This is a genomic window from Psychrobacter faecalis (genome assembly GCF_016107575.1).
Lineage (GTDB): Bacteria > Pseudomonadota > Gammaproteobacteria > Pseudomonadales > Moraxellaceae > Psychrobacter > Psychrobacter faecalis.
The window spans coordinates 1-57,671 of record NZ_JABAST010000003.1 but is presented as its reverse complement, the minus strand read 5'-3'; the positions used below and the strand labels follow the sequence as shown (position 1 = coordinate 57,671).

At 44.2% G+C, this 57,671-nt stretch carries 47 protein-coding genes (1 of these 47 running past the window's edge); 12 read left to right on the top strand and 35 right to left on the bottom strand.

All coding sequences use genetic code 11. From position 1 onward, the window contains the following. On the top strand, positions 1–1,811 hold the 3' portion of the coding sequence (gene plsB / locus JFC07_RS01825; RefSeq protein ID WP_198327960.1) for a glycerol-3-phosphate 1-O-acyltransferase PlsB. The gene continues 976 nt to the left of window position 1, outside the view; 1,811 of the gene's 2,787 nt are visible here — the last part of the coding sequence; its start codon lies beyond the left edge, outside the window; the stop codon is at positions 1,809–1,811. 113 nt (positions 1,812–1,924) lie between these two features. Here plsB and ettA read toward each other — a convergent pair whose 3' ends face one another. After that, positions 1,925–3,586: an energy-dependent translational throttle protein EttA gene (ettA, locus tag JFC07_RS01820; protein ID WP_198327959.1), complete on the bottom strand. Its 1,662-nt coding sequence runs from the start codon at positions 3,584–3,586 to the stop codon at positions 1,925–1,927. Positions 3,587–4,080: 494 nt separating this feature from the next. Here ettA and JFC07_RS01815 point away from each other — a divergent pair, with 494 nt between their 5' ends. After that, positions 4,081–4,371, top strand: a complete 291-nt coding sequence (locus JFC07_RS01815; protein ID WP_198327958.1) for a GNAT family N-acetyltransferase — start codon at positions 4,081–4,083, stop codon at positions 4,369–4,371. A gap of 281 nt (positions 4,372–4,652) precedes the next feature. Beyond that, on the top strand, positions 4,653–4,946 hold the full coding sequence (locus JFC07_RS01810; RefSeq protein WP_068407727.1) for a 4a-hydroxytetrahydrobiopterin dehydratase: 294 nt from the start codon (positions 4,653–4,655) through the stop codon (positions 4,944–4,946). Positions 4,947–5,077: 131 nt separating this feature from the next. Here JFC07_RS01810 and JFC07_RS01805 read toward each other — a convergent pair whose 3' ends face one another. Then, entirely contained in the window at positions 5,078–5,233 is a 156-nt protein-coding gene (locus JFC07_RS01805; protein WP_068407724.1) for a DUF1328 domain-containing protein, read from the bottom strand. Between the two features lie 437 nt (positions 5,234–5,670). Here JFC07_RS01805 and JFC07_RS01800 point away from each other — a divergent pair, with 437 nt between their 5' ends. From JFC07_RS01800 to JFC07_RS01790, 3 genes are all read left to right on the top strand, one after another. Continuing rightward, entirely contained in the window at positions 5,671–6,984 is a 1,314-nt protein-coding gene (locus JFC07_RS01800; RefSeq protein ID WP_198327957.1) for a saccharopine dehydrogenase family protein, read from the top strand. Positions 6,985–7,358: 374 nt separating this feature from the next. Then, entirely contained in the window at positions 7,359–8,204 is an 846-nt protein-coding gene (locus JFC07_RS01795; protein ID WP_198327956.1) for a hypothetical protein, read from the top strand. Positions 8,205–8,648: 444 nt separating this feature from the next. After that, positions 8,649–9,131, top strand: coding sequence for a hypothetical protein (locus tag JFC07_RS01790; RefSeq protein WP_198327955.1), 483 nt, complete (start codon positions 8,649–8,651; stop codon positions 9,129–9,131). A 103-nt stretch (positions 9,132–9,234) separates the two neighbouring features. On the opposite strand, the gene JFC07_RS01785 is transcribed toward JFC07_RS01790, so the two are convergent. After that, the gene (locus tag JFC07_RS01785) at positions 9,235–11,784 is read right to left on the bottom strand and encodes a Tex family protein (protein ID WP_198327954.1); all 2,550 of its coding nucleotides are present in this window, start codon (positions 11,782–11,784) and stop codon (positions 9,235–9,237) included. A 425-nt stretch (positions 11,785–12,209) separates the two neighbouring features. On the opposite strand from JFC07_RS01785, the gene ompR reads away from it, so the two are divergent. Beyond that, on the top strand, positions 12,210–12,968 hold the full coding sequence (gene ompR, locus JFC07_RS01780; protein WP_068407795.1) for an osmolarity response regulator transcription factor OmpR: 759 nt from the start codon (positions 12,210–12,212) through the stop codon (positions 12,966–12,968). Between the two features lie 130 nt (positions 12,969–13,098). On the opposite strand, the gene JFC07_RS01775 is transcribed toward ompR, so the two are convergent. From JFC07_RS01775 to ubiG, 4 genes are all read right to left on the bottom strand, one after another. Further along, positions 13,099–13,365, bottom strand: a complete 267-nt coding sequence (locus JFC07_RS01775) for a DksA/TraR family C4-type zinc finger protein (protein WP_198327953.1) — start codon at positions 13,363–13,365, stop codon at positions 13,099–13,101. A 162-nt stretch (positions 13,366–13,527) separates the two neighbouring features. Beyond that, on the bottom strand, positions 13,528–14,364 hold the full coding sequence (locus JFC07_RS01770) for a YciK family oxidoreductase (RefSeq protein WP_227678260.1): 837 nt from the start codon (positions 14,362–14,364) through the stop codon (positions 13,528–13,530). A gap of 94 nt (positions 14,365–14,458) precedes the next feature. After that, positions 14,459–15,169 carry an HAD family hydrolase gene (locus JFC07_RS01765; RefSeq protein WP_198327952.1) on the bottom strand — a complete coding sequence of 237 codons (711 nt, stop codon included), beginning with the start codon at positions 15,167–15,169 and terminating at the stop codon, positions 14,459–14,461. 73 nt (positions 15,170–15,242) lie between these two features. After that, the gene (gene ubiG / locus JFC07_RS01760; protein WP_198327951.1) at positions 15,243–16,103 is read right to left on the bottom strand and encodes a bifunctional 2-polyprenyl-6-hydroxyphenol methylase/3-demethylubiquinol 3-O-methyltransferase UbiG; all 861 of its coding nucleotides are present in this window, start codon (positions 16,101–16,103) and stop codon (positions 15,243–15,245) included. 454 nt (positions 16,104–16,557) lie between these two features. Here ubiG and JFC07_RS01755 point away from each other — a divergent pair, with 454 nt between their 5' ends. Then, positions 16,558–17,178: a thiol:disulfide interchange protein DsbA/DsbL gene (locus JFC07_RS01755; protein WP_068407799.1), complete on the top strand. Its 621-nt coding sequence runs from the start codon at positions 16,558–16,560 to the stop codon at positions 17,176–17,178. 118 nt (positions 17,179–17,296) lie between these two features. Here the strand turns inward: JFC07_RS01755 and yjgA are convergent, their stop codons facing one another. The 8 genes from yjgA to mazG form a co-directional block, all read right to left on the bottom strand. Next, entirely contained in the window at positions 17,297–17,809 is a 513-nt protein-coding gene (yjgA, locus tag JFC07_RS01750; RefSeq protein ID WP_198327950.1) for a ribosome biogenesis factor YjgA, read from the bottom strand. Positions 17,810–17,927: 118 nt separating this feature from the next. Continuing rightward, positions 17,928–18,887 carry an RNase adapter RapZ gene (gene rapZ, locus JFC07_RS01745; protein WP_198327949.1) on the bottom strand — a complete coding sequence of 320 codons (960 nt, stop codon included), beginning with the start codon at positions 18,885–18,887 and terminating at the stop codon, positions 17,928–17,930. 41 nt (positions 18,888–18,928) lie between these two features. Then, positions 18,929–19,831 carry a pantoate--beta-alanine ligase gene (panC, locus tag JFC07_RS01740; RefSeq protein WP_198327948.1) on the bottom strand — a complete coding sequence of 301 codons (903 nt, stop codon included), beginning with the start codon at positions 19,829–19,831 and terminating at the stop codon, positions 18,929–18,931. A gap of 96 nt (positions 19,832–19,927) precedes the next feature. Continuing rightward, positions 19,928–20,728, bottom strand: a complete 801-nt coding sequence (gene panB, locus JFC07_RS01735) for a 3-methyl-2-oxobutanoate hydroxymethyltransferase (RefSeq protein WP_198327947.1) — start codon at positions 20,726–20,728, stop codon at positions 19,928–19,930. Positions 20,729–20,839: 111 nt separating this feature from the next. Beyond that, the gene (gene folK / locus JFC07_RS01730; RefSeq protein ID WP_198327946.1) at positions 20,840–21,388 is read right to left on the bottom strand and encodes a 2-amino-4-hydroxy-6-hydroxymethyldihydropteridine diphosphokinase; all 549 of its coding nucleotides are present in this window, start codon (positions 21,386–21,388) and stop codon (positions 20,840–20,842) included. Between the two features lie 42 nt (positions 21,389–21,430). Next, on the bottom strand, positions 21,431–23,743 hold the full coding sequence (gene pcnB, locus JFC07_RS01725; protein WP_198327945.1) for a polynucleotide adenylyltransferase PcnB: 2,313 nt from the start codon (positions 23,741–23,743) through the stop codon (positions 21,431–21,433). 164 nt (positions 23,744–23,907) lie between these two features. Next, complete coding sequence (locus JFC07_RS01720; protein WP_198327944.1) at positions 23,908–24,309, bottom strand: ComEA family DNA-binding protein; 402 nt, start codon at positions 24,307–24,309, stop codon at positions 23,908–23,910. Continuing rightward, positions 24,296–25,171 (bottom strand): nucleoside triphosphate pyrophosphohydrolase, encoded by an 876-nt coding sequence (gene mazG / locus JFC07_RS01715; protein ID WP_198327943.1) that lies wholly within the window; start codon positions 25,169–25,171, stop codon positions 24,296–24,298. The genes JFC07_RS01720 and mazG overlap by 14 nt, the downstream gene beginning before the upstream one ends. Before the next feature lie 177 nt (positions 25,172–25,348). On the opposite strand from mazG, the gene JFC07_RS01710 reads away from it, so the two are divergent. Beyond that, positions 25,349–26,836 (top strand): phosphohexomutase domain-containing protein, encoded by a 1,488-nt coding sequence (locus tag JFC07_RS01710; RefSeq protein ID WP_227678261.1) that lies wholly within the window; start codon positions 25,349–25,351, stop codon positions 26,834–26,836. Between the two features lie 149 nt (positions 26,837–26,985). On the opposite strand, the gene JFC07_RS01705 is transcribed toward JFC07_RS01710, so the two are convergent. The 13 genes from JFC07_RS01705 to sdhC form a co-directional block, all read right to left on the bottom strand. Continuing rightward, the gene (locus JFC07_RS01705; protein WP_193029924.1) at positions 26,986–28,374 is read right to left on the bottom strand and encodes a UDP-glucose/GDP-mannose dehydrogenase family protein; all 1,389 of its coding nucleotides are present in this window, start codon (positions 28,372–28,374) and stop codon (positions 26,986–26,988) included. An 87-nt stretch (positions 28,375–28,461) separates the two neighbouring features. After that, the gene (gene pgi, locus JFC07_RS01700) at positions 28,462–30,126 is read right to left on the bottom strand and encodes a glucose-6-phosphate isomerase (protein WP_068407819.1); all 1,665 of its coding nucleotides are present in this window, start codon (positions 30,124–30,126) and stop codon (positions 28,462–28,464) included. A gap of 3 nt (positions 30,127–30,129) precedes the next feature. Continuing rightward, entirely contained in the window at positions 30,130–31,011 is an 882-nt protein-coding gene (locus JFC07_RS01695) for a UTP--glucose-1-phosphate uridylyltransferase (RefSeq protein WP_068407821.1), read from the bottom strand. A 52-nt stretch (positions 31,012–31,063) separates the two neighbouring features. Further along, positions 31,064–32,110: a UDP-glucose 4-epimerase GalE gene (gene galE / locus JFC07_RS01690; RefSeq protein WP_198327942.1), complete on the bottom strand. Its 1,047-nt coding sequence runs from the start codon at positions 32,108–32,110 to the stop codon at positions 31,064–31,066. Between the two features lie 121 nt (positions 32,111–32,231). Continuing rightward, the gene (gene sucD / locus JFC07_RS01685) at positions 32,232–33,107 is read right to left on the bottom strand and encodes a succinate--CoA ligase subunit alpha (RefSeq protein WP_068407825.1); all 876 of its coding nucleotides are present in this window, start codon (positions 33,105–33,107) and stop codon (positions 32,232–32,234) included. Between the two features lie 178 nt (positions 33,108–33,285). Then, a complete protein-coding gene (gene sucC, locus JFC07_RS01680) occupies positions 33,286–34,452 on the bottom strand; it encodes an ADP-forming succinate--CoA ligase subunit beta (RefSeq protein ID WP_068407827.1) in 1,167 nt (388 codons plus the stop codon). A 193-nt stretch (positions 34,453–34,645) separates the two neighbouring features. Continuing rightward, the gene (lpdA, locus tag JFC07_RS01675) at positions 34,646–36,097 is read right to left on the bottom strand and encodes a dihydrolipoyl dehydrogenase (RefSeq protein WP_068407828.1); all 1,452 of its coding nucleotides are present in this window, start codon (positions 36,095–36,097) and stop codon (positions 34,646–34,648) included. A gap of 219 nt (positions 36,098–36,316) precedes the next feature. Next, positions 36,317–37,579 carry a 2-oxoglutarate dehydrogenase complex dihydrolipoyllysine-residue succinyltransferase gene (odhB, locus tag JFC07_RS01670; protein WP_068407829.1) on the bottom strand — a complete coding sequence of 421 codons (1,263 nt, stop codon included), beginning with the start codon at positions 37,577–37,579 and terminating at the stop codon, positions 36,317–36,319. Positions 37,580–37,734: 155 nt separating this feature from the next. Then, entirely contained in the window at positions 37,735–40,617 is a 2,883-nt protein-coding gene (locus JFC07_RS01665; protein ID WP_068407832.1) for a 2-oxoglutarate dehydrogenase E1 component, read from the bottom strand. 928 nt (positions 40,618–41,545) lie between these two features. Beyond that, positions 41,546–42,256, bottom strand: a complete 711-nt coding sequence (locus tag JFC07_RS01660) for a succinate dehydrogenase iron-sulfur subunit (protein WP_068407835.1) — start codon at positions 42,254–42,256, stop codon at positions 41,546–41,548. A gap of 193 nt (positions 42,257–42,449) precedes the next feature. Then, a complete protein-coding gene (sdhA, locus tag JFC07_RS01655) occupies positions 42,450–44,300 on the bottom strand; it encodes a succinate dehydrogenase flavoprotein subunit (protein WP_198327941.1) in 1,851 nt (616 codons plus the stop codon). 458 nt (positions 44,301–44,758) lie between these two features. Next, positions 44,759–45,163, bottom strand: a complete 405-nt coding sequence (gene sdhD, locus JFC07_RS01650; protein ID WP_102077800.1) for a succinate dehydrogenase, hydrophobic membrane anchor protein — start codon at positions 45,161–45,163, stop codon at positions 44,759–44,761. A gap of 2 nt (positions 45,164–45,165) precedes the next feature. Continuing rightward, positions 45,166–45,552, bottom strand: coding sequence for a succinate dehydrogenase, cytochrome b556 subunit (sdhC, locus tag JFC07_RS01645; RefSeq protein ID WP_082894375.1), 387 nt, complete (start codon positions 45,550–45,552; stop codon positions 45,166–45,168). A gap of 1,165 nt (positions 45,553–46,717) precedes the next feature. Here sdhC and gltA point away from each other — a divergent pair. After that, positions 46,718–47,998: a citrate synthase gene (gene gltA, locus JFC07_RS01640; protein ID WP_102077758.1), complete on the top strand. Its 1,281-nt coding sequence runs from the start codon at positions 46,718–46,720 to the stop codon at positions 47,996–47,998. A gap of 91 nt (positions 47,999–48,089) precedes the next feature. On the opposite strand, the gene JFC07_RS01635 is transcribed toward gltA, so the two are convergent. Both JFC07_RS01635 and JFC07_RS01630 read right to left on the bottom strand, forming a co-directional pair. Beyond that, the gene (locus tag JFC07_RS01635) at positions 48,090–49,103 is read right to left on the bottom strand and encodes a hypothetical protein (protein ID WP_102077757.1); all 1,014 of its coding nucleotides are present in this window, start codon (positions 49,101–49,103) and stop codon (positions 48,090–48,092) included. A gap of 139 nt (positions 49,104–49,242) precedes the next feature. Then, positions 49,243–49,818, bottom strand: coding sequence for a type IV secretion protein Rhs (locus JFC07_RS01630; protein ID WP_369811315.1), 576 nt, complete (start codon positions 49,816–49,818; stop codon positions 49,243–49,245). Between the two features lie 227 nt (positions 49,819–50,045). Between JFC07_RS01630 and JFC07_RS01625 the strand changes: the two genes are divergently transcribed. Both JFC07_RS01625 and ribBA read left to right on the top strand, forming a co-directional pair. Continuing rightward, entirely contained in the window at positions 50,046–51,335 is a 1,290-nt protein-coding gene (locus tag JFC07_RS01625) for a replication-associated recombination protein A (RefSeq protein ID WP_198327940.1), read from the top strand. A 298-nt stretch (positions 51,336–51,633) separates the two neighbouring features. Beyond that, positions 51,634–52,746: a bifunctional 3,4-dihydroxy-2-butanone-4-phosphate synthase/GTP cyclohydrolase II gene (gene ribBA / locus JFC07_RS01620; protein ID WP_068407844.1), complete on the top strand. Its 1,113-nt coding sequence runs from the start codon at positions 51,634–51,636 to the stop codon at positions 52,744–52,746. Positions 52,747–52,884: 138 nt separating this feature from the next. On the opposite strand, the gene JFC07_RS01615 is transcribed toward ribBA, so the two are convergent. From JFC07_RS01615 to JFC07_RS01595, 5 genes are all read right to left on the bottom strand, one after another. Further along, positions 52,885–53,376 (bottom strand): acyl-CoA thioesterase, encoded by a 492-nt coding sequence (locus JFC07_RS01615; RefSeq protein ID WP_102077754.1) that lies wholly within the window; start codon positions 53,374–53,376, stop codon positions 52,885–52,887. A 44-nt stretch (positions 53,377–53,420) separates the two neighbouring features. Next, positions 53,421–54,362, bottom strand: coding sequence for a hypothetical protein (locus tag JFC07_RS01610; protein ID WP_193029920.1), 942 nt, complete (start codon positions 54,360–54,362; stop codon positions 53,421–53,423). Between the two features lie 71 nt (positions 54,363–54,433). After that, complete coding sequence (locus JFC07_RS01605) at positions 54,434–55,402, bottom strand: uroporphyrinogen-III synthase (RefSeq protein ID WP_193029919.1); 969 nt, start codon at positions 55,400–55,402, stop codon at positions 54,434–54,436. 121 nt (positions 55,403–55,523) lie between these two features. Further along, entirely contained in the window at positions 55,524–56,555 is a 1,032-nt protein-coding gene (gene hemC / locus JFC07_RS01600) for a hydroxymethylbilane synthase (protein WP_193029918.1), read from the bottom strand. Between the two features lie 285 nt (positions 56,556–56,840). After that, positions 56,841–57,557 (bottom strand): LytR/AlgR family response regulator transcription factor, encoded by a 717-nt coding sequence (locus JFC07_RS01595; RefSeq protein WP_198327939.1) that lies wholly within the window; start codon positions 57,555–57,557, stop codon positions 56,841–56,843. Positions 57,558–57,671 lie beyond the last annotated feature (114 nt).

The following is a 57,671-nucleotide window of genomic DNA, read 5'->3' as shown; positions in this document are numbered from 1 at the left end:
CCAGTGTGCGGGAAGCGCGTATGTTAGCCAAGGGCTACGCCAATGAAATGGTTAATGATTACTCACACTCTATCGTGCGCGGTTTTTATAAGTTCCTGACGTGGTTGTGGACGCAGCTTTATGATGGCGTAGAAGTGCATCACTTTGAGCGGGTACGTGAGCTGGCCGCTGATTATGAGCTTATTTATGTGCCTTGTCACCGCAGCCATGTCGACTACTTGCTACTGTCCTACGTCATTTATATGCGCGGCTTAAGCATTCCTTATGTCGCAGCGGGTGATAACTTAGATGTACCAGTATTGGGGCCATTATTGCGCGGCGCGGTTGCCTTTTACATTCGTCGTAGCTTCCGTGGCAACGCGCTATATACTGCGGTACTGCGTGAATATATGCACACGCTGATTACCCGTAATACCCCGATTGAGTACTTTATCGAAGGCGGACGCTCGCGTTCAGGGCGACTGCTGCCACCAAAGATGGGTATGCTAGCGATGACGGTACATAGCCAATTACGCCGGACCAATAAACCTGTGGTATTTATACCGACCTATATCGGTTACGAGCGCATCATGGAAGGCGGCACTTATGTGGGCGAGCTAAAAGGTAAGCCAAAAGAGTCAGAATCACTAATCGGTCTCCTAAAAGTTGGGCGCAAGATTGAACGCATCTTTGGTAATGTGCATTTAAGCTTTGGTACGCCGCTGCATCTTAGCGACTTCATGCAAAAATTCGATGTGCCGGCCAACAGCTTACCTGCTGATCGCACCGACACGCCACTCGATGATAAAACCAGCGCCATGGTGGATAATATCGGCGTCAAAGTCATGCAGCATATCAATAAGGCAGCGGTCATCACTCCAGTGTCGTTATTGTCATTGGTATTATTATCGGCACCAAAGGCGGCGCTTGATGAAGATATTTGCCGTGAGCAAATCGCCCTTTATCAAGGTCTGGCTCAGCACTTGCCCTACTCTGATGATACGATTATCACCGATATGACGCCGCAGCAAATCATCGATTATGGTATTAAGCTAAAACTTATCGAACGCATACCGCATATCTTGGGTGATATTATCCAGGTTGCTGGCAAACAGGCGGCGCTACTAAGCTATTTCCGTAATAATATCCTGCATGTCTTTATTTTATTGTCTTTCTTATCCGCTCTGGTCGCGCGTAACGGTCGCATTGAGCGCAGCCGTCTCAATAGTATCGCCGAGCAGTTATATCCCTTTTTACAAAGTGAGCTGTTCCTCTATTATTCCGCCCATGGTTTGACAGAAACGCTGAATAAAAAAGTCGATAGCCTGCTTGCAAGTGGCCTGATTGTAGAATTGAGTGATGGTATGCTAAGCGTCCCTGAGACCAATAGCAAATGCTATCAGCAGCTACAAGTGCTTGCGACCCCAGTCGAACAAAGCCTTGAGCGTTACTTTATGACCCTTGCCCTACTTGCGCAGCAAGGCTCAGGCAATCTGACCGAAAACGAAGTTGTTGACCTCTGTCATTTGCTTGGACAGCGTTTGTCAGTCCTCTATGCTGACGACATTCCAGATTTCTTTGACCGTGCGCTATTTACCAGCTTTATCGGTGCTTTGATTCGTCTTGATTATCTGCAAAAAGACGAAGAAACTGGCATCTTAATTTTTGATCAGCGCATCGACGATATCGCCCATCATGCTAAATATGTCCTTAGTCCTGATATGATGCAAATCTTGCAGCAAGTGGCGAGCCTCAACGAAGAAGAGATTGCCCACGCCATTACTGAGATTAGCAATAAAAAGCAGCGTAAATTTGGCCGTAAGCGCTCATAAAGCAACGTAAAAGCTGAACATAAAAAAGACCTCTAATAGATTAGAGGTCTTTTTTTATATCTAAAATTATTGTCCAAAAATACTTATGACAAACAAAGTTTTTAGCAAAGATTCTAGGTAGAAATCTTTTTATACTTCATACGTTTAGGACTGGCGTCATCACCCATGGTCTTTTTGCGATAGGTTTCAAACTCAGAATAGTTGCCATCGAACCAAATAGGGCCTTCTTCTTCGAATGCCAAAATATGGGTCGCGATACGGTCAAGGAACCAGCGATCATGCGACACCACCATTACCGTACCGGGGAATACTTGAATGGCATCCTCTAGCGCACGTAAGGTTTCGATATCCAAATCGTTTGATGGCTCATCAAGGAGCAAGACGTTAGCGCCCTGTTTTAGTGTCTTAGCAAGTTGTAAACGGTTACGCTCACCACCTGATAATTGACCGACGTGCTTTTGTTGGTCTGAACCTTTAAAGTTAAAACGGCCAATATAAGCGCGGCTTGGGGTTTCATAGTCGCCTACTTTGATGATATCTAGGCCGTCAGAGACTTCTTCCCAAACGGTCTTTTTGTCATCTAAGTTATCACGTACCTGTCCGACATAAGCGACTTTGACACTTTCACCCAAATCGACTGAGCCGGTATCTGGCGTATCACGTTCGGTAATCATGTTAAATAGCGTGGTTTTACCCGCACCGTTTGGACCGATAATGCCAACGATAGCGCCCGCTGGGACATTAAAGCTGAGGTTTTCATACAGCAGACGATCGCCAAACGATTTAGAGATATCGTTGACTTCGATGACTTTATTACCCAAGCGAGGGCCTGGTGGAATATAAATCTCAGAGGTCTCATTACGCTGCTGGAACTCTTTTGAGTTCAATTCCTCAAAACGCTGCACGCGTGATTTTGACTTGGCTTGCTGACCTTTTTGGTTTTTACGAATCCACTCAAGCTCTTTTTTCAGCGCTTTAGCAAACGATTCTTCTTGTTTATTTTGCTGCTCTAGACGGACGTTCTTTTGCTCGAGCCACTCAGTATAGTTGCCTTCGTACGGATAGCCATGGCCACGGTCAAGCTCCAAAATCCACTGAGCGACATTATCCAAGAAATAACGGTCATGGGTAATGGCGACGATGGTACCGCTGTAGTTCTGGAGGAACTGCTCAAGCCAAGCAACCGATTCAGCGTCCAAATGGTTGGTCGGTTCGTCAAGTAACAGCATATCAGGGCGTGATAACAGCAGACGGCAAAGTGCCACACGGCGTTTTTCACCACCTGATAGTTTGCTAACGTCCGCATCCCATGGTGGTAGACGCAAAGCATCAGCGGCTTTTTCTAGTTGAGTATTTAAATTATGCGCATCCCATGCTTGAATGATATCTTCCATCTTGCCTTGTTCTTCGGCAAGCTTATCAAAGTCGGCATCAGGTTCAGCATATTCGGCATAAATGGCGTCAAGACGTGACAGCGCATCTAAAGCTTCACGCATACCATCTTCGACGTTGCCACGGACGTCTTTGCTATCATCAAGCTGTGGTTCTTGCGGTAGGTAGCCAATTTTGGTACCCGTTTGCGCGCGCGCTTCACCGCTAAAATCTTTATCCACGCCCGCCATAATGCGTAGCAAAGTTGATTTACCCGCACCGTTGATACCTAGCACACCAATCTTGGCGCCAGGGAAAAATGACAGGTTGATATTCTTTAAAATTTCACGCTTAGGCGGAACAAGTTTTGACACGTTGTTCATCGTGTAGATATATTGAGCCATTAACACTCCAATAGACTGCATAGACGAGACGTGCAAACCAGACTTAGCAATCATGCCAAATGGACTGCGCCTCAAAAATCAGGGTTATAAATTGTTTACCATTATCGCATTGTGGCGCAACCCCTGCAAGCTAACGGACTGTTTTACCTGTCTTTATATGCCTTTTAACTTTTTTTGCAGGCTTTTTACGCTTAGCTGTCTGTTTTAGTAGCTTTCTCTGCCAATACCTTTATGCGAAATCACGCCTTACAAAGTCATGTCGTGACGTTTGAATTAAAGTAAGGCTATTAACATTCGCCCTATCTAGCCTTACGGTAAATGACTAGAAAATCCATTTAAAAAAGCTCACAATAAGTGCAATAAAAGGTTAAAACTGTGCAGATTATGCATATGACAGCTATTTAATAACTAATGCTTAAATAATCAATATTCAAGAATAGCCAGTTTATCAACCGCTAGGAATAATTATAAATATCAATAATTGGAGAATTTTTATGAGTAATAACGACAAACAGAATCTAGATATCGTTCACAATGAGCAAGCCAAACGTTTTGAAACGTCAATCGACGGTCATACTGGCTATATCAGCTATCAAGAGCGCGGCGATCAACTGGTATACGACCATACCATCGTGCCACAAGAATTGGGTGGTCGCGGTGTTGGGTCTGCACTGGTTAAGCATGCTTTAAACTACGCGCAGGATAATAATAAAAAAGTGGTGCCACAGTGCTCGTTTGTCGCCTCATATATTGATAAAAACCCTGAATATAAAGGGTTGCTTTAAGCTTAACAAAACAAGCCAATGATAGATAAAGCTTTATAGTAGTAACTATGCTATAAAAGCCTTATCTTGGTTTAAGCGCTAAAACGTACGACTACCCTCCTATTTATCTGACGATAATTATTATATTTTTGCTTGCAATGATGTAATAAAGACAATCAGAATTAGGTGGGTTTTTTGTCCTATGTGCTTTTTGTCATGACATTGGGCAAGAGAAGATATGTAAAGTGAAATAAAAACCCGCAAACCGCTAACCCTCCCTAATAATAATAAAGGATATCACCATGAGTAGTTTATCTAACCAACAAATCGACTTACAATTGGAAGACTTGGCTGGCTGGCGGCGCGACGGCAATAGTATCGTCAAAAGCTATCATTTCAGCGATTTTATTGAAGCGATGAGCTTTATGAATCAAGCCGCTTTTTATGCCGAAGCGCTCGAACATCACCCTGAATGGAGTAATACTTATAACGTTGTTGATGTCCGCCTGACCACGCACGATACGGGTGGTATCACAAGCCTAGATATTCGCCTTGCAAAACGTATGGAACATATTATCCAGCCTAAAACTTTCTAGAACCGTATAAGACGTTTGGTACTAAAAGTAATCAAAATAGTCAAATTTTAGCCATAAAAAAAGTCCTCAATCGAGGACTTTTTCTTATTACCAATATGGAAAATTACGACCTAAGCAGTCACTGTTCTCTATTACATACGGCGACTAACAAATGCGACAATGAATAGAATCACAGCAATGGCTAGTAGGATATAAGCAAAGTTTGCCGATAGACCAGCGACACCGCCAAAGCCTAAGAAACTTGCAATCAATGCGATTACCGCAAAAATAATGGCCCAACGAAACATAATATTCTCCTCAAATTATGGTTAGAAACTAGATATACAGCTAGCAATTTTGGTTATTAATAAACTATTTATCAATCAACCGTTTTACCACTGCACTCTTTTCTTCCTGAAAGTCTTCTTTTTGTTTTGATACAACTTATTACTGCGTACGAATATAGATTAGCAATGATTTTCTCTAAAGAACGTTCATTTTGGTAATAATGTCGATAGGTTATGTAAACTTTGTAGCAACTCTTACCATTTTTAAGTTTTTACTTGGCTTTTCAAGACTTATGTGTAGAGATAGTGAATAGTTACTTAAATTCGCTTATTTTTATGACAAAATCTGCTATAAACCTAGATTGGCTACTTTCTGCAGATTACATATCTAACGTCAGTTGCATAATGAATAAAAACAGCTATTTAGCAATAATCGCTATTTAATAAGGAAAATAACTATGAATACGGAAAACTCAAACGAAACAGCGGCATCAAAACAAGCATCAACAAATCAAGAGCCTGCAAACCCTAGTGAGAAGCGTCCTTACGCGGTAGTCTTGTACGGTGCAACCAGTTTTGTGGGTCAGATTACGGCGCATTATTTAACAGAATTTTTATCGAACGCTAAAGATAAAAATGACGAGAATGTCACGTGGGCGATAGCGGGCCGTGACGAAGAAAAGCTCAATGAGCTACAGTCTAAGCTTGCCAGCAAAGTCGATATTATCATTGCTGATAGTAACGATGCGGCTAGCCTCGATAAGATGACCAAACAAGCCCAAGTTATTATCTCAACCGTTGGCCCTTACCTAAAATACGGCGAGCCATTGATTAAATCTTGCGCTAATAATGGTACCGATTATGTCGATCTGACTGGCGAAGCGATATTCATCAAAGATATGATGGATAAATATCAGGACGCCGCCAAGCAAAGCGGCGCGCGTATCGTCAACTCATGTGGTTTTGACTCTATTCCGTCGGATTTGGGCGTCTATTTTACCCAGCAGCAAGCACAAGAAAAATTCGGTAGCGCTTGTGATGTGATTCATATGCGCGTCAAAGCGGCAAAAGGTGGTTTATCTGGCGGCACGATTGCGTCGATGGCGACAATTTTTGAAGAAGTTGGTCAAGACAAATCACGCCGTAAGCAAGTGGCAAATCCTTATCTGCTCAACGATGACAAAGATGCACCAAACGTGCGCCAAGATAATGTCAGCAAGCCAGAATACGATGAAGAGCACAAACGCTGGCTGGCACCATTTGTCATGGCCAGCATCAATACCCGCATTGTCCATCGCAGTAACCAGCTGCTTGGTTATGAATATGGTCGCGACTTTAAGTATGACGAAGCGATGTGGATGAAAGACGGCGTAAAAGGTAAATTATCAAGCTACGCGATGAGCGCAGGCTTAATGGGTTTTGCCACGGCGATGATGATTAAACCAAGTCGCGAGCTGTTATCTAAACATGTGCTGCCTAAATCTGGCTCAGGTCCTTCTAAAGAAGAGCAAGAAAACGGCTATTTTGATATTCGTCTGTTTGGTGAAACTGCTAATAACGACACCATTAATACCAAGGTAACTGGCGATAAAGACCCTGGTTACGGCAGCACCTCGCGTATGTTGTCGCAAGCAGCTTTATGTCTCGCGCAAGATATCAGTAAAGACGATGTCGGCGGTGGTTTTTGGACGCCTGCTTCGGCGATGGGTGATCGCTTAATGGAACGTTTAGAAGAACATTCTGGTCTCAGCTTTGAAGTAGTAGAAGATTAATAGTAACTATAGCTAAGATTAAAACAAGATTTAGCTCATTGAGTATGACTTTAACTAAGCCAGTAACGACCGCTTCTTGGTAGCAAGAGGCGGTTTTTTTATTGCTTATATTCTTTACCTTGTTGCTCATTACATTTTAGACAAATGTTAATAAACGATAAAAGCGTATTTCTTTGGTAAACGATGTTGCCCCTTTGCCCTTTTTCAATACATTAAGCTACACATTTCCAGACTAATGTCACAGCCATATTGCTATAACTCACGTAGGATTAAACAGGTTATGGCACGGATTTTATAGACCAAGCCTAAGTTCAACAAGCCCAAAGAAACATATTAACAATAACTACATTAATAACAACTAAGAGGGAATGACTATGAAATTAAATGTATTAACAGCCGCAGTTTTGACATCCGGTGTCGCCATGTTTGCGAGTACCGCCAACGCTGGTATGACGACTGATAACCATGGTAACGTTGGTTATGACAGCTACGATGAATGTGTCATGGCGGTCAAAGATGGTTCGGCAAAATTTTATACGCCTTATACTTACCAAAAACCAAAAATGCAGGCAGGCGAAGCGTCGATTAAAAAGATGCGTTTGTCTGAGGTCATGATTCCTCAAGCCGTGGTCAATAGTAATAATTTACAAGCCAGTGATTATTCAGCCGGTGCTTGTGATTTGGGCGTTGGACAGTCAAACGGCCGCTATGGTGTCTCAGGTCCTTTAGTGGGTAAATACGTACCTATCGCTGCTGATATGCCCGTCAACGTCTATATGGACAAAGCCGGTAATCCGGTACGTCTCAGCATGCAGCAGTGCGATAACCACTTTGGCGCCAAATTCCCCACCCCTGTTGTCAGCGACGCTAAAGAAACTGAAGCGCCAGCGCCAGAACCTCAAGTTGCCATCACTGAAGAGCGCAGTATGGAGCCAGTCGTTGTCGAAACTACCCGCGTTATCCGCCCTGCTAAGTATCGTGTAAAAGAAGTCATCATTGCGCCAGAAGACCAAATTAAACGGGTGAATACCGCAAGCGGTACGGCAATTGCGGTAGAAGATGGAGCTAATCGCGCCGTCATCGTTGGTGAAGAAGCAGATAGTAGCGTCCTTGAAGATACCGAAATCAGCCAAACCTTTCCTGTGATTCGCGTGCCGGACAATAATACCCAGCAACGCGTGGTCGATCCAAGAACTGGTAAATATGTGATCGTTGAATAGAATGTTGATAATTGAGTATTAACCATACAGTCTTTAAAATTAGAAAGGAAAGCAAAAAAGACATTTTGCTTTCCTTTTGTCGAGCCTGACAATAACGCTACAATAGTTGCACAAACTCACTTACAAACACCGCTCTGTGAGAGTTTTAATCGATGCGCTACTGAACCCATGCTTATTTAGTTGCTATTCTCCTATTAGATTTTTATCACTGACCCAGTTCAGCTTATAAAACTCTTTAACCAAATCAATCATGATAATCGTTCAATGGTTATCATGATTTTATTTTGTCTATAGTTTTAATGTTAGATATATTAAATATATAAATGCGAAATACTAAATGAATTGGTATAGCAATTTTATTTTATACAACAATACTCAATATAAGCGTCAAGTTTAAAACTCCTTAAACTGACATTATAAGATTGTAAATTAAGGAATGGATTAATGAAAAAAAGTACTCTATCTTTATCGTTACTTATGGGCGCAGCGCTCACTATCCCAAGTTTGGCTATGGCAGCCCCTACTGCTAGCGAAGCAGTAGAAGATGCAGCCACTGCAACCACCCTCGAAGCTGAAGGCACTCCTACAAATGAAGCCGCAGCCGATCACTCTAATCCATTTCAGTTAAGCGAAACTCAAACGATCAAAAGAGCACAGGTTAATAATCTTGCTAGCCAACAGCCAATGACTACTGAGCTACAAGCTGAGCAAGCGACAATTCAAAATACCATGCAAGAAGACATGCAGGCACAACAAGCCGCAATACAAAATCCAGAAGCAGCAATGCAGCAACAAGCCATGCAAGATGATGAAGCAGCGATGCAACAACAAGATTTGCAGCAAGCTATGCTAGATGAAGAAGCAGCCCTACAAGAAGAAGCGTTATCAGAAAACGAAGAAGATGCCGAGCCAACGCAAGCGCTATAAAACATAAATAGCGAAATCAATTTTAAAGAGAATCCTCCAATATATTCTCAATAAAAAAGGCAGCCAGATGGCTGCCTTTTTTGGTTAATCTTTATGATAAATATTATTTTTTAGTTTTAGTAACGCCAGCTTCCTGCAACAGCGCGCCAAGCGTGCCTATTTTATTAGGTGCTTCTTTATGAGATGCGCCTGCTTTCTCCACTCTAGGTGCTTTACGACGGTTGTTGGCATTATCTTTATCTTGACGATTGCCACGTGGTTTTGACGAACGCTTATCAGCCGCTGGACGACTATCACTTGGACGGTTGCTACGTGGACGATTGGTTTTATTCTCATTACCCGTACCTTCTGCAGTTGACTTCGCAGCTGAGCGTACGGGTTTTTCAGATTCAGGCTTCATACTAAAGCCGATACGGCCGCGTTTTTCGTCGATAGAAATCACACGTACCGAGACGATATCACCAGGTTTGACGCGGTTCATCGGGTCAGCGACGAAATCATTGGCCATTTGTGAGATATGCACAAGGCCATCTTGGTGGACGCCGACATCAACGAAGCAACCAAAGGCTGTCACGTTGGTAACAACACCTTCAAGCTGCATGCCCTCGCTTAAGTCTTTAATACTATTAACGTCTTCACGGAAGTTAGCCGTTTTAAACTCAGGGCGCGGATCACGTGCAGGCTTGGCAAGCTCTTCGATGATGGCTTTGACACTGATATTATCATCATTAGCAGCGAGCGCAGTGGTATCGATGCTGTTTAACACGCCATCGTTACCGATAACTTCTGGTAATGCTTTACCCGTCTGCTCAAGTAAGCTGTCAACCAACGCATAGCTTTCTGGATGCACACCTGTCGCATCAAGGGGATTGCTACCGCCGTGCACACGTAAGAAACCTGCCGCTTGCTCAAAGGTTTTTACCCCTAAGCGTGGGACGTTCTTTAATGCTTCACGGCTATCAAAGGCGCCGTGCTCTTTACGATAGGTGACGATTTGCTGGGCGACATTTTTATTCAAACCAGCAATATGCGCCAAGATAGCAGGACTTGCTGTATTTACATCAACACCAACGGCGTTCACGCTGTCTTGCGTGACTTTATCTAAACTATCTGCCAACTGGGTTTGGTTGACATCATGCTGATATTGACCAACGCCTATCGCTTTTGGGTCAACCTTAACTAGCTCTGATAGCGGATCTTGCAAGCGGCGGGCGATAGAAACCGCACCGCGTACCGAGACATCTAAATTGGCAAGCTCGTCGCTGGCAAGCTCACTCGCCGAATAAACTGACGCGCCTGACTCATTAACGATTACGGCTTTGGCTTTTAACTCAGCGTTGGCAGCCAAAATCTCTTTAATCATCGCGTCTGTTTCGCGGCTCGCGGTACCGTTGCCGATAGCGACCAAATCTACATTATAAGTACTTAATAATTCATCGATGACTTTTTTGGCTTCATCCATCTTATTATCAGGAGCGAATGGATAAACGGTTGCGACGACAGGCTTTTCTTCGCTATCTAGCATGACATGGCCTTGGGCATCGACAATCGCCATTTTGACGCCATGACGAATACCAGGATCGACACCTAAAATCACTTTACGGCCGGCAGGCGCTGACATGAGTAAATGCTGTAAGTTATTGGCAAATACATCAATCGCATCGGCTTCAGCGGTCAGACGTTTTTCTGTCAATAAACGATGCTCGATATGCGGACGCCATTTTTCTTTCCATAAACTGGTCGCGGCTTCTGTTAAAAACTCTTGACGTTCTGCTGGCGCTTTGGCATCAATCTCAAAGTGCTTAACGATTTTTTCAATAAATGGCGCGTCTTCGCCTTCGATTTTAAGACCTAAAACGTTTTCTTGGCGACCGCGCAGCATCGCTAATAAACGATGATTCGGCAGACGCGCAAGGCTTTCACTATGTTCAAAGTAATCTTTGAACTTCTCACCAACTTCGCGTTTTTCTTCACTGGCGACGCTCGATACGATACTCGCCGTTTTCGCAAAGCCACTGCGTAGATTATCGAGTAAGTCTAACGCTTGCGTCCATTCATCAACGATGATGGCTTGTACGCCTGCCAATTGCTTGTCGATATCGCTGAAGTCGACTTCAATCTCATTACCACTATCATCGGTAATGCTAGATTGGACTTGATAGTCGGCAAGTGCTGCTGTCGGCGTAATCTCTTGCGTTAAGACCGCTTGTGCTGCCACATCAAGACCGGCGGCACGTGCTTTAGCAGCCGGCGAACGGCGACGTGGACGGTATGGCAAGTAGATGTCTTCAAGCTCAAGTTTCGATGTCGCATTATCAATACGCGTCTGCAGCTCGTCAGTCAAATTACCCTGCGTGCTTAGCAGCTCGGTAATTTTAAGGCGACGGGTTGCCATATCACGCTCATAATTGAGCGACTTCTCTAAAGCTCGCAGCTGCGCATCGTCAAGATTCTGCGTCTTTTCTTTACGGTAACGGGCAATAAAGGGAACGGTCGCGCCTTCATCGTAAAGTTTGACAAACGCATTGACTTGAGCAGTCTTAATGCCAAGCGCGCGAGCAAGCTTGTCGTGAATATTCGCGTGTGTGGTTGCATCCAAAACCTGTGCATTTGTCGAGGTTTGAGATGGCGTTAAGGTATCAGTGCTACTCATAGACGTATCAATCGTTGAGAAATGTAGTTTTGCATTATAGCAAAAGCTGCATGAATAAAAATCCTTTTTATCTTTTCGTTATTTATCACCTGTTTTCTGGCAAAAATCGTCTGATATTGTCCGTTCTTGCGCCCTGTTAAACAAACGCATACAGCATTTAGCATTATCATTGATGCAATTATTACAGCAATCTTATACACTAAAGTCTTAATCGTACAAATATTGCAGTTTACTACTGTACTGAACACTAGTTTGTTATACTTATTGATTTTTAGCAATCGATGGAATGATTCCTAGCTAGTAACACTAATATTGTTACCTTTATGGACGCTTTTTTGAATTCTATTTTTATTAACAAAGATATTAACCCTTGTATTTTTAATCACAATTTCTACCAATAATAATTTTTATAAGAGGATGACTGTATGACAGATAATAACAGCCCTGACACCTTAAACCAGCGTATTTTGGTCGTTGATGACGATGCACGCTTGCGCTCTTTATTGCAGCGTTTTCTAGAAGACGATGGTTTTGTCGTTCGTACCGCTCATGATGGCAATCAAATGGACAAATTGATGCAGCGTGAGCTGTTCTCATTGGTGGTATTGGATTTGATGCTGCCAGGCGAAGACGGTATTAGTATCTGTAAGCGTTTGCGTGAAGATAATGGCGATATACCGATCATCATGCTGACGGCCAAAGGTGGCGATGCCGATCGTATCGCTGGCCTTGAAGCCGGTGCTGATGACTATTTGCCAAAGCCATTTAACCCAAAAGAGTTGCTCGCTCGTATCAAGGCGGTGCTGCGTCGTCAAAATCGTGAACTGCCGGGTGCGCCAAGCCATCAACTTGAAGTGGTTGAGTTTGGACCATGGACGCTTGATTTATCGACCCGTACCCTGAAACGTGATGGCAATGTGGTTACTTTAACAACCGGTGAATTCTCGGTATTAAAAGCCTTGGTGCAGCATCCGCGTGAGCCGTTGACGCGTGATAAATTGATGAACCTTGCTCGCGGCCGTGAATGGGGCGCGATGGAGCGTTCTATCGATGTGCAAGTATCACGTTTGCGCCGCCTGATTGAGGATAATCCGTCACAGGCGCGTTATATCCAAACCGTTTGGGGCGTCGGCTATGTATTCGTACCCGATGAAGCAGAAGTTGAAGCCGCTAAAAGTGAATAGCTTTAGCATTCAGTGTTGATACTATTTAATGCTATAGAAATTAATGCAATAAAAAAGCCCTGCACATTGATTGCAGGGCTTTTTTATTGTTCTAACTATTGGTTTAACGCTAAATATTTAGTACGTAAGCCTAACGTAATTGACTGTCCTTACTACCGCGGCGATTAAATAACTCGGTCGCCCTTGCTTCTTTTTCAAGCTCAGACTGACAGCTAACACAGTGCTGCACACCCGGTACCGCTATGCGCCGCGCTTCTGGAATGGGATTGCCACACTCATCACAAAACTCAGCGCTTTCACCGGTCGGCAGTGAGCGCCGTGCGCGTTCTAACGCATCGTTAACCGTTGCATCCATTTGCTCATGTTCTGCTCCATCTCTTGACCAGCCACCTGCCATAATCGTATCCTATTTTTTATTAATGCTATTTAGGTCTTAATTGATAAAAGTCTTTAATAACAAATAGATGGGTCTACATAACGTTTATTTCAATAAATAAGCGGTTTTATCAATGATAAAAATAGCTATGAAATTATTGCTCAATAGAACTGTAGATGACGATTAGTCTTTTGGTTGCAGCTCAACCACTTGACCGCGTACGCCGATGCTTTCATCACTCATCAAAAACACATAACCGCCCATAATATCTTCTGGCGTTTTCAGGCTCATCGGATTTTCACCCGGAAAAGCATGAGCACGCATATTGGTACGGGTGCCGCCGGGGTTGATGCAATTGAAGCGTAAATTGGTGGTATTTTGCGTCTCTTGGGTAAATATATCACTCATGCCTTCTACCGCTTGCTTGGACAGTGCATAGGCACCCCAAAACGCGCGCGGATGGGTGCCAACGCTACTAGAAGTAAAGACGATAGAACCATGGGCGGCATCTTTAAGCAGCGGCAGTAGCGCTTGGGTGAGCATAAAGGTGGAAGTAAAGTTGACCTTCATCACTTGAGCAAACATATCGACATCGTACATCTCAAGCGGTGTCAAAGCACCTAGCATGCCAGCGTTGTGCAATACCCCATCGAGCTGTCCGACTTCTTTTGCTATCAAATTCTCTAGCGTTTGCATCTCAGCATAAGTCGCACCTTCGAGATTCATCGGTAGCATGGCAGGCTGCTTGCCGCCAAAGCTTTCGATTTCATCATAAACGTATTCAAGTTTGCTACTGGTACGACCCAACAGTAACACCGTCGCACCGTAACGCGCATAGGTCAAGGCGGCAACACGGCCGATACCATCACCAGCACCCGTGACCAAAATTGTTTTACCATCTAAGCAGTTATCAGGCGGTATAAAATTACGAATAGCGTCGTGCGATACAGATGGTACAGCGTTTTGCGCAACTGCTTGATTGGCTTGCTGCGGCGTAGGCGGATTAGTATTGTCACTCATGGCATTACTCACTGCTTATTATTTGATGATTTAATAGGTAGGTTGCTTATTAGCTATCTTGATGAATGGCTTATTTGCTTTATAAGTAGTTATTTTATAAATAGTCAAACTTACCTGAAGCAAGTAAAAGCTTACTCAACTCTTTAGGGCTATCGGTAATGTAGTCAGCACCCCATTTCTTTAAGTTTTTTTGATCTTCAGGCGGGATATAACCATAGGCAGCTAAAATGGTTGTCATACCAGCGGCGTTGCCCGCTTCGATATCGCGTATATGGTCGCCAATATAAAGTACGCTTTCAGCAGCGCCGCGCGGGATAGCGAGTTTTTCCAACGCCATATACATCGGCTCTGGATCTGGCTTAGAGCGTGATACATCATCAGGACAGACCAGTACCGAGCAGCGCTCATCTAACTGCATTGTTTCTAGCAAAAGCTCTGCTAAATAGCGCGGCTTATTGGTGACAATTCCCCACGGCACGCCTTTATCCTCTAAGGTGCGCAGTACTTCTTCAAGCTCGCTAAAAACACAGCTATCGACGCATATATCGGCTTCATAATCGTCTAAAAACTGCTGACGAAACTCAAGCAATGTCTCTTCACTAACCTCAAGTTGGCCGTTATGACGCAGCATCAAGCGTACCATCGACGAAGCGCCTGCGGAAACTTGCTCACGAATCTCAGCTTCAGGTGGTGCTTGCCAATCATTCTCGCCGCTCATTTTACCAATAATCCGGACGAAATCGGCGGCAGTGTCGATTAACGTCCCATCAAGGTCGAACAAGACAGCTTTTACAAATTGACTCATAACAGGCGCTCTTAATATTAATTTAAAACATGGATTTAAAAATTGGTTAAAAAGGAATACTCATAAAAAAAATTTACGTCAGTGGTTTTTGTACCGCCATCATATAATTGACATCGACGTTTTGCGCCAACCAGTAGCGTTTGGTCAACGGATTATAATGCAGCCCAATCATATCTTGACGGCTGAAACCCGTATTAATTGCCATTTTATCCAATTCGGCTGGGGTGATAAATTTGGCGTAATCATGGGTGCCGCGATCAAGTAGGCGCAATACATACTCAGCGCCAACGATGGCAAATAAGTAGGACTTAGGGTTGCGGTTAATGGTCGAGAGCACGCAAACGCCGCCTGGCGCTAGTAGCTTAAAACACGCCTCAACGATGGCAGTTGAGTCTGGTACATGCTCGAGCATCTCCATACAAGTCACCACATCGAACTGGCCGGCATGGGTTTCAGCCAATTGTTCAATCGGAATGTGCTGATAACGCAAGGTATTATCTAAATTGCTTTGCTCAGCATGCAAGGCCGCCGCTTTGAGATTTTCTGTGCCAAGGTCAATACCAGTAACATCAGCGCCGCGTCGCGCCATTGATTCTGACAAGATACCGCCGCCGCAACCGACATCAAGAACTTTTTTACCCGCCAAGCCCAACTCTGCGATTTTACTGCTATCGGCACTCTTAAAGCCGTGCTTGACGTTGCCTTCTATCCAATTAAGGCGTAGCGGATTGATTTCGTGTAAGGTGGCAAAGGCGCCGGTTTTATTCCACCACTCGCTCGCCAAATTGTTGAATTTTTCTACTTCGCTGGCATCGACATTAATCGCCGTGTTTTGATTGAATTCGTTAGCAGCATTATTACTATTGCTCATATTGTCAGTAGGATTGTTTTGTTGATGATTCACAAGCTGCGCAGAAGGTAAAACTTGGCTCATAGGATTTTTCCTTTATTGGCATTATAGTTATTATCGGGAAGTATGATGCTACGCTCAATATTAGCATGAGAGCAGCAACTTTGTCGTGAGTACATCGTCACCGTTTGTGAAACGCGCAAATTATAGTCTTATGAGTCAGTTATTCTTATATTGAAAAAATTTGGCTTAACGACTTTGGATTGACGATCGGGCTGAAATTCAAGGTATAAAATAAGCGCAAAACCATAAGTAAGATACCTTAAATAATAGCTCACAGCTTTACAACCGTTAGTTAAGAATCGGGTTCACAACTATGGGCATTTTACGCTATTATAGGCAGTAGTCTATAAAAGGGTGATTTAGGCGACGCATTGCCGCTTAAACTTGTGAGACCTCTATACAAATGCGCTAAATGACTGCTGAATCGAACCTTCTGAAACAATTATTCTGAATCTCGACACCTCAAGGAAAAAGTATGAAACGTATCATCGCATTGACTGGTTTGGCTTGTGCTATTGGGTTTGCCAATATGGGCGCACAAGCTGCCAATTATGTCGCAGGAAAAGACTACCGCGTGCTAGACAACCCAGAAAAAATCAGCGGTGATGCTATCATTGTGCGTGAATTCTTTTGGTATGGCTGCCCGCATTGTAACGTCCTCAATCCACATATGGAAAAATGGGCCAAAACCAAAGACAAAGACGTGGCATTTTTCAAAACCCCAGCCGCGCTAAACCCTGTTTGGGAAGCCAGCGCCCGTGGTTTCTACGCCGCGCAATTACTAGGCTATGAAGACAAAACCCATGACGCCCTATTTGATGCTGTGCATAAAGACGGCAAACAGTTATTTGACCAAGCATCACTGAGCAAATGGTACGCATCTAAAGGGGTGAATGAAAAGAAATTCAATAGTCTTTATAACTCATTTGCCGTTGGCACAAAAATTGGTCGCTCACAGGCAGGTGCTAAGCGTTATCAACTTTCAGGCGTACCAGCAGTAGTCGTCCATGGTAAGTATGTGGTGACTGGTGAAAGCGCCACTGTTCCTAAAGTGGTTGATTATCTCGTTGATAAAGTACGTGCCGAGAAAAAATAATTTAAGATGTGTAAATTATTAAGAAAATGAACGTTTATAAAAATGCAAAAAGCCAATCTTTAACGATTGGCTTTTTTATAGGTCATGGTTTATAAATTAATATAAGCATTATTATTAATTAGCTTTTCAGCTGCGACAATATCGCCACTTCACGAATATAACTGGCCAAATCTTCTTTAGACTCCGCCATCAATTCATCGTCTTGTGTATGTTTGGCATATTCAATCCATAGCAGCAACTGATACAAACTATTACGCTCAGAGGCTTTGTATTGTTTTACAAACTGCTTTAGCGTGCCTTCATCATTGATGTTTAAGCGCTCAATCCAGCTTTCGATTTTAGAAATCTGCTCTTTTGGAAAAAAAGCATCGAACAAGGCTTTAACCAATTCATGGCGGTTTTCTTCACTGATGAGTTTACCGACCCGTTTGGTTTGACGATTGCGCGCATTGGCACTGGTAATATCAGCAAGCGCCATCAGCTCTGCCATAAAATAATCACTTGCCGGCAGTTTTTTAAGCTGCTTTTTCGATAAGCTGGCAAGCGGTATCGACAATGCCTGTAAGCGCTCATGAGCTTTTTTGAGCTCTGTGCGCGAGACGCGCATATCTTGTTCTGACCAGTCAATCATAAAAGCTTTCCATTTTTCGAGATAGTAAATAATAGAGTTTATTGCGTCTTGCTGATTATATTGCTTAAGCATTCATCGTAGCTAATAACCATTAATAATTAGCATTACTAACCTTGCCTTACCAACGATGTTTTTCGCGGTGCTTAGCGGTAACGCTCAAACCTTCGGGCAGATTGGTAGTCAATTTATCTTGCAAATGCTTGGTAATAAATACTGAGCGATGCTTGCCACCGGTGCAGCCAATGGCAACCGTTACCGTATGACGGTTGTTGTGTAAAAAATCTGGCAACCAGCGCGTCAAAAATGTAGCGATATCGTCAGTCATCTCTGCCACCTCTGGATAATCAGCAAAAAATTCAGCAACTTCCGCATCAAGCCCTGTCGCAGCGCGCAGTTTTGGGTTCCAATGCGGATTGGGCAAAATGCGCACATCAAAGACAAAGTCGGCATCGATTGGGCTGCCGTATTTAAAACCAAAGGATAACAGGTTAATGGCGATTTGATTGTCAGCGCCAACATAATCGCGCAGGCGCTCTTTTAGCTGATGAATATTTAGCATACTGGTATCAATTTTAAGATCCGCACGCCTAAATATCGGCTGTAAAAGCTGGTTTTCTTTTTCAATTGCCGCTGGTAAATTATCAGTGGTATTTTCTATACCTTTGCTATCTTGCACCATCAAAGGATGAATGCGGCGGGTGGCATTAAAGCGCGCCACCAAGATATCCTCTTGCGCCGTCACATAAATGACGGTGAGCGCCTCTTCGCCATACGTCCGCTTTAACGTATCGTGTATTTCGGCAAAATTGGACAAATCGGCACGCGGAGTGCGAATATCGACCCCAAGGGCGACGCGCTTAATCCCGCTATCACAAACCAGCTTTTGCGCCGCCTCAGGAACCAATGACAAAGGCATATTATCAATAGAATAATAGCCCAAATCCTCTAGGATATTGAGTACGGAGGTTTTGCCCGAGCCTGAGCGCCCTGACACCACCAAGATACTTAAACCATCTTTATGTGTCTGTGTCTGCTCGTTATTTGATTTGGCGTGCTCATTGTCCTTAGTTGTACTCATGATCCGTCATCCTTATACATTGCGTCTAGCCACTCCCGCGCTCATGACGGCAGTGTTACCGTCACTAGCTGATTGTCTAACAAGCGTGCACGGCCCAACCAAGCAGCAACTAAAATCACCAAATCTTGCTGACTTCCAGCGAAAGTTGTCGATTTTTCATCTATCTCTAAAGCATCAAGCTGCGCCGTTTTGACTTCTAAATAATCAATGATAAAACCTGCGGCAGTGATACGCGCGCTAGCCGCTGCTAATAAATGCTCAAGCCCTCGTTCGATATATGCGCCATTCATTAGCTGGTCGGCTAAGCGCTGTAATTCTTGATGAAGCATGGGAGCGATATTGCGCTCAGTTTCAGTTAAATACTGATTGCGCGAAGACAAAGCTAAACCATCAGCCGCTCGTACGATAGGTGCGCCAATGATTTTAATCGGATAACTTAAATCACGCACCAACTGCTGAATAATGGCCAACTGCTGATAGTCTTTTTGCCCAAACACAGCGACATTGGGCTGGACGATATTAAAGAGCTTTGAGACGACAATGCCAACGCCATCAAAATGACTTGGACGCGATTGGCCACATAACTGGCTGGTGATTGCGCCTGCTCGAACGGACGTTGGTGGCGGTAATACCGGATACATCTCATCAATACTGGGCGCAAATACGTAATCGGCAGCAACAGTAGTAAGTTTGGCAACGTCCTCATCTAACGTCCGAGGATAGCTATCAAAGTCTTCACCGACGCCAAATTGGGTAGGATTGACGAAAATACTCACCACCACAATATCGGCATGTTGTTTGGCAAGTTTAACCAACTCAAGATGACCGTCATGCAGATTGCCCATCGTTGGCACTAACGCAATACGCTGCTTGCCATTTTGCTGACCACGATAAGGGTTTAAGGCGTTACGCAACGCTGCGATGTGATGATAAATAATGGACATGGTTAATACGTTTTATCCTGACAGCTTGTTCTACTGATAATGGTCAAATCATTAAATCAAATACGGCTTACTTTAATACGATTTACTTTAATACGGCTAGCTAAATTGGTGCTGCTCAGTGGGAAAACTGCCGTCACGTACCGACTGCTGATACAGCGCAAAAGCCCCTTCAATACTACCTGCGCTATTACGCTCGTCAGTTAAAAAGTCATGGACAAAGCGCGGTACGCGGCCGTGCACCATGCCCAGCATGTCATGCATGACAAGGACTTGACCATCAGTAGCAGCACCAGCGCCAATCCCAATAACCGGCACAGCTACGGCTTCTGTAACTGCCTTCGCAAGCTCAGCGGGTACACACTCTAATACCAAAAGCGCTGCACCCGCCTCGACGACCGCTTTAGCATCAGTCAGCAGTTTTTCGGCTGCTGCATCACCGCGACCTTGTATTTTATAACCACCAAAGACATTGACAGACTGCGGCGTCAGTCCTAAATGCACACAAGTCGGCGTACCTGCTTGCGCCAAGGTTTTGACCAAATCGCAAAGCTCACTACCGCCTTCAATCTTAATCACGTGCGCGCCCGCCTGCATCAGCTTGCGGCTATTGGCCACCGCATCTGGGAGCGTCACATAACTCATAAACGGCAAATCCGCTAAAATCAACGCATGCTTATTACTACGGGCGATATTGGTTGTATGATAAGCCATATCATCAACGCTGACAGGCAAGGTTGAATCATGACCCTGTACTACCATGCCCAAACTATCACCAATCAAAATCGTATCGATTTGCGCGTTGTCCATCATACGCGCAAACATGGCGTCATAGCAGGTCAGACAGGTGAATTTAACACCGTCTTTTTTAAATTTATTTAAAGTAGATAAGGTTGTCATATGACCCTCAATGCGGTTAACTATTTATAGCTTTTGATATTTTAATAAAATGCACAGCCACTATCGTAGCATCCAACTTATTCATAATTCTACAGAGGCACTAAAGAGGCATTAATTCAGTTTTAATAGCTTTAGCCCCGTCCAATCGTCACTGGACGCATAATCCGTTATTGGTTTGTTTAAAATGATTAACTCTGGCGCCAACTCTCGCAGCGGCAGTAGGACGAAATTGCGCTCATGTAAGCCTGCGTGCGGTATCGTTAATTGCGGCTCTGAGATTTTGATATCCCCATACAATAAAATATCGACATCGAGGCTGCGCTCACCCCAGCGGCGCAAACGGGCGCGTTTGGCTTGTTGTTCTAGCGCTTGGCAAAATGCAAGCAGCTCAAACGCAGTTAAGGTAGTCTCAAAACCTACCACCGCATTGACAAAGTCAGGCTGATCTTGCGGTCCCATCGGCGCCGAAGCGTAGAAAGAAGACACTCGTACCGCTCGTATCTGCTTATTTTCTTGCATAGCTACGATGGCTTGCTGTAAATGCTCTACCGGCGAACCTAGCTCGTTTTCTAGATTGCTGCCTAAACCAACATAACAGGTAACCCAACTTATATCGTTACTACTTTTATTGGCATTGCTAGTTTCAAGGTGGCTGTTCATAGTTTTCACTGTGCTTTAGTGCTTTAAAATCGGCTTGTAAGCCTAACCGTTGCTAACGCTTGGCTGACGGCGGCGGCGTTTTGATGGAACCGGCCCTTTTTGCTCATTCATCTTGCTAGCGGCTGTTCGATTCTGAGCTTGAGTAGTCTGTTTCTTAATATTCTGTTTGGTTGCAGCAGCTTTTTTAGCAACAGACGGTGTATCCTCAGCAAAATATGATGCAGCTTTAGGCACTTTTTTCTCATACTTGGCCGTATTTACTACTTGCTCTTTATCGCTAGCTGGTTTTGCCGTTACGTTAAGCAAGTGATCAGCGTTATTTTTACTGTCAGTATTACTATTTTCCGCTATCGCAGTAGGTTGACGACGGCGACGTTTATACGGTATCGGCTCGTTATTTATGCTGACAAGCGCTGGCGTTTGGGCGACAGTACGCTTAGTATGGACATTAGTAGCAGCATTAGTATTGGCCGTTGTAGATAAAGCTGACTGGTCAAAATCGGCTTTGCTAGCAGCAGACTTGGTATCGACTGGTTTTGCTTTTGCATCCTGCTGCTGCGCTTGCTTATCAGCGTTGGCAGAGCTGTCAGATTGGCGTGCAACCCCTAATTTCTTAGATGACGTATTTTCAGCTTTTGGGCTTTGCTGCACAGGCGCTTGCTTTGATTTAGCATTAGATTTTGGCTGATCATCCGTTGGCAATTGCTTGCGTAATGGCGGAACCACTTTTTCATGCTCGATGACAAATAACGGTACAGGCTTGGCATCGTGGCGCTTATTTGCCGTTTGCTTGCCAGTATTCGCCAGGGATAACTGCTGCAATTGCGCCAGCTCATTATTATCTTGTGCTGCTTGCTGCTTATCATAGCCCTTATGATGACTATTATTGCTGGCACTATGACTGCCATTGTTATTAGCCTGCTGAGTAGACTGGCTGGCAGCGCGGCGGCGGCGCGGCGGCACGTTTGAGGCATCATTAGCCTGCTTGCTATGGGCGTTACCGTCTACATTATTTTGTTGATTGTTTTCTATGTGATTTACCTTATCATGGTTTGATGTGTTTAAAGCTTGCGGCTTTTGACGATTACGCCCGCGACCACGCTGCCCTTGTTTATAGGCACCACGACGGATATTCTCATCAAAATCATCAATCGCTTGATCTTGCTGCTGTTCGGTCAGGGTTTGATAGGTTTGCCACCACTCGCCCATGCCATTGGTCGACTCTGAAAGCGGATGTTCGGCATCACCGCACTGCTCACGCAATAGCAAGAAATCAAAACCGGCGCGGAAACGAGGATGCTCAGACAACTGGATAATTTGTTTGCTGCGCGGCGCCGCCAATTTTGGCTGTAATATCCAAATATCACGGATAAATTGTTCGGCAAATTTTGGAATGGCGGTCTTGATACGCTGACGGTCGATGACTTTGCCCGCTGCGTGCAGTTGCGCGTCAGCAAAAGGCATATTGCGTTTTTTGGCTTTTTCCAATTGATGAAGATAGTTTTCCCACAATAACGCGGCATAAAAGAAGGCAGGATTGATACTTTTACCAGCGGCGATACGTTTGTCGGTATTGATAGCGACTTGTTTGACCAAGGCACTTGGCTCAGCAGGCGGATAAATTACTAAACTGTCAATCGCGCCCGACTCAAACAATAACGGCAGTAGCGGCACTAAATAGCCACCGGTAAACATTTTTTGCGTTTCATCATAAAGACGATGCGGAGAAATTTGCTCCAGCAGCGCCCAATTGTCATCATGAAACTGGGCGGCGAGTTCGCTATCAAAATCAAAACCAAGCTTGGCTTTAAAACGCAGGGCACGCAGCAACCTGACCGGATCTTCTTCGATACGCGTCGGTGCATGACCCAATAGACGAATAACTTTATTATCGATATCTTCAAGCGCGCCGCAAAAATCATGTACCACGCCTTTGAGCGGTTGATAATAAAGGGCATTGATAGAAAAGTCACGACGGGCAAAGTCTTGTTTGATATCGCCCCAGACATTGTCGCGCAGAATCATCCCGTCTTGATTGGTATTAGAATTATTCAGTGGTGGTCCACGAAAGGTCGCCACTTCAATAAGTTCGCGCCCAGAGTAGACATGCGCCAATTGAAAGCGGCGACCGATAATACGGCAACGCTTGCCAAAGACGTCTTTAATCTCATGAGGTTTGGCATCAGTGACCGCGTCAAAGTCTTTTGGACGCAGGCCTAGCAAAGTATCGCGCACGCCGCCACCGACGATATAGGCATCAAACCCAGCTCGGGTTAGGGTGGCTATCACTTCGGTAATGGAATTGGGTAATTCAGATTTATTCAGTTCTAACTGCTTGGCGGCACGCTCGGCCATGCATCTACTCCTCGCCTTTATTCTTAACCACCCCGACGAACACAGCGTCTATCAGGCGGATGTACCCGCTAGTTTAACAAATTTTGACCATGGTGGGTGTGTTATGACATTTACTTACATGCTATTTTGTCAATATGGGGGTTAAATAATACAAAATAAAGCGCTTAATCTTGTACGCTTAAACGCTGGCGATTTCTCTCAACCGTTTTTGCGCCGATGCCTTTGACTTTCGTTAATTCTTCGACCGTTTTAAAGCCGCCAAACATCTCGCGATATAAAATAATCGCCTGCGCTTTACTGCTGCCAATACCGTTTAATGCCACCAGCTCGGCTTCTGTGGCGCGATTGATATTAATTCTAGTCTGCGTGCGCACTTGGCTTTGTGCTGCTTCTTGCGTCAATAGATAATGATAAGCGCTTTTAGCATTATCAAAACATGGTGCGGCAAGGGCAGGATGAGACAGCATCACCATGATAGAAAATATGCCTACTAAAAAAACGGCGGCATTTTTAAATAAATTAGCATGCTGCCATTTAATAAATAGGCTTTTATTAGTCGCGTTCATGCTGTTTCGCCGCTTCCCATAACGCATCCATCTCATTGATATCGCTATCTTCTAAACGCTTGCCAGCAGCCGCTAATTGCTCTTCTATATAACCAAAGCGTGATTTAAATTTATGTACACAGGTTAATGTTGCAGTTTCAGCATCGAGGTCGAGTTTACGGGCGACATTGACCAAGGCAAACATGCAATCGCCAAGCTCCCTTTCAATCTCTCTGATATTGGTTTTGATTTCAACTTGGGGCTTATCTAAAATCTCGGCCTTTAGCTCGGCAATTTCTTCATCGAGTTTATCAAATGCGCCGCTGACCCCTTCCCAATCAAACCCCAATTTTGACGCTTGTTTTTGCACTTCCTGCGCTTGCATCAACGCACTACCTGCCTTGGTATTATCCAAACGACGCTTCGGCTTGCCACGTGCGGCGCGAGCTTGGTCTTCCTGTGCTTTAATCTCATCCCAGCGACCTTTTACCGCAGCGTCGTCTTGTAGCGTTTCGGCTTCAAAGACATGCGGATGGCGGCGAATAAGCTTTTCTTGCAACGTGGTAATCACATCGCTAATATCAAAGCGCCCTTGCTCTGCGTACATCTGACAATGAAACACCACTTGCAAAAGCACATCGCCAAGCTCGCCCTTGATATCTTCGTCATCATCGCTTTGAACCGCTTCGCCGAGCTCATAGGCTTCTTCAATCGCGTACGGAATGAGGCTATGATTGCTTTGCTTTTTATCCCACGGACAATCTGCGCGCAGCCGTGCCATTAACTTTAATAAATCGTCTAACTCGCCAGTTGCTACTGGCGTTCCTTGTACAGGGTTGGGCGGCGTAATAGAAGTTAACGTTTGGTTGTTTAAGTCACTCATAAAATACTCTTATATTTTTTATCTTAGAAACGGATAATTATAAAAATGCTCACATAAAGTACCACTACGGCTTTATGACTCATTTGGTAGTTAGTGTATCATTGAACGCTTATTGACTTATAATCCTGTTATCACTCCCTCATTTTTTACTACGCACGCACAAGGAAGCTTATTATTATGTCCACTTCTGCGACTACTGGCTATCAGCCAGCAACAGATTTTCACCCTATTAGCATTCAGTCATTTAAAGCTTACGATATCCGCGGCGAGCTTGGCGTCAATCTCGATGAAGCTATCGCCTACCGTATCGGCCGTGCCTTTGCCCAAATTTTATTCGAGCGTTATCACAGTGCCGATAATGAGGCTACCGCTGAACTAAAAGACTTAAAGCCAGCTATCGTCATCGGTAGCGATATCCGCCACTCCAGTGAGCAGTTAAAACAAGCAACCATCAAAGGTATGCTCGATGCGGGTGTCGGTGTGATTGATTTGGGTATGACAGGCACAGAAGAGGTTTACTTTGCGACCAGTTATTATCAGGCGTTGGGCGGTATCGAAGTAACGGCTAGCCACAATCCGATTAATTATAATGGCTTAAAATTGGTCAAAGAGTATTCCAAGCCGATTAGCGCCGATGATGGCTTGGCAGAGATTCAAGCGTTGGCAGAATCGGGGCAATTTAGTACGGATAATCAACAAGGCGCATTACAATTACTAACGGATAAAAGCGCTTATATCAATCATGTCATGACGTTTATTGATGTTGATAAATTAAAACCGCTAAAACTGGTTATCAACTCCGGCAATGGTAGCGCAGGTCCCGTCGTTGATTTATTAATCGACAAGTTAGCACAAGCTGGCGCGCCAATTGAAGTGCTTAAATTGCACCATACGCCTGATGGTAGCTTTCCAAATGGCATTCCCAATCCAATGATTGAGGCCAATCGAACCGCCACTCAGCAAGCGGTGCTGGAAAACAAAGCCGATCTTGGCATTGCCTTTGATGGCGATTTTGACCGCTGTTTTTTATTTGATGAATACGGCGAATTTATCGATGGTAGCTATGTCGTTGGCATGCTCGCGCAAGCGTTTTTAAATAAATATGCGGGCGAGTCAATCGTCTATGATCCGCGAGTGATTTATAACACCGAAGCCGTCATTGATGAGCATAACGGTAAGGCGGTTATTAGCAAGTCTGGGCACTCATTTATCAAGCAAGTGATGCGGGATTCTGGCGCGGTTTATGGCGGCGAAATGTCCGCTCACCATTATTTTCGCGATTTTTTCTACTGCGATAGCGGCATGATTCCGTGGCTTTTGACCATTGAGTTATTATCGATTACCGGTAAAACCTTATCAGAATTGGTCAGCGGTTATATTGCAGCCTATCCAAGCTCAGGCGAGCTAAATTTTCACCTGACCACTCATGATGCGCCAGCCATTATTAGCGCTATCGAAGAGAAGTTTAGCGCCGAAAATCCAACCAAATCGATGCTTGATGGCTTAAGTTTAAACTTTGGCAAATGGCGTTTTAACTTACGCGCTTCCAATACTGAACCATTAATTCGCTTAAATATTGAAAGTCGCGGTGATGAGAATTTATTACAAACCAAAACCCAAGAGATTCAGCAATGGCTTGCTAGTAAAGGGGCGGTGCCTGCTTAACTTAAGTAATCATAATGCTAAGTAAAGACATTCTGAACTTATGAGAACGAAAAAGCGCCGGTTAATTTTTATATTAATCGGCGCTTTTATTTAGATTCAGTTCATTAGCTGCTTGTCTGCTACGCTTATTTTACCCTTGTTAAAAAGCTTTATTTGGCGCGACCAATCCCTATATAGTCACCGACCAAATCATCAACCTGCGTTCGCGACAGCGCATTGCGCGCATCGAATATCGGCAGCGCCTGCTCATTAAGCCTAGCAACATCTAGCTTATTTTCTGACAACCAGCTGATAATAAAAATCGCCTGCGCTTCATTAAGCTTTTGGTACGGACTGGCGATCAGTTCCAGTAGCGATTGCTGTCCATAGAGCTCGGCAAGCTCGGTTTGGGCTTTATCACTATATACCAGCGTGCGGATATTATAAGACCAGAGTAGCGCTAACAACGGATGAATAGCCGACTCTGCTGTCCGTCCCGAGCCCGCTTTATAACTACCGCCCCAAATCACCACGGTTTTATGGTCGATAAATCCATCAAAATATTGCCAAAACTTACGAAATATCAGCTCTTTTTGGTCTTCATTGATATTAATGACTGCCTGTAGTAACGGCATAGCTAGACTCTTTTCTGTACTGGACTGCTGCAACTTAACCAACTCTGTCGGTAGTGTATTACCACCAAAGCCCCAGCCTGCTTGCAAGTAGCTACTGCCTACGCGCTCATCAAGTCCCATAATGTGACTGACTTGCTGGATATCGACCTGTTGACTATCCGCCAAGCGCGACATCTCATTCATAAAGCTCACCCTTGTGGCAAGCATCGCCATGATACTACTACGGGCAAACTCTATAGTAGCAATATCTGCTTGATGAAACGCGCGCGCCTGTTGCATCAAAGGCTGTAGCATCGTTAAATGATGGCGGCTATTTGGCGTTTTTTCACCCAGCAACAACAATGATGGATTTAGCATTGAGCTGTACGCATCGCCATCTTTTAAGAATACAAATGGCACATAATAAACCCAAGCGCGCTGCAACTGCTTGGACAATGCGTCAACCGCGCCCAGCTGTTTAATGCCACTCATAATAAGCGGTAAGGTTTGCTGATGACTGTGGTTAAAGGCGGTAATCCAGCTGTCTGCTTGCCATACTGAGCGAATGCTGTCTAAAAATAACCAATATAGCGCAACTTGTTTTCTCTCACTATTATCATCCGTCTTTTCATAGTGCTCTAGCAGCTTACTCGCAGTAGTGGGCAAAGCGTAGCTGACAATCTGCTGCTGCTGCACGTACATCTGCCATAGCGCTTGCAAATGATGCTCAAAACCATATTGTTGTAATTGCTGCGTCAATACCTCTTTATCAGTATAAAGATGCACCGTATGACCAAGACTTGCCAGTACCACCGCACTGGTAATGGCCTCAATACTGTGACCGACGAGGACGCAAACACTGGTGTTTTTAGCGGCTTGGTTAAATGAATGTGGTGCGGATTGGTCGTTATCTGTCTGTTGTTTATTTATAGCGGCAGCGCTCATAAGATTACCTTTTATATTGCAAAGTTGGCAGAGTGGATAAGTGGATAAGCCAGTCGCATGATGCCACTAGCTACTAGCCATAAGCCATTAAGACAACAGCTTAATATGCTGCAATAGCTGATTGGTAGAGGTGTCGAATTGCGCATCGCCGCCTTGCTGCATGGCGGTATGCACCGACTCTGCCATTTTCTTGCCCATCTCAACGCCCCATTGATCAAACGGATTGATATCCCAAATGCTGGCCATGACATAAACCTTGTGCTCATAAAGCGCTATCAGCTCCCCCAAACTATGCGGGGTCAGCTCATCAATAAGGAGCGTGGTTGACGGCTGATTACCACGGTAATATTTGTATTTATCGGCATCAGAAGCCGCTTCAATATCCTTATCAGCAATAGCAGCATTACCAAAAGCTAAAACCCGACTTTGCGCTAAACAGTTTGCCAAAGACAATTCATGCTGCTGCTGTAGCGATTCATTTGTCGCATCATCACTATAACGGCGCACGCAAGCGATAAAGTCACAAGAGACCTGCTGCGTTCCTTGATGCAGAAGCTGATAAAAAGCATGCTGCGCATTGGAGCCAATCTCGCCCCACAAAATTGGACACGTATCATAATCAAGGCGCGCGCCATGCTGCGTCACCGATTTGCCATTACTTTCCATCTCAAGCTGGGTCAAGTAGCTTGGCAAATACTCCAAACGCCCATCATAAGGCAGCACGGTATGCGCATTGACTTGTAAAAAGGTACTATTCCAAACGGCGAGCAAACCTAATAATACTGGCAAATTCTCAGAAAAGTCTGCTTGGGCGAAATGCTTATCCATATTATGTGCGCCGGCTAGCAGCTCTTTAAAACCATTCATGCCAATACGAATAGCGATAGCAAGTCCAATCGCCGACCACAATGAAAAACGGCCGCCAACCCATTCCCACAGCTGCAATTGATGCTCAGGGTGAATGCCCCATGCAGTCATTTTTTCACAGTTGGCCGATACGCCGATAAAATGACGGCGCAAGACGCTTTCTTCCGTGCCAGCGCGTAGCTTTGCCGTAGCGAGTAACCATGACAGTGCTGTCTTGGCATTGGATAGCGTGTCAACGGTGCCAAAAGATTTGGAGGAGATGATAAATAAAGTGGTTTCAGGATTTAGGTGCTTGAGCAAATTATCAAGCTGTGTGCCATCCATGTTAGAGACAAAATGCACCTCGATAGCAGTATCTGCCCATTCATCAAGCGCGGTGGTCGCCATCAGCGGGCCTAAATCTGAGCCGCCAACGCCAATATTAACCACATCAGTGATTGCTTTGCCAGAAAATCCGCGCCATGTGCCGTTGCGTACCCGCTCTGACAATCTTTCTACCTGCGCCAAGCTCTCATGTACATCAGCGGCGACATTTTGCGTGCCAACTTGCAGCTGTTCTGTAGCTGGCAAGCGTAGAGCGGTATGCAGCGCTGCTCGCTTTTCACTGGTATTAACCATCGCCCCTTGTAACAAGGCATCGATACGGCCTGACAACTCGCAACTATTCGCCAAATTTAATAAATTTTCTAGCACCGCATCATTAATACACTGCTTGCTATAATCCATATATAGCGCGCCCGCTTGCGTGCTAAAGCGAGACGTCCGCTCATTATCCTGCGCGAACAATGGGGCAAGCGCCCACGGCTGCTCCGCTAACTTGGCTAAATGCTGCCAATACTTAGAGTGGCGGGCACTTTTATAGCCCTTATTATTTCTCTCATCCATTAGCTATTTATCATCCCTTAACTGCTGCTCGGCAAAATAGATAAACGCTTGCATATACGAGCGCATATCGCCTGCGTCATAACTATCGCCGCGCATGGTCGTCACATTAACGCCATATTTGCTAATCAAGGCATCAATGGCATCAGTCAGTTGAATCTCGCCGCCAACCGACGCTCTAGTATTGGCCAGATAATCAAATATATGATTGCTAAATACATAACGACCGACAACGGCCAATTTTGAAGGGGCATCCGCTAAATTTGGCTTTTCGACAAAACCGGCAACTTTAAAGCTCGCGTTTTTATCAGCTTGCTCGATTTCATGCGCTTGATTAAATGCTTCGTCTAATTGGGCAATACCGTATTTATGCACATCTTCATCTGCTACGTTATTGACCAATATTTGCGAATGCGTGTCTTTAGCAAAGGCCTCAATCATAAACGCCAAATTATCAGTCGTTATATCGGTGGTAAATGGATCGAGCACCACATCTGGCAACAGTACAGCAAAGTCATGCTCACCGATGATTGGACGCGCCGCCAATACCGCGTGCCCCAACCCTAGCGGTTTGCCTTGGCGTATCATAGACACCGTTACATCTTCGGGTAACCAATTTAAGCTATCAGCTAACGCGCCTTTACCTTTAGTGCGCAATTGATTATCCAATTCAGCATTGATATCAAAGTAGTTTTCGATGGCGCTTTTTTGCGCATGACCGACCAAAACAATATGTTTGATACCCGCAGCAATGGCTTCTTCAACGACATAATGAATAGCGGGACGATTACCAAGTGGTAGCAGCTCTTTTGGCACTGATTTCGATAACGGCAGCATACGCGTACCAAAGCCTGCGACAGGAATAACAGCGTGAGTAATTTTTTTCATAATTTTTAGACTGTATTTAAAAGTGTGAAATAAGAAACATGCTTAATCAATGCTAAGCGCTATGATAGCCATTCGGGTTTTTACTCTGCCAACGCCACGTATCTTCACACATCTCAGTGATAGATAGTGTGGCATCCCAACCTAGCAAATCTTTGGCTTTATCGGCGCTGGCATAGCAGCTGGCAATATCTCCTGCGCGCCGAGCAGAAAACTGGTAAGGAATATTTTGGCCTGATACTTCAGAAAAAGCCGTGACCAATTCTAAAACAGACGTTCCTTTACCTGTTCCCAGATTAATGGGTAAAAAACCTATTGAGCTGTATTTATCTCGACCTACTTGTTTCTGTAAGTAGTTAAGCGCTGCTACATGACCTTGGGCAAGATCAGTGACATGGATAAAATCGCGTACCCCCGTCCCATCGACAGTAGAATAGTCATTACCAAAAATACTAAGTTTTTCAAGCTTGCCAACGGCGACTTGCGAAATATAAGGCATTAAATTATTAGGAATATCATTTGGATCTTCGCCAATTTGCCCAGATGGGTGCGCACCTACGGGATTGAAGTACCTAAGTGGAATAAGATTCCAGCCATCATCGGTTGCCGCTAAGTCCTCTAAAATATGCTCGACCATCAGTTTGCTCTGACCATGAGGATTGGTGCAAGAACGCTTTGATTCCTCATTGATAGGCAAGGATTCAGGATCTCCATAGACGGTCGCAGAAGATGAAAAAACCAAATTCTTAACATCGGCTTCTTTCATAACTTCCAATAAAGCAATGGTGCCACTGACATTATTATTATAATACAGCAATGGCTTGGCCACCGATTCTCCAACGGCTTTTAGTCCCGCAAAATGAATCACACCAAAGAACTGATGCTCGGCGAAGACCTGTTTAAGTAGATCAATATCACGAATATCGCCTTCAACAAACTCGATGGGTTGATCAATGAGCTTGGATACGCGCTCAATAGCTTCACGGCTACTATTAGACAAATTGTCGTAGACAACAATATCATAGCCTGCTTCCTGTAAAGCTATACAAGTGTGTGAGCCAATATATCCAGCGCCACCAGTTACCAATATCTTATTTTTCATAATTGCTACATTTTAATCAAAGGAAAGTTATTTTTAGAATAAAAAAAGACACCCCATTGTAGGAGTGCCTTTGTTTTTTTTCAACGATGTTTTGGTATTAGACTAGCTATTAATACCTAAATTACCAACCGGTAACTTCTTTTAACTTATCGCCAATTTTTGATGGATCGCGAGTATAAGCAATACCAGCGTCTTCAAAGGCTTTAAATTTCTCTTCAGCAGTACCTTGACCACCAGAGATAATCGCGCCAGCATGGCCCATACGTTTACCAGCAGGCGCAGTCACACCAGCGATATAACCAACAACTGGCTTAGTTACGTGCTCTTTGATATAAGCCGCCGCTTCTTCTTCAGCTGTACCACCAATCTCACCGATTAATACGATGGCTTCGGTTTGTGGATCGTCTTGGAACAGTTTTAGCGCATCGATTTGGTTCATACCTGGGATAGGGTCGCCGCCGATACCGATACAAGTAGACTGACCAAAGCCAAGCTTAGTGGTTTGGGCAACCGCTTCATAAGTCAACGTACCAGAGCGTGAGATGATACCCACTTTACCGGGCAAATGGATATGGCCTGGCATGATACCGATTTTGCACTGACCTGGAGTGATAACGCCTGGGCAGTTTGGACCAACCATACGTACATCGCCTGCTTCTTCGATATAACGCTTGGCTTTTAGCATATCGATAGTAGGTACGCCTTCAGTGATTACGACGATCAATTTTACGCCGGCATCGACTGCTTCAACGATAGAATCTAGTACAAATGGCGCTGGTACGTAGATAACTGAAGCGTCAGCTTGGGTCGCTTCCATCGCTTCTGCCATGGTATTAAAGACTGGCAAACCTAGATGCGTTTGACCGCCTTTACCTGGGGTTACGCCGCCGACTACTTTAGTGCCGTACTCAATTGCTTGTTCAGAGTGGAATGTACCGTTTTTACCAGTAAAACCTTGTACCAATACTTTGGTATCTTTATCAATTAATACACTCATTATGTTTTCCTTATTCGGTTGTCTTGCAATAGCAGTTTTCTCGCTCACTTATCGTTAAATGTTAACGATTTATGCTTTTACTAAAAACTGCCATCACGCTGTGACTATAATGCTTAAGCGTCTGGTTAAGCGAGTTATGAATAAAACAGCGCTTACCCTCACGACTTATATTAAAGGCTTATGCTTTAACCGCATCGACAATTTTTTGTGCCGCGTCTGCTAGGCCTTGAGCTGAAATAATTTTCACATCAGATTGCTCTAGTAGCTCAGCACCTTTTTCAGCGTTATTACCTTCTAGACGGACAACGACAGGTACTTTTACGTTCACTTCTTTAACTGCTTCGATAATCGCTTCGGCAATCATGTCACAACGTACGATACCGCCAAAGATGTTGATGAGAACGCCTTCAACACTGCTGTCTTCTAGAATGATTTTGAACGCTTCAACAACGCGATCTTTGGTTGCACCGCCGCCAACGTCCAAGAAGTTAGCAGGTTTGCCGCCGTACAATTTGATGATGTCCATGGTCGCCATCGCAAGACCAGCACCGTTGACCATACAACCGATGTTACCTTCTAAGGCAACATAGTTTAGGTCAAACTCAGCGGCTTTAAGCTCGCGCTCGTTTTCTTGCGTTTTATCTTGTAAGGCTGCAATTTTAGGCAGGCGATATAAAGCGTTTGAATCGATACCGATTTTGCCATCAACACAAACGATTTCGCCATTTTCGCGAACCGCTAATGGGTTGATTTCTAATAATGCAAAATCATTGTCAACGAATGCTTGATAAGCGCCGCTCATCAATTTTACAAACTGGTTGATTTGCTTGCCTTCAAGACCCAGTTTAAATGCCACTTCACGTGCTTGGTAAGGCATTAGACCAACTAATGGATCAACGCTTACTTTAAAGATTTTTTCTGGAGTTTCGCTTGCGACTTCTTCGATATCAACGCCGCCTTCGGTTGATGCCATAAAAGTTACGCGACGCGTAGAACGATCAACAACTGCGCCAAGATATAACTCAGTTTGTACTGGGTACATATCCTCTGCAACCAAAACAAAGTTTACGGGTTGGCCTTCTGCGTCAGTCTGGAATGTAACCAGATTGGTACCGATAAGCTCTTCAGCAACTTGCTTTGCTTCTTCGCGAGTTTTAACGAGCTTCACACCGCCCGCTTTACCACGGCCACCAGCATGAACCTGCGCTTTAATAACCGCAATATCAGTAGGCGTTTTATCAAAAGCAGCAGCAGCTTCGTCGCCATTATGGGCGATGATGCCTTCTTGAATGGGCAAACCGTAGCTTTTCAATAGCTCTTTTGCTTGATACTCATGTAAATTCATTGATTGTATCCTTTATTTTTTACAATTAATAAAAAGTGAAAACAAGTGCAAGGCAGAATAATGCTGCCACACTTATGATGGCGGCGACCGTTATCATAATAGTGATAGCGGCCGCACCATCCGGTTAAACTTGATATTTACTCAAATGCTTTCATTTTAAGCAAGTTAATCTTAAGCAATTTAATCTCAAAAACTACTTACGTTTTTTACGCTGAATGGCATGAATCGCACGGCCATCTGCTGATAAAGCAGCTTCATGAACCGCTTCAGAAATGGTTGGATGCGCAAATGTCATCAACTGCAAATCTTCGATACTAGATACAAATTCCATCGCAATCATACCTTGATGGACAATATCGCCCGCACCAGCAGAAATGGCATGCATACCTAACAAACGATCTGTTTTGGCATCAGCAACAACTTTGATAGAGCCTTGTGCTTCACTTTGGGCAAGTGCACGGCCGTTCGCTGCTAGGTTAAATGAACCAGTTTTGACTTCATAACCCGCTTCAGTCGCTTCTTGCTCGGTCAAACCAACCCATGCAATTTCTGGATGGGTATAAATGACGTTGATAATGGTGTCATAGTTAACTTGTGCTTTTTCGCCATGAATGCGCTCAACCGCCATCATGCCTTCTTCCATGGCTTTATGCGCAAGCATAGGGCCACGAACCAAGTCACCGATTGCATAAACGCCGTCAAGGTTGGTTTTACATTGGTCATCGACATCGATAAGACCGCGTTCAGTCAACGTGATACCGCTGTCTGCGCCCAATAGTTTTTCAGAGTAAGCACGGCGACCGACACAAACGATCAGTTTATCAAAGCTTTCATCCGAGGCTTCGCCTTTTGCTTCGCTGGTCACGACAACTTGATCGCCTTTCACTTCAGCATTGGTTACTTTGGTATCAACACGGATATCAAGACCTTGCTTTTTCAGCATTTTACCCGCTTCTTTAGCGATGTCTTTGTCAGCCGCTGCTAGGAAGCTTGGTAGCGCTTCATAGACAACCACTTCCGCGCCCAAGCGGCGCCATACTGAACCTAGCTCAAGACCAATTACGCCTGCGCCAATGACGCCTAAACGCTTTGGTACTTCGGTGAAATCAAGCGCGCCAGTAGAATCAACAATACGGTCGCCATCAGTTTTTGCCACAGGAATATCGATAGGCACCGAACCTGCTGCAAGAATGACGTTTTTGGCGGTAATAGTCGTTTCACTTTCGTCTTCTAGGGCAGTAAATTTAACTTTTTTATCCGCACCTTTACCATCTTCTAACGTGCCCCAGCCTTGTAGCCAGTCAACGCCATTGCCTTTTAGCAATGCCGCCACGCCGCCCGTCAATTGCTTAACAATGGCTTCTTTACGGCCAATCATTTGCTCGATATCGATAGCAACGTCACCGGTGCTGATACCATGTTCAGCAAGGTCATGTTTGGTTGCTTCATAACGATGTGATGAATCAAGTAAGGCTTTTGATGGGATACAACCGACGTTTAAGCAAGTACCACCCAGTGCTGGCTCACCTTTATAAACGCGTTTTTCGATACAAGCCACGCTCATACCCAATTGACCTGCGCGAATAGCGGCTTCGTAACCACCAGGACCGCCGCCGATGACGACTAAATCATAATTGTCTTTCATAGTACGTTCCTATTTTTAATTTGGTTCTAATTTATTTCTAGATTTTTTTCTGATTTTATGATGATTTAAATGACTGGTTGGCCTACTGAATGATAAATGACGATTTTTCCGTCGTTAATACACCACAAAAAAAGTCGCATTTATTTGACAATAAACCACAATCTCCTCGTCCAAAGTGAAAAAGCTTGTATCAGTGGTTACCGATACAAGCTTAAAAGCTTACAGGTCTAGGAGTAGCATGGTTGGATCTTCGACCAACTCTTTGATAGTAACTAAGAACTGTACCGCTTCTTTGCCGTCAATCATACGGTGATCATATGATAGTGCTAGGTACATCATTGGTAAAATTTCAACTTTACCGTCGACTGCCATTGGGCGATCGTTGATAGCGTGCATACCTAAGATAGCAGTTTGTGGTGGATTCAAGATAGGCGTTGACATGAGTGAACCAAAGACGCCGCCGTTTGAAATGGTGAACGTACCGCCAGTCATGTCATCAAGACCAAGTTTACCTTGTTGTGCTTTACCACCAAACTCACGAATCTTAGCCTCAACATCAGACATACTCATGCGGTCGGTATCACGCAATACAGGAACGACCAAACCACGATCTGAAGATACGGCAACACCGATATCATAGTAGCCGTGATAAACGATGTCATCGCCGTCTAGTGACGCGTTAACCGCTGGGAAGCGTTTTAGTGCTTCAGTCGCCGCTTTAATAAACAATGACATAAAGCCTAGACGTACGCCATGGCGCTTTTCAAATTGCTCTTTATACTTAGCACGCATATCCATCAACGGTTTCATGTTGACTTCGTTAAACGTGGTTAGCATCGCTGTTTCTTGTGAGGCAGCCAGTAGACGGTTAGCAACTGTCTTACGTAGACGCGTCATTGGTACGCGTTTTTCAGTACGCTCACCGGTTGATTCAGCAACTGGACGACCGCTATCAGATTTGATAGAGCTATCAGCTTTTAGCGTTGGGTTTGCCATGTCGGTTTTGGTTACACGACCACCGCGACCACTGCCTTCGACATTTTTAGGATCAACGCCAGATTCTTTCGCCGCTTTTCGTACCGCAGGGCTTTGGTCTTTATGATCCGCTTCGTCTTTTTTATCTGTCGCTTGGACTGGCTCACCGCCATCGGTAGCTTGTTTCGGCTGTACTGGCGCTGCTGGTTGATCTGGGTCAACTGCAGGCTCATCAGCACTATCGCTGCTACCACCAGCAGAACTACCGCTAGCACCAGCTTCAAACTCGGCGATTAGCTCGTCTGACAAAATCGTATCGTCAACTTGCTTAACGATTTTGGTAACCACACCGTTATCAGGTGCAACCACTTCTAATACCACTTTATCAGTTTCAATTTCAGCCAATAAGTCGTCGCGGCTAACTTCTTGACCTTCAGTGACATGCCATTCCACGAGGGTGCCATCGGCAACCGATTCTGGAAAAACGGGGGCTTTAATTTCAGCCATCGATATACTCCTTAGATATTGATATTACTCTTTATTATTAAGTCGTGATAGGCAGTCAATACCATTCTCAATCGTCTTACTTTAATGGTAATAGCGGTACGGACTGTTATCGCCTGATTCGTGTATCTTATATAATCTGTTGCTTAAGCCAACTACTATTTAGATAGCTCATCCACACTGATGCCAAGACCACCAGCAATGAGTGCTTGCTGCTGCTGAACATGTAGTTTTGGAGATCCTGTCGCTGGCGCCGCACTAGCAGGACGTGCGACCGGCTCCATGACTTTTGCCTTGGTTGGATGCGGCACAACAATGCGGAACATATGCGGCGCTAGATAGTACCAAGCACCTTGGTTAAGTGGCTCTTCTTGCGTCCAAACAATCTCAGCTAAGTTACTATATTTTTCAATCTCAGCAATCAAACGCTCTTCTGGTAATGGGTATAGCTGCTCAATACGCACAATCGCTACATGATCTAAACCTAGCGCACGGCGTTGTTCTAATAAGTCATAGTAAACTTTACCGCCGCACAGCACCATACGCGTTACGTTGTCGGCATTTTGCTGATCGATCTCTGGCAATACTGTCTCAAACTTGCCGTTCGCCAGCTCTTCAAGAGTTGAAGTTGCCAATTTGTGACGTAGTAAACTCTTCGGTGACATGACGATTAATGGCTTACGAATCGGACGTACCGCTTGACGACGTAGGGCATGATAGATTTGCGCTGGGGTCGTTGGCGTAATCACTTGCATGTTGTCTTCAGCACATAACTGCAAGAAGCGCTCTAGGCGAGCAGATGAATGCTCAGGACCTTGACCTTCAAAGCCATGTGGTAATAACATCGTTAGACCACAAACGCGCTGCCACTTAGTCTCACCACTTGAGATAAACTGGTCAATCACCACTTGTGCACCGTTCACAAAGTCACCAAACTGTGCTTCCCAAACGATTAGCGCATTAGGAACTGTGGTCGCATATCCATATTCGAAGGCTAGTACCGCTTCTTCTGATAACAATGAGTTGTAAGTAGCAAAGCGCGCTTGCGTCTCACTGATATGTGAAAGAGGCACATACATGCTGCCGTCATTGACGTTATAGATTTCACTGTGGCGATGCGAGAACGTACCACGGCCCACATCTTCACCAGTAATACGTACCAAGACATTGTCATGGTCAACCAATGATGCATAGGCTAGTGTTTCAGCGGCGCCCCAGTTAAGTGGCTCTTCGCCAGTTTGCATAGCTAGGCGCTGTTCGACCATTTTTTGTACTTGGCGTTGTAGCTTGTAACCTTCTGGCATTTCTGCCATACGGCGACCATAGCCTTTTAGCACTTCGATATCGACGCTGGTATCCCAATCGTCAACCAAATCATGACCTAAGTAAGGTTTCCAATCAACGAAGAGCTCTTCGTTAGGCTGACTCACTAGAGAGCTGGCAACGTATTCACCGCGGTCTAACGACTCACGATATTCATCTTCGTACTGCTGAGCTTCACTCTCGCTCAACACGCCGGCTTTGATCAGTTGCTGTGCGTAGATAGTGCGAGTGGTTGGTAATTTCTTAATCACTGCGTACATTAATGGCTGAGTCGCTGATGGTTCATCGGCTTCGTTATGACCGTTACGGCGATAACAAAATAAGTCAATAATGATGTCTTTATCAAACTCATGACGGTAATCTAATGCCAATTGCGCCGCGAAAACCACTGATTCAGGATCATCACCGTTTACGTGCAAGATAGGCGCGTGCACCATTTTGGCAACATCAGTACAATATTCAGTCGAGCGTGCATCTTCTTGACGACTGGTGGTAAAACCAACTTGGTTATTAATAACAATATGTACTGTACCGCCCGTGGTATAAGCGCGGGTTTGTGACATTTGAAAAGTTTCTTGCACCACACCTTGGCCTGCAAATGCCGCATCGCCATGAATAACGATCGGTAGTACAGAGTTGCCTGTTTTGTTATCTTGTAGTGGTTGGTCATTACGGCGAACTTGACGCGCGCGTACCGAACCTTGCAATACTGGTGCGACAATCTCAAGGTGCGATGGGTTAAACGCCAATGCCAAATGCGCCTCACCGCCCGGTGTCATCACGTTCGATGAAAAACCATTATGATATTTAACGTCACCTGAGCCTTTTTCTGGCTGCACTTTACCATCGAACTCATCAAACAAATCGGCAGGGTTTTTACCCAAAATATTAACCAACAAGTTTAAACGACCACGGTGAGCCATACCGATAACCATCTCTTTAGTACCATAACCGCCAGCACGTTGGATGATTTCATTGATAGCAGGAATAAAGCTCTCACCACCTTCTAGACCAAAACGCTTAACACCCGTATATTTACGAGCCAAATATTTTTCTAAGCCTTCGGCAGCGGTTAAACGCTCAAGGATTGAGAGACGTTTTTCTTTATCAAACTCGATATAACCCAGATTGGTTTCTAGGTATTTTTCCATCCAGCGTTTTTCGGTGCTGGTGGTCACGTGCATATATTCCGTACCGATATAACGGCAGTAGACGCGCTCCATGATCTCAATGATTTCACGTAGCGTCGCTTCATCCTTACCAATATTTAAATCATTGGTTGGGAATACGGTATCAAGGTCGGCTTCAGAAAGATTGTGATAGGCAAGGGTTAAATCTTCCACTTCTGCACGTGGATGCAAATCTAACGGATCAAGCTTAGCACGGCGATGACCACGGCGACGATAGGCTGAAATCAGCTGCTGCACGCCCATTTGCTTTGGGTCAGCACAGTTTGAATTACCAACTGTTGAAGCTGATGCTTCAGTGCTTACTTTGTTCGCCGTTTGATTGCGCGCAAGCAACAAAAACTGATCTTTAATAGCATTGTGCTTGGCATCGTTTGGCGTTTTGTATTGTTCAAAATACGCTTGCCAATCGTTATCAACGCTACTAGGATCATCTAGATATTGCTCATAGAGCGCTTCGATATATTGAGCATTGTCGGCAGCCAGTTCAGTATGATCTAGGCTCGCAGTTTCTTTAGTTATACTATTCATAATAATCGTCTATTTGATAGATAAATGAATGGAATCGTGCTTATTATTGTGTTGTTCGTTATAGGTTAGCGACATCAATCGTCGCTTTTTACCATTAAAACTTGTCTTAACATTATCTTTTTATTAACCATATCTACAAGTTACCGCTCTTGGTCAATAAAAAACATCCTACCCAAGCTATCTCGTTATAAAAAAGATAATTGCAATACCATGCTTACTATTAAAATTATTTGTGAACGGTCGGTTTTCTTTAGTGGCTCGTTTGACAACATTAATTTATATATAATGCTTGCAGCTATAACCAAATTGTTAATAGCATGGTTTTACTCAAAAAATTTTGTCTTCAGTTAGCCTTTTAATTGGCTATTTCCGCTGAAGTGTCTTGCTATGGTAGAAATATAGGCGATATTACGCCAAAGATATAGTGCTGTATAGGGTAACATGACTGCCTAACACGCCATAGTTTGTTTGTTCAATACTAGGTATTTACGAAATGAATATCAACTATCATTTCTCGCAACTAGTTAATTTTTATATGAACAAATAACGGCGCTATCGCTAAGATTTAGCTAAATTTATAGCCTACTTTTTGCATTTCTATAGATTTTGAGCGATATAAACATTTATGGTTAATCACTACCTTTAAATGAATCTGCGCGAAAATATACGGTTGTAATCAATTATATAGACATGCGTACGATATAGCATGCCCTCTTACATACAAGCAACGTATTGTTAATACAGCCTTACTTTCATTGACTGAGTCACCACTGCCCATCAACAATACCGTCTAAAATATCAGTTTTGTGATGCTAGCTTTATAACTGACAGTTTAATGCTGATAACCTTGAATAAAAAACACCACCTAATGAGAGGTGGTGTTTTTTTAACAGCGCTATTATAAAGCTAATTACCAATAAATGGTAGACTAACCTGCTTGATCGATCAGTAAATTGCGCAGATGACCGATGGCTTTGGTTGGATTTAGGCCTTTTGGACATACTGACACGCAGTTCATGATACCGCGGCAACGGAATAAGCTGAACGGATCTTCTAAACGCCCTAGACGAGCACGAATATCAGTATCGCGGCTGTCAGATACAAAACGGTTGGCATTCAATAGTGCTGCTGGACCTAAGAACTTATCAGGGTTCCACCAGAATGATGGGCAGCTGGTTGAACAGCAAGCACATAAAATACACTCATACAAACCGTTCAATTTTTCACGCTGTTCAGGTGACTGCAAACGCTCGGTTGCTGGCGCTGGCTGGTCATTGATTAAGAACGGATGAACTTTTTCGTATTGCTCATAAAATTGGTTCATGTCGACGACCAAATCACGAACCACTGGCAAACCTGGTAATGGACGAACCGTTACTTTTTCAGGCAAGGTGTTCATGTTAATCAGACAAGCTAGACCATTTTTACCATTAATATTCATGCCATCTGAACCGCAAATGCCTTCACGGCACGAGCGACGGAAAGTAAGGGTTTCATCTTCTTTCTTTAGGCGTAATAACACGTCAAGCAACATACGATCTGAGTCCAATAACTCAATCGTATAAGTTTGCATGCGCGGCGCTGCGTCCACATCAGGATCGTAGCGATAGATTTCGATGGTGCGAGTACCTCGGCTCATAATGCTAAACTCCACACATTGGTGATGCGGGCTCACAAGCGTACAGTCTAAAGACTGCTATTTATCAGCGCTATGATTAAACCATAGCGCTGATAAAAGCTTATCGCTGGCGCTCACCTTTTATTAAATAAGGGATAAAACGTTAATTCTATGTATACACAAAGCTGTATGCTCAAAACTACAGGGGCTAGAATTAATAAACGCGAACTTTTGGCTCGACGTAATCGACCGTCAATGGCACTTTACGCACAGGCTTATAGATAATACGATTGCCTTCAGAATACCATAGGGTATGCTTCATCCAATCATTATCGTTACGGCCGTTTGGTGCATAATCATCATCTTCTGGGCGATCATAGTCAGAAACACTGTGCGCGCCGCGGCTTTCATGACGGTTAGCGGCCGATATCATCGTCGCTTTTGCCACTTCATACAAGTTGGCTACTTCAAACGCTTCGATACGCGCAGTATTAAAGACCTGTGATTTATCAGCCAAATGGATTTGGTCGATTTTATCAGCAAGCGCTAGAATCTGCTTAACACCTTCATCCATCATCGCCTGCGTACGGAATACACTGGCATGCTTTTGCATAATGGCGCGAATCTCGTCAGCCACGTCTTGCGCATTGTAGCCTGAAGTTGATTGTTGCAATTTGTCTAAACGGCGCACAGTGAAATCAAGCACATGTGGAACAAGCGGCTTGTAGTTATGGTCAGCATGATGGAATTCATCAACGATATGCTTACCAGCAGCGCGACCAAAGACCAATAAATCAAGTAGCGAGTTGGTACCTAAACGGTTGGCACCATGCACACTAACGCACGCACACTCACCGATTGCATAAAGACCTTTAACGACGTTGCCTTTGGCATATAGACCGTCTTCATCGGTACCCGCTTCTAGATCCGGTACAATCACCTGACCATGAATCGTGGTTGGAATACCGCCCATCATATAGTGAATGGTTGGGATAACTGGAATTGGCTCTTTAGTGATGTCAACGTTGGCAAAGTTTTTACCAATCTCGAATACTGATGGTAAACGCTTCATAATGGTGTCAACACCCAAATGGGTCATATCCATCACGATATGGTCAGCATTTGGACCACAGCCGCGACCTTCTTTGATTTCTTGGTCCATCGAACGTGATACCAAGTCACGTGGTGCCAAGTCTTTCACGGTGGGCGCATAACGCTCCATGAACGCTTCGCCATCTTTATTACGTAAGATAGCGCCTTCACCGCGGCAACCTTCGGTCAATAGTACGCCGGCACCATGAACGCCGGTTGGGTGGAACTGCCAGAATTCCATATCTTGCAATGGAATACCTGCACGAACCGCCATGCCAATACCGTCACCTGTATTGATATAAGCGTTGGTAGAAGCCGCAAAGATACGACCAGCACCACCTGTGGCTAACACAGTAATTGGTGATTGGAATACCGCAACCGTACCGGTTTCTTGCTCAAGCGCGATAACGCCATTGATGTTACCGGCCTCATCTTTGATCAAATCAAGCGCGATCCACTCGATAAAGAACTCTGTACCTTGCTGTAGGTTTTTCTGATAAAGCGTATGCAATAGCGCGTGACCCGTACGGTCAGCAGCAGCGCAAGCACGTTGTACGGCTTTTTCGCCATAGTTTGAGGTATGACCGCCAAATGGACGCTGATAAATGGTGCCATCTTCGTTACGGTCAAACGGCATACCCATGTGCTCAAGCTCATATACTACTTTCGGCGCTTCGCGGCACATGTACTCAATGGCGTCTTGGTCACCTAACCAATCTGACCCTTTCACGGTATCATAAAAGTGAAAGTGCCAGTTGTCATTACTCATGTTACCCAAACTTGCGCCGATACCGCCCTGCGCTGCAACGGTGTGCGAACGGGTTGGGAATACTTTGGTCAAGACTGCAACCTTCATGCCCGCTTCGGCCAAATGCAATGAAGCACGCATACCTGAGCCGCCGCCACCAACGATGACCGCGTCATAGTTCAGGGTTTTAATATTGCTAATGGTATTATCTTGTCTAGTTGCCATTACGGTTTTCCTAATGCCTGTTAATGCTTAGAAGTAAATAAAAAGGCTGATGTCTATGCTGGTTTCTGTCTTATCATGCGGCAATGTCGGCTAATATTTGCGCTCACGCTACTGACAATAATTTCAACCATCAAAATCTGCTATCAATACCTTTTGACCACTTAACTTGCATATCTATCGTTATATTGGGCTTATCTGTTTATTTAACTATCGGTCTAACTGTTATGCAACTGCTTAATAATGCACTGGTATCAGTGATAAGTTAAATTGAGAAATACCCAACGCTATGATTGGCTCTGTCTATTTTGGCTACTAACGGATTTTATTCTCTAAACGCTTTTAAATCAGTAAGGCTATAAATGCGGTTAGATTCATCCGTTATTATTCATCGATATATGGCTGCTAATACTACGCTTATAAATAGCCTATGAATAAATATTTACCGGTATGATAAAAAGTTAAACAGCAACAACACCGAAGCCGTTACCCCAAAAAATCATAATGCCCCAAAATAGGAAGACTAAAATAGCGATAATCATCAATGTTTGTAAAAATAAACGCAGTTTAGGCGCGCTTTCACCCATCTTGCCAGAGGTAATATAGTCGGTAAATACCGTCCACATACCCACCCACGCGTGACCAGCCAATGCCAAAATAGCCAACAAGCTGAACAGACGCATCGGTAAACTGGTCATAAAATCAGACCATTCAATGAAGGTTACATTGCCATGGGTTAAGAAAAAGCCCAGCAACACCACACTGTAAACGGCTAGAATAACCGCACTGATACGTTGGACCATCCAATCACGGGTACCTGAGCTTGTTAGACCGGTGGCGCTTTTGATTCCTGAATCATTTTTTATCATTAGAACATCACCCATACAAATGACGCGACAATTAAAATCGCTGCAATCACTAAGCTGACAACAGACGCCATACGCGCCGATTGTAGCTCTTCATTTTGACCATTATCAGCAAATAAATGCTTCACGCCCATCACGAAGTGATAAGCAATGGCGGCGACGAAAATCCACGCTAAAAAGCGAATAAAGACATTGTCAAACACGGTTTCAAAACTCTCAGGCGATGCCAAAGAATTCTGTAATAACCACAGCATGACTGGGATAAGTAGAAATAAAACAATGCCAGAGATACGATGCAAGATAGAAGCAATTGCAATCGGTGAGCGGTTAACGCTAATCACTTGGCTTAAGGGCAGATTAATAGGTCGGTTGCTTTTCACAGCGGGCATCCTTTTTGCGGTTATACTCCTGTATCAGCTATCAACGCATTATACGAATACTATTTATCAATACTATTCTACAAGCGGCAAGCAACACATGAGATGAATAAAGTAAGGAAGGGCTAGCTGACGTCGTTTCATTTGCGCTAAATATGCAAGGTCGATAAGTCTTATTTATCTGACGTTCAGATAAACTCTATAAATAAAATCTGTGCCCGTAGCGACTGTTTATTTAGTTGCTATTTGGGTAGTTTCCATTTATAAAGTGGTTATAGACTTCCCTATCGCTCACTGAAGTGACAATCCCTTTTTATGACAAATCATTCACACCCTTTATACAAAATAAAGAGGTTACATGGAGTTCATAATATGGGATAAATCGATTAACTATTCTATTTTTACGACGTTGCATCAACAAAAAAGATAACGCCATAATATCATCTGTAGAGTATCATTTTTTATTAAGGCAAACTTCACTGTTGACTATTTAAAAATAGAACAGTTAACAAGAATATTCAAACGATAAGTCGGGATTTAGTCTATCAACCGAACAGTCAATCATCAAAAAGTCTCAATAAAGCTGGGCTTTACCAATAGTTTTATCAGAGCAGCCTATTCATTTGCGCAAAGCTAGTGCCAGTTAAATCCCTCCAATTATAAAATGACTGCGCCATAATTACAAATTTATCCCCTAAATAGTGGTTATCGGTGATTATTTAACAAAAAGCTAGCTATTGGTAAGGCGAATTTATTAGTATTGATATTTCAGAATCAATTTTTGATCCAAATTAATCTGTCGGTTACGCATACTCTGTCTATGCCATGGTGCGTTGCTGCAAATATGACGGACGTTTATCTTGTAATAAAGTCTTAATTATTATAATGTTAATGAGAATCATTACATTATAAGCAACCAGCGGACTTGCTGCTGAATTACCGCTAAATTACTGAATAGACATATTTTGATACAAAGTTTACAGTCGTTTAGCACGACTAACGCACACCTATTACAGACATTACTGCTAAAAGTCTTTTCAAAACCTCAGTAATAACTGCTAATATAGCCTGCATATTAAATGGGTTAAATTTTTTTGACCGTTTAACTAGTGAAGACGCGAGGGTATGCGTCGATATATTTTTATTCTAACAAGTTACAAACAATGGAGAGCAGTTTATGGCTGACAACAATGCCAAATTAAGCGTAAATGGTGAAGAATACGAACTTCCTATTATTGAAGGTACTTTAGGGCGCCCAGTTATCGATATTGCTGCTCTACAAGATTCAGGTTTTTGGTCTTATGACCCTGGTTTTAAAGTAACCGCCCCTGTTGAATCTAAGATTACTTATATTGATGGCGGTAAAGGGGAGTTATTACACCGTGGCTACCCTATCGACCAGTTAGCAAACAATGCTGAATATCTAGAAGTGGCGTATGCGTTGATTCATGGTGATCTACCAAACGCTGAGCAAAAAGCGGATTTCTATGAAAAGGTTCGTAAGCACACCGGTGTTCATGACCAATTACGTAAATTCTTTGAAGGTTTCCGCCGTGACGCCCATCCAATGGCGATTATGGTTGGTGTCGTTGGTGCCCTATCAGCGTTTTATCATGACAACTTAGACGTCAGCAATGAAGCACACCGTGAAATCACCGCTATTCGTCTAATCGCTAAAATGCCAACGCTTGCAGCAATGAGTTATAAATACTCACAGGGCGAACCGTTCATGTATCCACGTAATGATTTCAATTACGCAGAAAACTTCTTATACATGATGTTTGCAACCCCTGCTGATGTTGACTACGAAACCAATGACGTGATTACTCGCGCCATGGACAAAATTTTTACTTTGCATGCTGACCACGAGCAAAACGCTTCAACGTCTACTGTACGTCTAGCAGGTTCTACTGGTGCCAACCCTTACGCGTGTATCGCTGCAGGTATCGCTGCCCTTTGGGGTCCATCACACGGCGGCGCTAACGAAGCTGTTCTTGAGATGCTAGATGAAATCGGTACGGTAGAAAACGTCCCTGAATTCATGGAAAAAGTAAAAAGCCGTGAAGTAAAACTGATGGGCTTTGGTCACCGTGTTTACAAAAACTTTGACCCACGCGCACAAGTAATGAAAGAGACTTGCGATGAAGTACTAGGTGCATTGGGTATCAATGATCCTAAGCTTGAGCTTGCGATGGCGCTTGAGAAAATCGCTTTAGAAGACCCGTACTTCGTTGAGCGTAACTTGTATCCAAACGTTGATTTTTATTCTGGCATTATCTTAAAAGCCATCGGTATCCCAACGTCAATGTTTACCGTTATCTTCTCACTCGCGCGTACTTCTGGTTGGATCAGCCATTGGTTAGAAATGCACAGCGCACCGTTCAAAATCGGTCGCCCTCGTCAGTTATATACTGGTGAAACGCATCGCGACTTCGTTAAAGTTGAAGATCGTAAATAGTCAGCTATTGTTATTAGCAGCATAAAAAATCCCGCTACTTGAGCGGGATTTTTTATGGTCTAAATTCAATAAAGAAATAAAAAGTCACACTTTATTGAAACTCTTTTAAGGTCTGCTCATATTTGGCAATTTGCTCGTCATAACCTTGGATGGTTTCATTAAATTTTGCCATCAGTCTCTCAAACTCTTGCTGCTGATTGAGTTTCATCTGCTGCATATCCATCACTTGTTGGGCTTCTATCTGCTCCCAAACTTGATGCTGAATAATCAAACGCGCCAGCGCTGGACTTTTTGCACTAAGTCTACCGGCGATTTCTGCATGTTCGAATACCTGCGGCACCAATGTCGCGATATTGATTAGAGTATCAACATCTTCCGCACTAAGCAGCGTGGTCACAGGCTGATAAAGGGCTTCCATCGCTTGCTGATAACTGTCTATAATCTGCTCATCTGTCAACATCACTGGTTTACGCGGCTCTAAACTGATACGCTTAAGTACGGTTAAATCACGCTCGCCCACTTCAGTGCTGGTATTGATATCAGTGTCCGTAGTCGCATTGGCGTCGACTTCAGGGTCGTTGCTAACGTCTGACTCACTATTATTATTGTCCATAGCTGCGGCTGAATCCGTAGCAGGTGGTTTTGCTATTTGCTCAGAATCTGTATTATTTGCAACTCGATTAGCGGTATTAGACGGCTTAGCATTGTCTACTGACACAGCAGTTGTACTATCAGGTAACAAATCATTGCCACTGTCTGAGGCATCTGCCGCTTGTAGCGATTCATATTCGGCTTGCAAACGCTGCTGTAGGCTTTTTGCTTGCGCAAGGTACAACGGCTGAAACTGCTCTATACGCGCAGCCGCAGAGTCACTTTTGCGCATCGGCTGACTGTCCTCTACGCTAGTTTTTTCTTTGGGTTGACTATTATCAGCTACTGGTGCTTCTGCTTGCTGCTGACAGCCGCTTAACAACAAAACCCCAGTCATAGCGGCGGCTAGCAAGGAGCGGGTACGCGGCGACATCATTGCTTTATTTAGCGACCCTGCATTTATACAGGTATGATGAGTCTCACTATCAGGCTTTGTTAATAAATTTTTAAACATCCGAGTTCTCATCCTTATTAAAAGCAGTTCGCTTATATATTGAGACTACTAGCTATTTTATTTTTCTATATCTCTAGCAGCTTGTTATTATTATCAAAAGTTTCAGTCATCATATAAATATTATAGGATAAAAGAAAGATTAAACTTTAACTGTGTCATGAGTTTTATGTTCGTCGCGAGTTTTATTATGGTCATGGCTGTTATCGATTCTTTGTGTCGCTAAAAAAGGAATACAATTTTCAAAACCCTGACAATCGCGACCGTGCTGCCGACTGATAAAATAATCTTGCACCATGCGTGCTTGCTGCTCGATACCATAGTTGAAAAAGGGTTTGCCAGCGTTAAGGACATAATCATAGCGGCGATTAATCATAGCGCCGCGCACAACTTTAAGACCTTGCTGCAATTGCCACACATGGGTCAATTCATGAATAAGCCAGCTTTGCTTACCCAATGATGATTGGCTAAAATCTGTGACCCAGTCGGCCGGGTGAAAATAAATATTACCATTAGGACTGACAGCGTAATTTTTTAGTACCCAGAATGCTGTTTTTAGCTGAACTTGCTCAAGCCGGATACTATCGCCGAACACCGAACGAGCCAGTGCTATCTCTCCAGCAGTCAGCTGCCGTGAACGCTGCTTGGTAGCTTTAAGAGGCCTAGCACGAAGAGACTCAGCGCGTTTAAATAAACGCTTGAAAGCAGATAGCGACAGCATAAGTGTCTTACCTTGTATTGGTTGCTGGTTTTATATTTGATAATTCGTTATAACATGATTGGTCATAACTGATAAACCATTAATAAGGTCGAAATCGCGTAAAACAAAGCCTTTAAGACATAAGCTGTACACTTAGCTGACTTTTATTAACGTAAATCTGCGTTAGCCTAGCTATAGTCAAAACAATACAAAAAACAGTCGTTTAATTGATAATAGAGATTTTTATGCCACCCAATTTTCATGCCGATACGCCCCTTGCTCAGCGCATGCGCCCAAAGACGCTCGACGCTATTATTGGACAAGAGCACCTGTTAGCAGCAGGCGCACCGTTACGGCGCTTGGTTGAGCAAGGGCACCTGCCGTCGATTATTTTGCATGGCGAAGCAGGCATTGGGAAGACCTCCATCGCTATGCTATTGGCTGATGCGGTTGGCCGACCTTTTCATGCGTTATCGGCGTTAAATACGGGCGTGAAGCAATTACGTGAGGTTTTAGATACCAAGGATTCACTAAGCTTTGAATCGCCGGTGGTATTTATCGATGAGATACACCGTTTTAATAAAGCGCAGCAAGATGCGTTACTTGGCGCGGTAGAGTCAGGTGATATTACGTTAATTGGGGCGACGACTGAAAACCCGTCGTTTAGTGTGAATAACGCCCTGCTATCGCGTTGCCAAGTGTATCGTTTAGAGCCGCTGACGCCTGAGCAAATCAGCGCCGTATTGCAGCGCGCGCTAGCAGAAGATAATATTCTTAAAAACCTAAAAGTTGATTTGCAGGCACAAGAGACAATTAGCCAATTGGCACACGGTGATGCCAGAAAAGCGCTCAATCTATTAGAGCTTGCCATTCAAACGGCAGATAGCAAACAATCGCCATTAATTATCAATGATGAATTGGTCGCTCGGGTCGCTCAGACGGCGCTAGTGCGCTACGATAAAGATGGCGAGCAGCATTACGATATCATCTCGGCCATGATAAAATCTGTACGCGGCTCCGACCCTGATGCGGCGCTATATTGGATGGCGCGGATGCTGGTTGGTGGCGAGCCTGCTGATTTTATCGCACGGCGCTTGGTGATTTTAGCCAGCGAAGATATTGGTAATGCCAATCCAAATGCCCTACTCCTTGCCGATGCTGCACTGCGTAGCGTACAGTCTATCGGCATGCCAGAAGCGCGCATTATCTTGGGGCAAGTGGTGGTTTATCTGGCGACCAGCGCCAAGAGTAACAGCACTTATAAAGCCATCAATGCGGCAATGGCCTTGGCAGAAAAAGACGCCTCGCCTGTACCGCTGCATTTGCGTAATGGCGTGACCAAATTGATGCGCAATCAAGGTTATGGTGAAGGCTACACTTATCCCCATGACTACCCCAATCATTATTATCCGCAAAGCTATCTACCGAACAATTTAATCGGCACCAGTTTTTATGAATTTGCTGACAATCAGCGCGAGCAGCACAGCAAGCAGTTTATGGACTGGCTAAAGGGTCAAGCGGCTAGTAATGAATAACAGCATATTTGCATGCATCATTGATAATACTTATCGCTATTTTTAAGCGATTAATGGACATACTGGCAAGATGACGCAGCACAGTAGGATGAAAAGCGTTAAAATAGCCTCATAATGATATATACAAGTCAATTGAGCGCAGCAATTTTTTTGCTTATTGCTGTTATTTATATGGCTGTTATTAAGCCACGCCATGCTTTACAACAGCGCTTGACGCCCTCTGCTGCTACAATAGACAAATAATAATTTAACCTTATCATCAAACCCATCTATACATAATAAAATATTGAGACTTCCTATGAGTTTAAATACGATTCCTGAGATTATCGAAGACATTCGTGCTGGTAAAATGGTCATCTTGATGGATGACGAAGATCGCGAAAACGAAGGCGATATCATCATGGCCGCGACCCACGTGCGCCCTGATGATATCAACTTTATGATTACCCACGCGCGTGGTTTGGTTTGCTTAACCTTGTCAGAAGCGCGCTGCCAACAGCTGGCATTGCCGCTAATGTCTGACCGCAACGAGGCAAAATTTAGCACCAACTTCACCGTTTCTATTGAAGCGGCTGAAGGCGTGACCACAGGTATTTCTGCCGCTGACCGCGCACGTACCATTCAAGCAGCAGTGTCTTCTTCAGCAAAACCAGAAGATATCGTCCAGCCTGGGCATATTTTCCCAATCATGGCACAAAATGGCGGCGTCCTGCACCGTGCCGGTCATACCGAAGCAGGTTGTGATTTGGCCCGCCTAGCAGGGTTGGAGCCAGCAGCCGTTATCGTTGAGATCATTAAAGACGATGGCACGATGGCGCGCCGTGATGACCTTGAGATATTTGCCAAAGAGCATGGTCTTAAAATTGGGACGATTGCCGATTTGATTAACTATCGCATCGCCAATGAGCAAACGGTCGAAGAAGTCGAATCCCATCCGTTTGAGACCGAATACGGTACCTTTACCTTGCACCGTTTCCGCGAGTTTGGTGCAGACGAAACTCATTTAGCTTTGGTAAAAGGTGATGTCAGCGAAGGCGTCAGTACCGTTCGTGTACATGGCTTCCATCCTTTACGTGACTTGTTTGCGGCAAAAAATGACACCACTGGTCGTAGCGGCTGGAGCGTACGCTCAGCCCTAGAAGAAATAAACAATTCAGAGCGCGGCGTGTTGGTTTGGATCGGCAATCATCAGCCGATTGACTTGGGAGAGGCGCTGGATAAAGCGGCTGAAAATCAGTCCATGTCTACCATCGCTCAGCAGCCTTATCGCAGTATCGGGGTTGGCGCACAGATTTTACGTCATTTGGGCGTGCGTGATATGCGCTTACTGTCGTCACCGATGAAGTTTTATGCGCTGTCAGGTTTTGATTTAAATGTAGTAGACTTTATTCATGCGCCTAAGCAAAAATAAAGCCTAGAAATTAAAAAGTACAGCAACATAAAAAAGGCACGCTAATAGTATTTAGCGTGCCTTTTTATTTTTAACGGTATCATTTTAGTGATATTGATACTTAATAATTTGGCCGACTTTTCAAAGTTTTTAAATTTTTTAAAGTTCGGGCGTATGATTAAATTTTGCTTCTAGTGCCAATAAACGCTCACGCTCCTCATTGCTCCACGGCAATTTATCCTTACCATCACTGTCTAAACGGACGATAACGGCATCAGCGGTCGCGACAATCGCTTCTTGAGCGCAGCTATAATAGCTATATTCCATCACAATACTGGTATTACCCAAACGCTGGCAACGCACGCCTAGTAATAACGTATCGGGATAGGTCACCGGGCGTAAATATTGGCAGCTTGATTGCGCCAATACCGTCACCATACTGCCATCAAACATACCGAGCGCTTGCAGGTAACCAATCCGTGCTGATTCCGCATAACGATAATAGACCACGTTATTTAGATGATTAAAGGCATCCATCTCGCCCCAGTGGATCGGCTGCTGATGAATAATTGGATAATGCGCTAGCTCACTAGGACGGTTGTCATCTACGCTATTATTATTTACGTTTGTGTGTTGTTCAAAAGCACTCATCACTGCATTTCTCTTATTTTTTTATAGAATTTCAAAAACGACAATTAACGCTTAGGCTTATCTAAAATTTGCGTGGTCAATAATGGCGTTGGCTGTGGCGCCGTGGCAATCAGGCGATCTAACCAGTCGACAACTTCTGCGGTATTATGAGGGGCAGATTTGGTTTGATCTTTATCTTTAGAAGTTGCGTTGCTCGTTGTTTGAGCGTTTTTATTATCGGTAGCGGATTTTGACGCAGACGTATCTACTAAGGTTTGTAGCTGTTTACGTGCTTGCCGCAGATAGCCAATCAGCTGATCTTTTTCACGCATATTGCTTGCTTGACTGGCAAGGTTTAAAGTCATAATCACTTCATGAATGATAAGCTCTTTACGGGTTATGCCGACATCGTTAGCGCTAGTATTAGACGCGCCAGCTGCACGAGCAGGACGCTGATAACTATGTAAAAACGCTTGGATATTTTGAATGGCTAAGTTTTGTAACTGCCAAGGACTCGGCTGCGAGCTTCTTGCTTGCAAGCGTTCAATGTCTTTCATTAAACTTTGCTTGATTACCACGGTAAGCGCAGGGGCAATCTCATTACTGCTTTGAGACAGTTGCCAATGCAGACCGCGCAACAAATCAATCGCCGCACTCTCGTTATTATCCGCCAACAATCTATCAGCCGCCTGTATCTGAATGCGCAATAAATCAAGCTGGTTTTGCGCTTGGCTACTAGCAGCGACGCGCGGCTCTGGCAGCGTCTGCTGACTCATCGCAAAGATGCGATCGTCCATCTCATTTAGGCGGCTGACGACTTGCTCATTACTTTGCAAGCGCTCATTTATACTGTGCTCAAAGCGCTGCTGACTAATAAACAACCACAGCAGAGCAGCAATAAGCAATAATATGACCAGCCATTGCAAACGTAGCAAAAACATATTTGCTTGCCGGCGCTGCTGAATAGCAGAAGGCTCCTTAACTAACGAGTCAGAATTCATGGACATAAGGCAGCACCGTTGGTGAATAATTTTTTCAGTAAATATAAAATAAATGGCTTGAGAAAAGGAAGTGTTTTTTAACTGCAACCGACTAGCGGTGTATGGATTGCCGCAAAAATGGTTTCGGGCGCCAAATCTTCCACGCGCCAATAACTTAAATCCTGACCAGCGACCATATTGGCTAAGCGCTCGCCTAGTACGACATAAGCAAAATCGTTGAGCAGCAATGGCGCATGGTTTGGCTTTTCTGCAGTTGTTCTTTTTTCTAAATCCTGCGCTGACACCTCTGTAACAATCGCTTGCCAATGCTCAAACGCTGTGCCACTACTGACAATCACGATAGGTTTTGGCTGCTCAGACTGTTGGCTAAGATACTGGGACTGCCACTCTTTATACTGCGCCATAGCATCATTGGGCATTTTGCGCTCATACCAAGCAATACTATCGATATGGACACCGCGCGCCTGTAAAGTATTGACCAATAAACGCCGCCCGCCAAGCCCGCGCCATACCAACAGCCTATCACCAGCCTGCAGGCTGTCAATTTCTGGCATTGCTAACATACCTTCATTATTAGCAATCAGAGGTTGCAATACTTGATAATTCGCCGCATCGAGTTTGGCGTCATTTAATACCGCTGCAGTCGCCTCTCCTACCGCTATCAGATGGCTTGGCGCTTTTAAACCTTTAAAACTAGCGTCCTGTTGCGTGCTATTAGCTCCCTCAACCAGCTGAGCTTGGCGCTCATGCTCAAGCGCCTGCCAAACGGCTAAGCCAGAAGCTGCCGCTGTCGGACTTACAATAACCAGCGCCTGATAATCACCGGCAAACCATTGGCGCATCAAAGCCATGTCTTGCTCGGTAGTTGGACGCATCTCTAAGGTCAATATCGGTATATCAACTACTGAAAATCCTGCCGCTTGCAAATGATTGGTCAGCGGCGCCGCACGTTCAATGGGGCGCGTATTGATGACCACTGGCGGCAGAGATGCTTGCTTATTAATGATTTGGTTTGAAGCAGTAGACTCAGAGGATGACCAAGACATAAACATACCGTAACAGAAGTTAAAAAGTGAGCTTACGCATACAGTCATTGCAGCGACTTTATGCGTAAATGGCTAGCGACATTTTATTGTTATGCCACTTAAAGGTGATTTATTTTAAGCTTTATTTAGATTGATAAATCGCTGATAAAATATCACCCGCACCAATTTCTAGTAGCATCTCAGCCACGTCAATACCTAATTGATTGGCTTGCGCTTCTTGTTCGACTTGACTGCCAGTTAAGGTCAAGCGTTTATCAGCTTTGAGTAGCTCGCTACCGTCTTCTTGACCGACGCGGCCGCGTAGCCATAATACATTACCATTGTCGTTATTACCGTTTTGGCCATTGTTTTTGCTATCGTCGTCTGCATCAGCCATTTGTAATACCGCATAAGCGGCAATCGGTACTTGGCAACCGCCCTGTAAATGACGGTTTAGCGCACGCTCAGCGATAAGACGGATACGAGCTTTGTCATCGTTTAACGGTGCCAATAACTTTAGAACTTCGTCGTCACCTTCGCGGCATTCAATCGCAAGTGCCCCTTGACCAACGGCTGGCAAGCAAATATCAATATCCAGCTCACTACGAATGCGCTCGTCATGCTCGATACGCTGTAAACCACTGGTTGCCAAAATAATAGCGTCATACTCGCCGGCATCAAGCTTACCTAAACGCGTACCAACGTTGCCGCGCAGGGTCTTGATTTGCAAATCGGGGCGATAGGCTTTGATTTGACATTGACGACGCAAGCTTGCGGTACCAACCACTGCGCCCTGTGGCAATTCATCGATATTATGATAAGTGTTCGATACAAAGGCATCGGTTGGCGAAGCGCGTTTACAATAAACACCAAGCGTCAAGCCTTCTGGTAATTCCATCGGCACGTCCTTTAAAGAATGTACCGCGATATCTGCCTGTTTATCATATAACGCCTGCTCGAGCTCTTTAACAAACAAACCCTTACCACCAATTTTAGCCAGCGGCGTATCCAAAATCTTATCGCCTTTGGTGACAATTTTTAGCAGGTTAATGGTTAGCTCAGGATACAGCGCCAGTAAGCGGTCACGAATATGCTCCGCTTGCCATAATGCCAATGGACTTTGGCGGGTAGCAATATTTAAGGTAGTCAAAGCAGGTTGCTGCATGGTACTCATAAAAGGCCTCAATAGATTCGATATAAAATCGCGTTGGTGAATAACAGTTACTTAACGACAATTGCTCAACAACGGTCGCTCAACAACGAAGGATTCAGTATCTTTACAATAATGCGAATGTAGCATTCAATATAAACGTTAAATGTCTTTAAACTGAATGCTACAAAAAAACACCCCTATTTAAGCATAAATAAGGGTTTGATGATATGGCAGGATTATTTCAACAGATTACTGCGCTTGCTGCTTAGTGCTTTCTAGGATGGTTTACCTGTAGACAGTTTGCCGCTACATATTCTGAATTTTTTCACGTAATGCTGGTAGATGACGGCGGCTGACTGCTAGGGTCTCATCAATACCTTTAAAGTGCAGCTGAAACTGTCCGGCATCGAGTGTTTCTAAAAAGTCTAGATATTTAATATTGATAATGGCGTTGCGATGGACGCGAAATAACTTGCCTTCAAACTCTTGCTCAAGCTCTTTTAACGTATCATCAATAAGTACAATGCCGTCTTTGTGGCGTACTTTGACGTACTTTTGATCGGCGGTAAAATAATAGATGTCTTTGAGCTCAATCAGCTCTACACCGCGGTGGGTACGCGCCACGATATGTTCGCGCACTGGGCGCGCGGTTGGATTCTCAAGTTTGCGAATCTCGTTTAATTGCGCCGCATTGAGATTGGTGGCTTTTTTTAGCGCCTCGAGTAATTCATCTTTGTTGGCAGGTTTTAACAGATAACCGATGGCGTTGGCTTTGAGCGCCGCGATGGCATAATGGTCATACGCCGTGACAAAGATAATGGCGGGTGGATGGTTTAACGTTGCAAGCTCTTGCGCGCACTCGACGCCATCCATCTCTGGCATGCGAATGTCGAGCAATATAATGTCTGGTTGCTCAGATTTTACGGCGATAATGGCCTCAATGCCGGTTTTAGCTTGGGCAACCACTTCATGACCTGACTCTTTGACTATTCTAACCAAACGCTCGCGAGCTAAGGGTTGCAAACAGTTAAATAAAACATATACAAACCTACCTATTTATTACTATAATAGATAGATTATATCTATAATATAGAGAGCAAGTTATGGGGAAACTGGTTAGTATTGGGGAGGCTGCCA

Bases quoted from the DNA above. Each gene is read 5' to 3' on its own strand.
- ribBA (WP_068407844.1), top strand. From the start codon at position 51,634: ATGAGTTTAAATACGATTCCTGAGATTATCGAAGACATTCGTGCTGGT.
- gltA (WP_102077758.1), top strand. From the start codon at position 46,718: ATGGCTGACAACAATGCCAAATTAAGCGTAAATGGTGAAGAATACGAA.
- JFC07_RS01775 (WP_198327953.1), bottom strand. From the start codon at position 13,365: ATGGCAGGTGGCTGGTCAAGAGATGGAGCAGAACATGAGCAAATGGAT.
- sdhC (WP_082894375.1), bottom strand. From the start codon at position 45,552: ATGCCCGCTGTGAAAAGCAACCGACCTATTAATCTGCCCTTAAGCCAA.
- JFC07_RS01795 (WP_198327956.1), top strand. From the start codon at position 7,359: ATGAAATTAAATGTATTAACAGCCGCAGTTTTGACATCCGGTGTCGCC.
- hemC (WP_193029918.1), bottom strand. From the start codon at position 56,555: ATGAGTACCATGCAGCAACCTGCTTTGACTACCTTAAATATTGCTACC.
- JFC07_RS01615 (WP_102077754.1), bottom strand. From the start codon at position 53,376: ATGAGTGCTTTTGAACAACACACAAACGTAAATAATAATAGCGTAGAT.
- panC (WP_198327948.1), bottom strand. From the start codon at position 19,831: ATGTCCATTATTTATCATCACATCGCAGCGTTGCGTAACGCCTTAAAC.
- sucC (WP_068407827.1), bottom strand. From the start codon at position 34,452: ATGAATTTACATGAGTATCAAGCAAAAGAGCTATTGAAAAGCTACGGT.
- lpdA (WP_068407828.1), bottom strand. From the start codon at position 36,097: ATGAAAGACAATTATGATTTAGTCGTCATCGGCGGCGGTCCTGGTGGT.
- JFC07_RS01790 (WP_198327955.1), top strand. From the start codon at position 8,649: ATGAAAAAAAGTACTCTATCTTTATCGTTACTTATGGGCGCAGCGCTC.
- JFC07_RS01710 (WP_227678261.1), top strand. From the start codon at position 25,349: ATGTCCACTTCTGCGACTACTGGCTATCAGCCAGCAACAGATTTTCAC.
- JFC07_RS01660 (WP_068407835.1), bottom strand. From the start codon at position 42,256: ATGAGCCGAGGTACTCGCACCATCGAAATCTATCGCTACGATCCTGAT.
- pcnB (WP_198327945.1), bottom strand. From the start codon at position 23,743: ATGGCCGAGCGTGCCGCCAAGCAGTTAGAACTGAATAAATCTGAATTA.
- JFC07_RS01605 (WP_193029919.1), bottom strand. From the start codon at position 55,402: ATGTCTTGGTCATCCTCTGAGTCTACTGCTTCAAACCAAATCATTAAT.
- JFC07_RS01695 (WP_068407821.1), bottom strand. From the start codon at position 31,011: ATGAAAAAAATTACTCACGCTGTTATTCCTGTCGCAGGCTTTGGTACG.
- JFC07_RS01770 (WP_227678260.1), bottom strand. From the start codon at position 14,364: ATGAGTGACAATACTAATCCGCCTACGCCGCAGCAAGCCAATCAAGCA.
- folK (WP_198327946.1), bottom strand. From the start codon at position 21,388: ATGAACAGCCACCTTGAAACTAGCAATGCCAATAAAAGTAGTAACGAT.
- JFC07_RS01610 (WP_193029920.1), bottom strand. From the start codon at position 54,362: ATGTCCATGAATTCTGACTCGTTAGTTAAGGAGCCTTCTGCTATTCAG.
- sucD (WP_068407825.1), bottom strand. From the start codon at position 33,107: ATGAGTGTATTAATTGATAAAGATACCAAAGTATTGGTACAAGGTTTT.
- panB (WP_198327947.1), bottom strand. From the start codon at position 20,728: ATGACAACCTTATCTACTTTAAATAAATTTAAAAAAGACGGTGTTAAA.
- ompR (WP_068407795.1), top strand. From the start codon at position 12,210: ATGACAGATAATAACAGCCCTGACACCTTAAACCAGCGTATTTTGGTC.
- JFC07_RS01720 (WP_198327944.1), bottom strand. From the start codon at position 24,309: ATGAACGCGACTAATAAAAGCCTATTTATTAAATGGCAGCATGCTAAT.
- ubiG (WP_198327951.1), bottom strand. From the start codon at position 16,103: ATGAGCCAAGTTTTACCTTCTGCGCAGCTTGTGAATCATCAACAAAAC.
- sdhA (WP_198327941.1), bottom strand. From the start codon at position 44,300: ATGGCAACTAGACAAGATAATACCATTAGCAATATTAAAACCCTGAAC.
- JFC07_RS01635 (WP_102077757.1), bottom strand. From the start codon at position 49,103: ATGTTTAAAAATTTATTAACAAAGCCTGATAGTGAGACTCATCATACC.
- JFC07_RS01810 (WP_068407727.1), top strand. From the start codon at position 4,653: ATGAGTAGTTTATCTAACCAACAAATCGACTTACAATTGGAAGACTTG.
- JFC07_RS01665 (WP_068407832.1), bottom strand. From the start codon at position 40,617: ATGAATAGTATAACTAAAGAAACTGCGAGCCTAGATCATACTGAACTG.
- ettA (WP_198327959.1), bottom strand. From the start codon at position 3,586: ATGGCTCAATATATCTACACGATGAACAACGTGTCAAAACTTGTTCCG.
- odhB (WP_068407829.1), bottom strand. From the start codon at position 37,579: ATGGCTGAAATTAAAGCCCCCGTTTTTCCAGAATCGGTTGCCGATGGC.
- mazG (WP_198327943.1), bottom strand. From the start codon at position 25,171: ATGAGTGACTTAAACAACCAAACGTTAACTTCTATTACGCCGCCCAAC.
- pgi (WP_068407819.1), bottom strand. From the start codon at position 30,126: ATGGATGAGAGAAATAATAAGGGCTATAAAAGTGCCCGCCACTCTAAG.
- JFC07_RS01800 (WP_198327957.1), top strand. From the start codon at position 5,671: ATGAATACGGAAAACTCAAACGAAACAGCGGCATCAAAACAAGCATCA.
- JFC07_RS01705 (WP_193029924.1), bottom strand. From the start codon at position 28,374: ATGAGCGCTGCCGCTATAAATAAACAACAGACAGATAACGACCAATCC.
- JFC07_RS01785 (WP_198327954.1), bottom strand. From the start codon at position 11,784: ATGAGTAGCACTGATACCTTAACGCCATCTCAAACCTCGACAAATGCA.
- JFC07_RS01815 (WP_198327958.1), top strand. From the start codon at position 4,081: ATGAGTAATAACGACAAACAGAATCTAGATATCGTTCACAATGAGCAA.
- JFC07_RS01765 (WP_198327952.1), bottom strand. From the start codon at position 15,169: ATGAGTCAATTTGTAAAAGCTGTCTTGTTCGACCTTGATGGGACGTTA.
- galE (WP_198327942.1), bottom strand. From the start codon at position 32,110: ATGAAAAATAAGATATTGGTAACTGGTGGCGCTGGATATATTGGCTCA.
- JFC07_RS01755 (WP_068407799.1), top strand. From the start codon at position 16,558: ATGAAACGTATCATCGCATTGACTGGTTTGGCTTGTGCTATTGGGTTT.
- JFC07_RS01805 (WP_068407724.1), bottom strand. From the start codon at position 5,233: ATGTTTCGTTGGGCCATTATTTTTGCGGTAATCGCATTGATTGCAAGT.
- JFC07_RS01625 (WP_198327940.1), top strand. From the start codon at position 50,046: ATGCCACCCAATTTTCATGCCGATACGCCCCTTGCTCAGCGCATGCGC.
- rapZ (WP_198327949.1), bottom strand. From the start codon at position 18,887: ATGAGTACAACTAAGGACAATGAGCACGCCAAATCAAATAACGAGCAG.
- yjgA (WP_198327950.1), bottom strand. From the start codon at position 17,809: ATGATTGACTGGTCAGAACAAGATATGCGCGTCTCGCGCACAGAGCTC.